This window comes from Streptacidiphilus sp. MAP12-20, from assembly GCF_041262525.1.
Classification (GTDB): domain Bacteria; phylum Actinomycetota; class Actinomycetes; order Streptomycetales; family Streptomycetaceae; genus Streptacidiphilus.
This window is the reverse complement of record NZ_JBGCCK010000023.1, coordinates 1-56,195: the sequence shown is the minus strand read 5'-3', so window position 1 is coordinate 56,195 and position 56,195 is coordinate 1. Positions and strand designations below refer to the sequence as shown.

Genomic DNA, 56,195 nt, shown 5'->3' with positions numbered 1-56,195 from the left:
AAAGGTGACGTACACGGGCCAGTCCGTTTCTCGAAGAGGGGCCGGATCGGGCCGGTCCTCAGTCTGCCGGGACAGTGCGGATTCAGTCTGCCCGGGCAGCACCGCAGCGGGCGACGGTGAGCAACTCCTCGGGGACATGATCGCTCATGCGGGCAGCCTAGTAGGGCAGTTGTCATCGCCTCACCGCGGGGATCCTGCGCGTGGGCCCGGCGCACCGGACGGCCGGCACACAGCCGTCGCGGCTGAGCCCGCACCGTTGCCAGCCAGCCCATGCCGAACACGTGTACAAGAATCAAAGTTCAACCTATCGAACCCCAGAGCGTCCGGGGGCCTCTTCGCGCGCGTGCGCCCTGCCGCTAGGGTACGTACCAAACGCTTGTTACGAGCCTCGCGTCCTCGTCCGTACCGGAGGCACCCCATGTACGTCGTACCACTGTCCACCGCTCCCGCCGCCGAGCTGCGGCCACTGGAGCCCTGGCACGCCGAGGAGTTCCTCGCCCACATCGACCGCGCCCGGCCGAACACCGACCCCTGGATCGCGTGGGCCTCCTACTCCACCGACCTGGAGTCGGCCCGCGCCACGCTCCAGTCCTACGCCGACAAGCAGGCGCAGGACACCGGCCGCATCTACGGCATCTGGCTGGACGGCACACTGGTCGGCGGCGTCATGTTCGTCCACTTCGACACCCGCCTCGGCAACTGCGAGATCGGGGTGTGGACGGAGAAGGCGGGCGAAGGCCACGGCCTGGTCACCGCGGCAGTCCGCCACCTGGCGGAGTACGCGCTCGTCGAACGCGGCATGCAGCGCGTGGAATGGTTGAACAGCGCGCAGAACACCCGCAGCCGCGCGGTCGCCGAGCGGCTGGGCATGCGCCTGGACGGAGTGCTGCGCTCCTACTACCCGCACAACGGGGTCCGCCACGACAAGGAGGTCTGGTCGCTCTTGGCCGACGAATGGCCGCCCTCCGCGCCGCGCCGCTGACGCTGCGGAACGGCCCACCGCCACCCGCCCGCCGCACCGTTATCGCTGCGTCACCCGTCCTGCAGCGCCACCTCGCAGGCCGGACAGCGGCGGCTGCGGTACTCCGGCGGGTACCAGGGCCCGCCGGGCCAAGCCGGCAGGTAGGCCTCCGGTTCGAGCGCGGTGATGTCGAGGCCGCACAGGGTGCGGGGCAACGGGTCGCCGGGTGCGTCCGGATCCGATCCGGCGGCGTGCACGTAACGCACACGCGCCCCGATGTCGACCTCGCCGGCATCGCCGACCGAGCCGCCCAGGACCTCGGTGGCGGGTTCCAGCTCCAACAGAACGATGATCGCGCCCACAGCATCGAGCGTGCGCCCCGATGCCCGCTCCCGCACCTCGGCGAGCCCTGCCCGACCGCGTTAGCGACCTCCCCGCTCCTCGGGCGGATCCGGCTCCGAGCCCGGTGCCACCTGCGCGGCCACGATCGTGGCCACCCACGCCGCACTCAGCCTGGTCCGGTGCACGGGCCGACCGCCGGCCGGGCGGGGGGCGCTTTTCGACATCGAACTCACCTCCGGTCCCCTGAGCCCATCGTCGTGCAGGGCGCGCCGGTAAGGGAACTCGGTCGGGTCCGCCTGCACCCGAGTGGGCGCGCCACGACCATCACCTGTCCGCCGATCCCGTCCCGCCCAGAAGTCCGTCCAGAGCCCGCCCGAACACCCAACGCCCTGCCGCCGCCACCAGGGGGTCGGCCGTCCGGGGCAGGTGAGCCACCCGCAGTTCCTCCCGCCACCCGACCTCTGCGCTCCCCACCGATCCGGACATGCTGACCGTCAGCTCCGCCCAGCCCCGCACCAGGGATCCGCGTTTGACGAGCCGGCAGCGACCTGGCCGGTCCGGTCCCGGCGGCTGGAACACCGTGACCTCCATCGTGTCGTCGAAGCCGACCCGGCCGAGCCTGGTCCGCGCGACGACCAGGTCGCCGACCGCGCGCCCCGAGCCGACCGCCACGAACACGCGCGTCAGCGGCACCCGCTCCCCGTGCCGCGGCCAGTCGGTCAGGCGCTGCCAACTCTCGGTCGCGGACAGGGGCACGGTGCGGGAGAGTCGGAACTGGGCCATGACCTCAGACTATGCGGGCACGCGGGGCGTATCGACCAGGCTCAGGTGACCGAAGGAGTGCCGGATCCGGCAGGCGCGGCAGGTTCGGTGCCCGGGTAGGGTCGACAGTCGGAGAATGGACTGCACTTCTCCGACGGGGGCCATCCGGAGGCCGCACAGTCCCACGGTCCCGCCGCGGTGCACGATGTGCCAGGGCTCGGACTGCGCCGCCGCCCCCGGAGGCCGGTAGTCGGCGCGGAGCTGGAGCGGGTGGCTCACCATGACCTCCCGGTGCCTTGAACGGACTTCGTCACGGAATACGCGAGCGCCATCGTTACATGCACATGTCATATCCGCCACGGAACTGGAACGGCGGAGTCACGCCAGGCGCCATTCCGCCACACCCACGCCCACCCCACACTCACACCAGCGTGCCGAGATGCGGGGAGCCGGTGTGCCCCGCAGGCTGAGTCCCAGGCGCCATCCGCTCCGGCCGCCCCAGACAGCACCGCAGACGGCAGCCCAACGCGGCGACCCAAGGAGGAGATGTGCCCGACGGTCGTCGCGCGCTCCCCGCCCGCCGCGCCCGCGTACCCCAGTCGGGTGACGCACGGGCAGCCCTCGGCCGGGTGGCCGGACGAACGTTCCTGTGGGCGTTCCTGGCATTGTTCGGTCTCGGCTGCGGCTGGGCCCTCGCCGTACCCTACGACGGCTTCCCCGACGAGGCCCGGCATGCGGTGCGTGCCTGGTCGGCCGCAGGGGGCGAGTGGGTCTTCCACGGCCCGGTCCTGGCGGACGGGACACCGCTGATCGCGGCCCCGCGCAGTCTCGCGCCGAACGCGCCCGCGAGCTCCGCCTGCTTCCATCAGCATCCCCAGCTCTCCGCCGCGTGCTCACCCCCGGCGGGACTGCGGTCCGACGCGCACCACACGGTCGCCATCGCTTCGGGCGCCGGACGGTACAACCCCCTCTACTACGTGATCGTCGGTCAGCCCCTGCGACTGTGGCCCACCCTCCGCGGCATCTACCTCGCCCGGATGCTGTCCAACGCGCTCGTCAGCGCCCTGTTCGCCACGTCCCTCGCCGTCGCCCGCACGGCGCGGACCGGCCGTCGGCTGCTGAGCGGCCTGCTGGTCGCGCTGACACCCGTCGCGCTGCACCTCTCCTCCGCCATCAACCCGGCCGGAGTCGAGATAGCCGCGGCGGTGATGCTCTGGTCCGGGCTCGTCCTCGTCGTGGACGGGAGGGCGACCTCCCCGACGCTGATCCGCGTCTGCGGGGTCGGCGCGGCCGTCGTCGCCACGGTCAGGGCCGGCGGCGTCGCTTGGCTGGCGCTGATCGGATGCGTGGCGGCCCTCGGCCTCAGCCGGCGTCACGCGCGTGTACTGGCCCACAGCCTGACGGTCCGCCGCTGGGCGGCCGTCGTGGCAGTAGCCCTCCTGGCGGGAGTCGGCTGGAGCGCCTGGCAGGACCCCACGGGCCAGGCCCTGTCGGTCCCGCCCGGGCAGTCCCGGTTCAGCGTGATCGCCAACACCCTCAACGTGGATGTCTGGGGGCGCGGCGAGTACCTGGTCAAGGGCATGGTCGGCCTGGTCGGCTTCGGCGACACCTCCCCACCCGGCATCGTCTTCCCGCTGTGGTTCTGCGCGTGCGGCGTCATCCTCTTCGGATCCGTCGCCCTGACAGGCTGGCGTGACCGCGCCCGGCTGCTGCTCCTGATCGGCGGGACGGCCGTGCTCACCCTCGCGGCCGACGCCGGGCCGATCAGCCAGGGCTGGTACCTGTCCCAGGGCCGCTATCTGCTGCCCGTACTGGCCGGGGTCCCGATCCTCGGCTCCTACCTCCTGGCGGAAAGAGGCATCCTCGACGACGCCCACATGGCCCGGCTCACCCGGTGCTACGTCGTGGTACTGCTCCCGTTCCAGCTGATCACGCTGTACGCGACGATGCTCCGGTACCAGCGGGGCTTCCCTTCGGGCGATCCGATCCCGCTCATGCCGGTCAACCCCTTCAAGGGCGACTGGCTGCCGCCACTGGGACCACAACTGCCCCTGGTCCTGGCAGCGGCAGGACTGGCCGGGCTCGGCGCGCTGATCTGGCGCACCGCCTCCCGAAGCGACACCCCACCCGCACCCGAAGCCGACGCCGTCCCTCCGACCCACAGACCAGCCCGCGCCCAGCGAACCTGACGTCAGCCGACCCCGCCGTCTCAGCCCCTCGGATCAGCCCCTCGGTTCAGGCCGGTCTTCCGCCGCTCTGCCAGCGATGGACTTCGATGTCGGCATACCGGGCCTGGTCAGCCAGGTCAGCCTGGTCCAGGACAGCGCGGGCCGTGTCGCGGTCCGCGGCCTGAACGAGCGCCGCCGTGCCCAACCAGACGCTGCCGTCGTCGGACAACAGCGGCCCGAACGCGATCAGCTGGTCCCGGTCGGGCGGCACGACGGGTCCGGCCGCGCCTTCCGGGCCGAGGCCCAGCACCAGGTACCGCCGGCCACCGCTCAGACCGCCGGGGAACTCCCACATGGTGCGCCCCAACATGTTGCGCCACCGGCGCAGCAGCACGTCCCGGTACACGCCGCCCTGGTACCCGGGCTCGTCGAAAGCGAACGCGCGAGCAGCGGCGGGATCTGGCAGATCGACGATGTGCACGCTGCCTGAGGCCACGTCACCTTCCCCGGTGAGCGTCGGGCCGCGGGCGATCATCTGTTTCGCGTACCGGTCCATGTAGGACCAGTGGTCTTCCCGCAGGTCCGCACGCAGCGCCGTGGACCCTGGCCGGTCTGCGACCACCACCGCATCACCGCCCCCCGTACAGACCCGGGCTCTGCACGCCTATCTGCGCTGGCGCAACGCCAACGCCCGCCACCGAGATGTCCTGGCGGCCGAACGGCGCGAACGTGCGCGTGTCCGGAGTGAGAAGGGCGTCCGTTGGGTCGGACGCCGCCTCGCGCAGGCGGCCCGAGCGGGACTTCAGGAGATCCTGGTCAGCCGGCGGGGACCATCTCGTGCAGGAAGGTGATCAGCAGGTCCGTCACAGCGGCAGGCCGCTCCAGACTGGGGAGATGGCCGGCCCAGGGCAGTTCGATGTGCCGGGTGTCGGCGAGCAGACTCGGCAGCTGGGCCGCGATCTGTCGAAAGTCCGCAAGGTCGTGGCCGCCCGAAAGAGCGAGGCAGGGTGCCTTGATCGCTGACAGGTCGATCTCCACCTCGTTCCGCCCGGCTCCCTCGGGGGCAGCCAGTTGCACCTCGAAGGCATGCCGTTGCATTCCGCGCACGTCCTCCCGGACCGCCTCGTCGGCTTCCGGCCCCAGCCAGGTGTCCACGTTCAGTTCCACGGCCCCCGCGAGATCACCGGCCGTGAGCAGCGCGTCCTCCCGCTCGCCGAACGCGCGCAGCTCCTCGGTGGGTTCGTGCCCAGGCAGCCCGGCACACAGCAGCGCCATGGCGGATACCCGGTCCGGACGGCGTGCGGCGATCTCCACGGCGACACTTCCGCCGTACGAAGAGGCGACCAGCGCCGCTTGCTCCACACCCAGGGCGTCCAGCAGGTCCAGCACATCCTCTGCGTCGTTGTGGCTCCGGTCCGGCAAAGGAGTCTGGCCGAAGCCACGGAAGTCGCAACGCACCACCCGGTATCCGGCATCGACCAGGGCCGTCCGCTGCCGATCCCACATCCTTCGATCGCATACCGCGGAGTGCAGCAGCATCAGCGTGGGACCGTCTCCGGTTGCATCGTAGGCGAGAGTCATGCCGCAGACCCTAGGGGCCAGCGATCGAAGCATCCATCATTTTCCCGCCGACCGCCTCTGTCACGGGGGGCCTCAACCCGGCGAACCAATACGGTCAGAGCCCTAGATGATCAATTCCAAGGGGTCGCTGTGTGGTCGTGGGCCGTTTCGCTCCGGCGGATCGGCCTGCGAGAGTGTGGCCATGAGTGACGTTGTTATCCGTCGGGCCGAGTTTGATGACGCGCCCGCGCTGGCAGCCATGCGCTGGCGGTTCAAGGTGGAGGACAACGGAGATGAAGTCCCGCGGGGCGAAGAGGAGTTCACCGCCGACTGCGAGCAGTGGCTACGTTCCCGGATGGCCGGGCCCTGGCGGGTCTGGGTCGCGGAAGTGGGTGGCCGTCCCTGTGGTCACGTGTTCGTGTGTCTCGTGGAGAAGGTCCCGAGTCCCTACCCGGGCTCCGACACCCTCGGCTACGTGACGAACTTCTACGTCGTCCCTGAACAGCGCAATCGCGGCCTGGGCAGGGCCCTGCTCGACAAGGTGACCAGCGATGCGCGCGCTCACGGCCTGGATACGTTGATCGTGTGGCCGTCCGAGCGCAGTGCGCCGCTGTACCGCCGCTGCGGATTCGACGGACCGGACGAACTCCTCGAACAGCCCGTCGCGCCAAGCTGAGCGAAGTCCTTGCAGTGACTGCGCGGACGATGCGAGGGCGCCCAAGGTCAGTCTGTGACGAACGACCTGGACACCCTCGCGACCGCACTCCTCCCCCTGCCGGAGGGTCCAGCGCAGGACCGCCGGTTGACTCTCCGGCGCGGGCAGGGCACACCGTTTGAGCAAGCACCGCACCAGTGCCGGGATCGGAAGGAGCTTTCCATGAACACCAACATCCAGGCCGCGGTTCTGCCCGACGTAGTCGCCGCCCACATCGAGGCGGTCAACGCCTTCGACGTGGACGCCGTCATGGCAACCTTCGCCGATGACGCCGTGGTCAACGACGTGCGCCGCGAGTTCGCCGACCCCACCTCGATCCGCGCCTGGGTGCGCCGCGAGATCGTCGGCGACAAGGTCACCATGGAGGTGGCCGAGGTCGTGAACCACCGCGCCCTGACGATCGTGCGGGTGCGCTACGACGGCGAGTACGACAAGACGAACCTGCCCGACGAGCTGGTGCTCACCAGCTATCTCACGGTCGCCGACGGCAAGATCACGTCCCTGATCATCGTCCACAACCAGCCCTCGCCCTACTGACCGCGAGCAACGCCGACCAGACCGCCCCGCCCCGCCGCGTCCGTCGCGGAGCCCGAAGACCACGGGCAGTTCGTCGCATCAGCGACCGGGTCGGTCGCGACCGGGGGCAGGTCGGGCTGACCGCTCACAGCCGGTCAGGCACGCAGCGCAGCATCTCGTCAGGTCTGTGGCGTGTCGGGGTCGGGACGGATCTACATTGGTCGCTGATCTCGGTCCGACGAGCTGATTTGGAGTTCGGTATGACGCATCCTGCCGCGCGTTCGCTGGAACAGCGCATCGCTGACACCCGCACCCGGTTCGGGCGGGACGAGGATGTCTGGGTCTCGACCGGTGGATCCAAGGGCCCCTACCTGGTCCCGCTGTCCTTCGACTGGGACGGCACCCACTTCGTGATCAGCACGCTTCTCGCCTCCACGACTGCTCGCCATCTCGTGGAGAACGGCATGGTCCGGCTCGCGTTCGGTCCTACCCGTGACGTCACGATGGTCGAGGGCACCGCCGTGGTGATCTTGGACGAGGAGCTTGACGCGGGCGTCGGTGAGTCCTACGCGCGGCGCAATGCCTGGGATCCGCGCAAGGAGCCGCAGCGGTACCAGTGGTTCCGGATCACGCCTGTGCGGATCCAGGCCTGGCGTGAGGCCAACGAGTTGGCCGGGCGTGACCTGATGAAGCAGAGCCAGTGGCTCGGCTGACCTGACCCGCCCACTGCCACCCGCGGCGGCGTCGCGGTCAGTGGGGGGCGGACGTCGGCTGATGGAACTCTCATGGACCCTGCGTGGCTCCTGGCGCTGGCGCAGCCGGCGTAGGCGCGCTCGACGAGCCAGCGGACCTTGCGCGAGTTCAGGGAAACTGAAGGTGCTTCAGGGCGAACCCGCGGGTTGACCGCTGTGATTCTCGGTGATCGACCCTCAGGTTGGTCAAGACGCGGGTCGCACGCGTTTCAAGCGAGGACGTGGTTCGGCATCCATGGGGTAACGGTAGGTGACTGGATTGGTCTCCATGCCTGATGGCCGCTTCGCGGTGGCGGGCGGCTGGTCAGGTCCAGTTCGGTTGCCAGGGGCCGCCGCGCATGGCGGCGAGGATGGCGGTGAAGGCGCCGACTCCGTTGCGGACGGCGGTGGCGGTGTAGGTGCGGATCGCGGCGAACTGTTCGGCGCCGGTCAGGGTCCGCAGGCTCCCGGATACCTTGATCCGTAGTTTTGGCATTCGGATCGTGCGTTCGGCGGGGTTGTTGTCGAAGGGAAGCCGCAGGTCGTGGACCCAGCGGGTGTAGTCGGTCAGGCGGTCGCGCAGCCGGGTGAACAGCGCGTGGTGCTTCTTCTGCAAGGCGCCGGTCCGGGTGGCGGTGGCCTGCACGCCGACGCGGGCTGCGGCAGCCAGGTAGCGCAGGGGCCGTTCGACCAGGCGCGGGTCGATCCGCTGCGCGCCGCGCTCGCGGGCCGCGTCGGCGTGTTTCTTCAGGTCCAGCAGCGCCTCGATGGCCTGGTTGGCCACCTTCTTCGTCCGCGCGGCGGTCCTCCCGGCCGCGGTCTCGGTCACCGCGATCAGCTCCCGCAGCACGTGCGCTGCGCACAGAGCGTGAACGGCCTGCCCGTAGGTGTCGTACGGGGCCCAGGCGTCGTGCATCGCCACCCCGGTGAACCGCGGCAGCACCCCGGCGGCGTCGGTGGCCGCCTTCCCGCGCCTGCGGTGCACGGTCAAGAACACGGCGTCAGAACACGAGGCCGAGTGCAGCCAGTGACACGCGCCGGCGGTCCGGAACCCGGTCTCGTCGAAGTGCCCGGCGCCCGCCGCCGCGACCCGGTCGCCGATCAGGGCCCCGACCGGGGCCACCATGGTCGCGCAGCGGCTGGAGAACCCGGTCACGGTCGAGGCCATCAGCCCCACCCCGAACAGATCGTCCATCGCCCCGGCGGTGCGCGAACCGGACAAGAACTGCTCCTGATGCAAGTACACACACGTCGCGGCGACCCGGGGCCCGTACTGCACCGGCGCGGTCACCCCGGCCGGGGCGGCAGCCCCGGTCACCGTCCCACACCGGCAGCGCCGGGCAACCAGACGGTGCTCGGTCACCTCCACGACCGGCTCGGGCAGGTCGAACACCTGCCGCTTCACCACCCCGGCCACGGGCGCCGCGGCCAGATCGGCCCCGCACCGCCGGCACGGACCCGGCTCGTGGACCACCGTGTGGTGCGGCTCCGCCACCTGCGACAACCACGTTCCCGGCTGACCGTCCGGCCGACCGGGACGCCGCCCCGACCTCCCGCGCAGCGACCTCGGCACCGGCTTGGCATACGGCGGATCACTGGACGGCGGCTTTGAGGAGTTCTCCGAGTTCTGCGCCAACCTCGCTTCCAGGTCGGCAACCTTCACCTCAAGCTCGGCGTTCCGCGCAACCAGCGACTCGACCAGCGCCTCAAACCGCGTCACCGTCGCACGAAGCTGCTCGTTCTCCGCGCGCAGCGCCACGTTCTCCGACACAAGCTCGTCATACGACGGCACCGGATCGGAGGACACGCCGACGGTCATCCAACGATCAGCCCACTGATTCAAGAGCGCGAAGCGCTCTTGTGACCACAAGTTTTAGTTGGCGGCTCGCCCGACGCGGTGCCCGCGCGCGTAGGGCACTTGCGTGATCGAGATCCCAGAACCATTCATACGAATCACGATCGATCGTGAGGGAGAGCAGGGCGCGCGCTGGTTGGCCAGGCTGCCGGAACCGGGCCTCTCGGAAACCCGGTGTGGATCATTCTTCGCGCTCGGCCAGGACCTGGAAGAAGCCACATCAAGCCGGGGAGGCTGGCTTGTCGGTGCTCGGACCTAATATGCGGAGCATGACACCTAATATGCGGAGCATGACGCGGTATGTCGACGAGGATCTGCACGGTGCGGAGTTCCGGGAGTGCGATCTGACCGGGGCACGCCTGATCGGCGTCGTCATGCAGGATGCCGTGATCGACGGGCTCATCACCAACCTCGTGGTGAACGGTGTCGAGGTCACCGAGTACGTCGAGGCAGAGCTCGACCGGCGTCATCCGGTGCGGGTGCTGATCCGCTCCGAGGACCCTGCCGACCTGCGCGAGGCATCGCGTCGGCTCCAGGCCGGCTGGGCCGCCACGATCGAGCGAATCCGGCGTACGCCCGGCATCGAGCGCCGCAGCGCGAACGACGAGTGGTCGGCGGTGCAGACGATGCGCCACCTGGTCTTCGTCCACGACTCGTGGTTCCGCCGCTGCTGCCTGGGCTCGACGGAGCTGTTCACGCCGATGGGCATCGGGACGACCGTGGAGCCCTACCGGGGAGCGCACGGGCTTGACCTCTCGCTCGATCCGGCCCTCGACGAGATCGTGAGCGTGCGTGACGCGCAGGCCGCCGAGCTCGAGGCCTGGCTCGACGAGGCCACCGCTGCGGCGCTCGCGGCGCGAGCGCCGGTGCCCGACGACGATGTCTGGCCGCCGTACGCCCGGGGTCGCTCGGTGCGGCAGTGCCTGGGCACGGTGCTCAACGAGACCTTCGAGCACCACCGCTTCTGCGTCCGCGACCTCGACCTGATCGAGGCACAGGACGCCGAGTAGGGCCGGCTATGGACTCAGCATCGTGCGAGTGTGGGCACCGCCACCCATCCACGACCTGCGCGAGATCTGGGTAGACGGCGGCTACCGACAACAGAACGTCGAACACGGCACAACCCTCGGCATCGACGCGGAGATCGTCCGACGCGACCCCACCACCCGAGGCTTCACCGTCCGGCCACGCCATCGGACTGTGGACCGCATCTTCGGCCGGCTCATGGACTTCCGACGACTCACCCCCGACTACGAGACCCTCCCATCCCGCTCCGCCGCCATGAACCACCTGGCCATGACCGATCTCCTCTGCCGCCGACTCACGCAGCAGCTTGGTGCAAGCGCCACCAGTGCCAACCATCGCGATCAGATGCCAACTATCGCGAAAAGTCGCACGCACGCGGACACCGCGTCGGGCGAGGCCGCCAACTAAAACTGGAACTCGCCAACTAAAACTGGGAGTCACAGCTCAGACCAATCCAGTCACAACGGTAGAGCTGAGCTGACGTGCCGTCAGCTACGGCATGTCCTCCAACACGCTCTGATCTTGCCTGCACCCGACGTCTCAGTAGTCCGAGGGCCATCGCCTGGAGGCTCGGCGGAACAAACACAGTTGCGACCAGAGATGCAGCTGGGAGATATTCTCGCGCATGGATCCGAACCCCGTGCAGCCCGCCCTCCGACCTGGCGATGTTCCCGAGCGGATCCCCGCCGACGATCTTGTGCTGCGTCGGTGGGGGCGCGGTGACCGCGAGGCGAGGCGTCAAGCGATCGTGGCCTCCTTCGATCACCTCCATCCATGGATGGCCTGGGCGGCCAAGCCGCCGACGGAGCAGGAGGACCTGGAGCGCTTCGAGCGCGCTCTGCGGTGGCCCAGCGATGGCAGCTACCAGTTCGGCATCTTCGATTCAGCAGAACGAGAGATTCTCGGCATGGCCGGGGTCGAGGACCAACTCGGGCCCGGCGTGGTCGAGATCGGCTACTGGTGCCATTCAGATCACGTCGGACGGGGCGTGATTACCAAGGCGGTCCAGGCGCTGACGCGAGAGCTCCTGGGTTTGCCGCATATCCATCGGATCGAGATCCACTGTGATGAGGCCAACGTGCGTAGCGCGGCCGTCGCTCGACGTCTCGACTACCGGCTCGAGCGCGTCGACGAGGACGGAGTCAACGCCCCAGCGGAGTCTGGACGAAGCATGGTCTGGGTGAAGGAGCGCGACAGCCGCGCCAGGCGGTGAACTCTGGGCTGCGCTGCCTCGCTCCCACCCACGCCAAGCCGGGTCCGTTACTGCCCCCAGGCAGCCGAGCCCCACACTCAGGCACGGTCACCCCGGGACCCACCATATAGGCAGGGCTTCATCACAAAACAGCCTCTGACGGACGCTCTGGCGAGCTGACACCCGTCATCCTGCCGCTCGGACCCCGACAGCGCCGGTGATGTCGACGACATCCCTGCGCGTATCGCATCCTCCGAAACCTCTGCCGGGAGGCTCCCGCCGCCACTTGGACATCTGACGGTTGGTCAGAAGTGGATCGTGCCCTACTGTTCCGACTGGCTCACGGAGCTGACGGGGCCAACGCAGAGGTAGAGATCGTCTGATGGCGCTCTTTGACTTTGGCTCTGACCGGAAGTCCGTGAGAGACCGGGTGAGCTCCCATGAACGCGTTGCTGGCAGCCCGAATCCGCAGGAGCGCGGCTCCTCTAGAACGCGACAGCCGACAGGTCAATGGCGACTTCGACGGCCTGATATCCGTAGGTGTCCGCCGCGTCGACGCGCAGCATGAGACAGAATCGATTGAGTGACTGGATCTCCTTGGAGAGGCGCTTGTAGTCGCGCTTGAGCAGGTGGACTGCCGCGCGGTTGGCGATCGCCGACTGCCCCATGATCATGAGGACCGGCTGTGCGGACTGGGGAGGGGTGAACTGCGCGACCAGGGCATGGTCCGTTCGTCCCTGCTTGTGGACGAAGCGCTGACCATTGACGGTGAAGTCACCACGTTGGTTGACCTTGATCCCGGGCAGGTGCCTCGCCAAGTACTCGACGTTGCGCTGGTTCGATCCAAGGCCACCGATACTGAGTTCGGTGCGATCTCCGTTCAGTTCAGGCGCTTCTGCGGCAACCAGGGAGAACGCGCACCCTGACTCCTCGGCGAGCATCGCAAGTTCGATGATCGCATAGACGTCGCCGTGCTCGGTGACGTTGGGCATCTGCCAGTGGCTGTTCAGGATGATGACGCACGGTGCACCGGGCCGTAGTCCCAGGAGCGCCTGCTTTTGATGCAGGATGCGAGCGGTGCTCACACGCTTCCAGGCCCAGACGGACCCGCCGCTGACGACGCTCGTGATCAACCCGATCACCACGTTCAGCACTGCATCCGACACGGAGCCCCTGCCCTCATTTTTGTGGTGACGCGATCTGACCAGACGGTGCGCCAGCCTACTGATCAACCACCCATGCTGCGTGGCGATTCGGTGGGTCTGAAGGATCACGGGTGGGTGAGGATTCGGATCCGGAGGAGCCGGAATGAAGCTCGGCCGAACATGGAGCGTTTGAGCATCTTGACCTTGTTGACGTGCCCTTCAGCCATCCCGGAACTCCATTCCAGGGTGAGGCCGGCGGTGACGGCGTCAAGGTCCTGGCGCAGGAAGCCGGCGAAGGACCGGATCGGCGCCGGGGCCTCCTGTTCGGCCTGGATCCACTCCGGCAGGAGATGGCCGCGACGGTTGCTCAGCAGGTCGTGGAAGGATCTGGCCAGGTCGGCGCGGATTGGTTCGATGGTCCCTTCGCGCAGGCGTGCGCAGGACCTGGATGCTGCCGGTGTAGCCGCGTTCGTGGATCTCGTCGAACAGCTGTCGGCCGCTGGTGATCCCGGCGGCGTAGCGGATGTGCAGGTAGGGCATGAACGGCTGGAGTTGGTGGCGGCGGTGGGCGCCGAAGTCCTTTGCGCTGGCGAGGAGTTCGTCCAGTGGCGTGTTGCCATAGCGGCGGACGGTCTTGCGGTCGAGCTGTAGATGGCGGGCGACTACGCTGATCGTCCAGCCGCGGTCTAGCAGCCGGTGGACGTCCTCGTGACGCTCGCGGGCGCGGTCGACGATTGGCGTCTTCGGCAGCACGGTCATAGGCAGCACGACGGCCGGCGCTTCAGCTGGCTCGTGTTGTTCGGCCTGTTTGCGCAGGCAGGCGCGGTGCTGCTGGCAGGTCTTCTCGACTGCCGCACCGTGGTTCTGCAGCAGGTGCCAGCGATCAGCGACCTCGATCGCGTCCGGTGCGGCCTCCTTGACGGCCTTCGTGTAGGCCGTGGCGCGGTCGCGGCACACGATCTCGACGCCGAGGTGCTCGCGCAGCCACGCGGCGAAAGTCTCCGAGGTGCGGTCCGGCAGCACGTCCACCACGGTCCTGGCCTCGATGTCGACCAGCACGGTTCCGTAGGTGCGACCTTTTCGGAACGCGAACTTCGCCGAGCACCCGTGGCGCGCGGGCCGGTACCTCCGGCGCTTCCAGGAGTTCCAGCAGGCGGGTGCGGCCGACGCGGACGCTGATTGCCCGGCACAGCCGCTCGCCGGCCCGACCGCGACGGCCCGCAGCCACTGCTTGAGCCCGAGGCTGGAGCGTCGGTAACGCTCGCTGAGGCCCTCGACCTGCTCGACGAAGGTTAGACGTCCGCAGGGCTTGCGGTCACAGAAGTAGCGGCGGACCCGCAGGCGTATCGTGAGCTTGCGGCCGATCGCGGGCCGCTCGCCCAGGATCCGCCAGTAGGAAGAGTGGATACTCTCTTCCCGAGCGTCGCGTAGTCCGGGCACCTCGGCGGCTTCCCGCCTTGCCGCCTCGATCACCAGCAGTTCTGGGCTGATGATCAGCCGCTCCAACTCAACATCGACGCCGGGAAACAGCACATCCTCGATCGTGCGCAGGCCATACCGAGGGGATCCCGCGAGGAAACGATTCGTCATGCCGACCGCTGACCTGGTCTTTCATGGACTTCCGGTCAGAGCCAAATTCAAGGATCGTCATCAGCTTGGGACCCGCCCTGGGCGCCCGCCTGCGGTTTCCACCGCGGCACTCGCGCGGCGCTGACTCCCGGACCGCATGCCACCTGGGGGCGAGTTCTTCGAGCAACTCGCCGAAGCGTGCACGGGAGACCCCGGACAGGGCAGGATGGGAACAGGCCGTACGGGCCCAGGCAAGACTCACAACTCACCTAACCCGTGCGGCCCTTGCCGCGTCACGGCCGGGTCATTCGGACTCCGCCGCGAACGACAGTGCCGCCTCACATGGGCTCGACCAGACCGGCCAGCCACGCTCAGCCTACGTCCTCACCAGCATCGCGGCCCCGCCCACCTCCGATTCGACGCGACCGGGGTGCGGGAGTGTGGCATGCCGGCGGGCAGCCTGCCAGGTGCGCTGCTGGTCCTTCGGCATCTCGCCAGCTCGGCGTGGCATGCTGGCAGGCATGTGCTTCCCTGGCAGGTCGGCGTGTTGAGACTCGGGATGCACGTTCTCTCGCAGCGGGCAGCCCGCACCCGCTGGCGGCGGCTGGGACCCGGCTGCAGAGCGCTGACTGACGCGGGCTGAGGCCGAGCTCCGCCTCAGTGCGGTGCGGGCCGGCCAGCTCTGCGGGGGTGCGGTGCCGTCTCGCACTGCGGCGCTCGGCCCGTCGGCCCTGACCCGGGGTCCGCCGGGGTTCTCGGCAATCGGACGGGGGTCCAGCACCAGCATGTCGAACGTGTCCATTGTGCTCGCTTCCCGGTCGCCTTCCAGGTGGGCGGCCCCGATGCTCCATTTCGCAGCCGATCAGCGGATCGGCTGCAATTCACCATGTCCGAAAAGCCCGACCAGCCGCGGCTCCAGGAAGGTGTCGACTGCGGCGATGCGGCCCTCCCGGACGGTGAGCAGTTGGACGGCGAAGGGCCGCCAGGCCAGCCCTCGGTCGTCACTGTGGAGGATCGCGAGGGCGGGCGCGCCGTTGGCCTGGATCGGGAGTGCCCGGGCGTCGCGGCAGGGGTTGGGCTCGCGCCGGAACCAGCGCTCGATCTGGTCGCGCCCGGCCAACCAGAGTGCGTACGGCGGCATGGCGAGGGTCGCGTCGTCGTGGAGTAGCGCGAGGAGCGCGGGGATGTCATGGCGCTCGAAGGCTGCCACGTACCGGCCGAGCAGCGCACGCTGGTGTTCCGTCAGCTTGTCCGCGCGGGGGTTCTCGTCGGTCCGGCCGTCGGCCAGGCGGGAGCGGGCGCGGCGCAGCAGCCCGTTGGCCGCGGGGACGGTTACGTCGAGGAGCGTGGCGGTCTCCTCGGCGGGCAGCTGGAGGATGTCGCGGGCCAGAAGCGCGGCGCGCTGCGTCGGTGGGAGCCGGTGCAGCGCGGCGACGAAGGCGAGGCGGACGGAGTCGCGCAGGACGGCGGTCCGGGCGGGGTCCTGGTCTGGCGGCAGCAGCCAGTGGTCGGGCGCGGGCAGGAGCCACCGGTCCTCGTCGCGCGGGCCGAGCGGCGAGGCCGCGTCCCCGGCGCCGGTGACGTCGACGGGTCGCTCGCGTCGGGGACGCTGCCGCAGCAGATCCAGGCAGACGTTGGTAGCGATCCGGAAGAGCCACACCCTCAGCGAGGCGCGCCCGGCGAAGCCCGCACGGCCGCGCCAGGCGCGCAGCCACGTCTCCTGTACGGCCTCCTCGGCATCGAAGGGCGAGCCGAGCATGCGGTAGCAGTAGCCGAGCAGCTCGCGGTGGTGGCGGGCGTGGATCGCGTCCCAGTCCTCGACGGCTACCGGGACGCTGGCGGTGGACGTCACCTGAGGGACAACAGCCTGTCGTCGCCCGGCATTTCCGCCCGCCGCGGTCAGTTCCGCTCCCCTGCTTCGTCTGTACCTGGCACAGGGCCGCGCCGGGCGGCCCGGCACCACGACGAAGGAGTGAGCGATGATACTGATCACGGGAGCGACCGGACTGACCGGCTCGGCGCTGGTCCGCGAGTTCGGCCGCCAGGGACGGACCGCCCGGGCGCTGGTCCGCGACCCGGCCAAGGGGCGGGCGGAGCGCGACGCGGCCGGCCTCACCACCGTCCGGGCGGACCTGCTGGTGCCCGACACTCTCGCCCCCGCGCTGGACGGCGTCGAGACGGTCGTGCTGATCTCCAGCGCGGACGACCGGATGGTCGAGGCCCAGGGCAACCTGATCGACGCGGCCGTCGGCGCGGGCGTGCGGCACATCGTCAAGGTGTCCGGCCTCGGTGCCGACCCGGACTCCCCATTCCGGTTCGGGCGTTACCACGCGCAGGTCGAACAGCATCTGCGTGCGGCCCGCGTCTCTGCCACGGTGCTTCGACCGAGCCAATTCATGCAGGTCTACTACCGCGAGGTGCCAACAATGCTGGCCGACGGCACGTTTGCTCAGCCGCTCGGCGACACCCGCCTGGCGCCGGTCGACGTCGAGGACGTGGCGAGGATCGCCTTCGCCGCCGCCACCGGGCCCGCGCCGGAAGGCGGCGAGACTGCCGTCCACCCGCTGACCGGGCCCGAAGCGCTGGCAATGACCGAGGTCTGCGCAATCCTGACCGAGATCGTCGGTCGGCCGATCCGCTACGTCGACCTCGCCCCCGAGGAGAAGTACCGCCGGCTCGTCGCCTCCGGGATCCCGCCTCGCTTCGCGGACGACCTCGACGACCTGTTCCGGTTGCGGCGCGAAGGCGGACCCGAGACCCGCGTCGACACCGCGGCGTTCAAGCGGTTCGGCCTCCGGCCCACCGCCTTCGCGCAGTTCGCGCACCGCTCGGCGGCGGTCTTCCGCGGGGAAACCACGCCGGACCTGCTGTGGGCCTCAGGCTGGCTGGAGCCAGGGGCGCACTCGCACAGCGGCGGCTGAGCGCCCCCGTGCGCTCGGCTGCTGGGAGGACGCCGCGTCACCCGGACGGGATCCGCCTCGTTGTTGAAGGCGTGACCACTGGGAGCGGGACCCCCGTGCTTTCACAGGCCGTGCGGTCGAGCGAGACGCCGCTGTATACGGTGGCGCACTGGGACTCGCTTGGCCGCACGGTACCGGGGCGCGCGGATCCTGAGTGGGATCGCCTTATCGGCGCGGGTGGGGGGTGCCGACGCCGAACGGTTCTGATCCCGTGCCGGCGGGCAGCCTAGAAGGTGGCGCTCGGCCGATTGCCGACAGGGGCTGGTTCGTGACATCCCGGCGCGCGGAGTCCCTCGGGCTGTCGGGTCGGCGTGTGACGCAGCGTCAGTCCGCAGCTGGCGCCGCGGGCTTGTGGGCAGGGGGGCCGCCTCTGTGGGAGGCAGCCCCCGTCCCAACCTGGCGAAGACCTACCTGGAGATGAGGGGGATTCCGCCCATACTTGACGCCCTCTCAGTTTGTACTCGACCGGCAGCTGAGCACCCAGGCCCGGGACCGCTGGCCGCAGCTGTCACAGCTACGGATCCGCTACCGGGGAGCCTTCGCCTACCTCGACGGCGTCCTGTCCGACGGCGACGTCCAGCCGCTGATGCGACTGCGATATTCGGAACATCCCTGGCCTGGGGATTCGCCCTGCACCTGGCCAGCACCGGCCTATACGAGGACACCATCCTGCCGACCCGAAGCTCCACCGGCACCGCCGAGGAGACACTCGACTGCGCCTGCGAGCTCTACCTCATGGCGCCCGACTTCTGAGCCACACCAACCACTCCCGGCTCAACCCCCGAAGGACTTACGGGCGCGACCACTTAGTCGAGGCAGAACTCGTTGCCCTCGACGTCCTGCATCACGAGGCAGGACTCGTTCTCCTCATCGGCGGGCAGCAGATGCAGCCGCCGAGCGCCCAGCGCTTCCAGCCGGGTCGCCTCGGCCTCGAGCGCGGCGACGCGCTCGTCGCCGACCATCCCCACCCCGGTGCGCACGTCGATGTGGAGCCGGTTCTTCACCGTCTTGGCCTCGGGCACGCGCTGGAAGAAGAACCGCGGGCCGACCCCGTTCGGATCCTTACAGGCGGCCCAGTGGTCCTCATCCGACTCGTCGTACCCGGGAGGATCGACGTACCCGAGCGCACCCTTCCAGAACTCCGCGACCGCCCGAGGATTCGCGCAGTCGAAGGTCACTTGCACTTGCTTCACGTCCGCCATCAGCCCAGACTAGCGGCCGCGACCGGGCCCTACTCGGCCGAGTACTGGTCGTGCCGGGCGAGCATCTCCGCCCGCTCCTCCGGCGTCAGCGACTGCGATACTTCGGAATACCCCTGGCCTGGGGATTCGCCCTGCACCTGGCCAGCACCGGCCTATACGAGGACACCATCCTGCCGACCGGAAGCTCCACCGGCACCTCCGAGGAGACACTCGACTGCGCCTGCGAGCTCTACCTTCGAACACAGACACGTCGGCTCGAAGGGATGAGGATAGATCGCCGAAAAGTGAGCAGCGGCCAGAAGGCGCTGGTGGTCACGGTGGTGATCGGAACCGTCATCATCGCCCTGATCGGCTTCGGCTGGTTCTCCTGCCTCCTGCCGATCGGCATCGACGTCGGCATCACCGTCCTTCTCGCCCCCGACCTGCTGCTCACCTGGATGCGCATCCCGCTGCCCATCCTGCGCAAGCTGGCCTTCCCATCCCTCGAACAGGCCTGACGGCAGAGACCGTGGAGAGCTCGTTGCCTTGAGAGGCGCACGGCGGGTTCGGCGAGAGGTCCGGGGAAACGGGCCGGGAGCAATCCCGGAACCGCGCCCGGGCCAACTCAGCATCAATCGGGTTCAGCGTCGCTCTGTGGGCGGTCCGTAAGCGGCCGCTCGGCCGAGCTCGCCCAACCCGTTGGCAAGGACCTCGACGAGTGTCCGGGCGTAGCGCCTGTCGGGGTCAAGGTCGGGGTCGAACACGGCGACCTGGGCCCCGGAGGCGCGTGGAGCGAGTTCGGTGAGCAGGTCGACAAGCTGGGCGGCCTCGATTCCGCCTTGATCTGGGCTGTCGACCGCCGGCATTACGGACGGATCAAGGACGTCCACGTCCACGTGCAGCCAGTAGCCATCGAGCTCGGTTCGATCGAGGTGCTGGCGGATGCGCTTCCCCGCATGGATTGCGCCGTCACGAAGGATCTCGGAGGCGCGGATCGTCAAGCCCACCGATTGGGTCACCTCGGCCAGTTCCTCGTCCTCGTCGCGGCATCCGGCGTGCGTCACATCTGCAGCGCGGAAGTACGGACCGAGGCCGTCGATGTCGGCAATCGCGGGCCAGTGCCGGCCGATGGCTGCGGCAAGGTCCTCGCCGGCCAGGGAGGAGCACGCGGGGGAGTTGCCGGGGTGGCGGAAGTCGGTGTGCCCATCGAGGTGCACCAAGCCGAACCGGCCGGCCGCCCGAAGCGCCAGGCCGGCTCCGATCAGCAAGCTGCAATCTCCGCCAATGACCAGTGGAACGTCGCCGACCGTCCGAATCTCCGTGATACGCCCGGCCAACCGCCGTGCGTGCTCGACGATCAGGTCTTGATTGCGAAGTCGGCCGGGTGAGGCGTCATCGCTGTAACGGCCTGGCAGTACCACGCCCGCGTCGCGTGCGCCGAGCTCGGCGAAGCGTGTGAAGAGTCCGGCGTCGCGCAGCGCCTCCGGCGCCTTGGCGCAGCCGGGTACCGCTGTCGGCCGAGGCGGGCGCAGGCCGAGATTGCTGGGAGCGGACAGCAATGCGATCACTGGCCAACTGTCGCACATCGACGGTTGGTCAGAGTACTGATCGTGCTCGTGATGTCGGCCTTTCCGGACCGAGCGGGATTGCTCAGCACTGGTGAGTCGACTGTCTGCCGTGGGTCGGGTTCCCTCAGTCCGGTTGGCCGTGGGAGCCCGCCGCCAGGGTCTCGCGGAGGGTGGCCAGGGCTGCGGCGATGCGAACCAGACCTTCAGGGGGAACCGCCCAGGCGAGGGAGAGGAGTTCGCCTTCGACAGTGGGGCGCCCGCGTGGACCACGACGCTCACGCCGACCGCCTCGCAGCTGCCCGGCGTCACCGGCGCGGGCACGATCGACGGGGCGACACTCCAAGTCTCCTACGACGACGGCTCGCGCTGGATCCCGGTGGCGCTGAAGCGGCAGTACGCGGGCGGCAAGAGCGGCTCCGGCGGCAGCAAGGCCGGTGACAGCTGGACGGTGCAGATCAGCGCACCGCGCTGGGCCCATTACGTCTCTCTCTGCGCGCCACCTCCTGGGACGACGCGCACAACGCCGTGCCGCAGACGGTTCTGCGGGCCTTCGGAGTAAACCCTTAGGCAGGAGCGGTCAGGCGGGGACGGCCGGGGGTGTCGAAGAAGCCCTCGGGAGGGGAAGGCCGCCCCCCGGGTGAGTGGACCGCCCAGGCTGCCCGCAACTTCCCCATGGACATCTACGCAGGCCCGGCGACCTGACGGAGGCGCTGGGTGCTCACGGTGGAGGAAGACTTAGCCGAGGAAGGCGGCGGTCATGCGGTCGCGTTCCGGTCGGTCGCGGGTTCCGAGGTGTGGCCTTCGTGGAGTTCGAACCAGATGCATTTCCCGTCGCCTCGCGGCAGGACGCCCCACCGGTCGGCGAGCATGTCGATCAGGATCAGACCGCGCCCGGAGGAGGCCATCTCACCGGGCGAGCGTCGGTGCGGCAGCTCGTCGCTGCGGTCGGCTACTTCGACTCTCAGCCGGCGCTGGGGAGGGGATCCCCAGAGTTCGACCAGGAGGGCGGCGTCCAGGTCGGTGTGGACCAGGACGTTGGCGAGCAGCTCGGAGACCAGGAGCAGGCCGGCGTCGACCTGTTCGGGCTGGGTCCAGTCGTGGAGAACGCCGCGCAGTTCCTGGCGGGCTGCTGCGATCCGTTCGGGCTGGTCCTGGCCGATGGTCAGGACGATCCGCCGCTCAGGGCCGTCGGGCGTGTGGCCAGGGGCGCCGGGCTGGGCGTCGCGGCGCAGCAGGAGCAGGGCGATGTCGTCCTCGCGTCGGTCGGCGAGGTGGCCTGGCGTCTGGTGGGACGCGGGTCCGTGGACCGCGTCGATCAGGGCGTCGGCCATGCCTTCGAGATCGTCGGCGGGTGCGGGTGACATGGCGTCGCGGACGCGCAGCCATCCGGTGTACCAGTCGTGGCCGCCGGTCTCGACCAGGCCGTCGGTGCAGAGCATGAGGATCTCGTCGGGTTGCAGTTGCATCCGGGTGACGGGGTAGTCCTCGCCTTCGGGCATCAGGCCCAGAGGCAGGCCGCCGTCGACGTGGCGCAGCAGGCAGGTGCCGTCGGGCATGCGGATGACGGGGTGCGGGTGGCCGGCGCGAGCGATGTCGAGGGTGCCTGCCTCCGGGTCGGCCTCGATGTAGATGCAGGTGGCGAAGCGGTCCTCGTCCAGTCCGGCGAGGAAGTGCGAGGCGCGTGCCAGTACGGCGTCGGGGTGATGGCCCTCAGCGGCGTAGGCGTGGACGGCGGTTCGCAGCTGGGCCATCAGGCTGGCGGCGTGGACGTCGTGGCCCTGGACGTCGCCGATGACGATGCCGAGGCGTCCGGTGGGGAGTGGGATGACGTCGTACCAGTCGCCGCCGACCTGGAGTCCGCCGCCGGTGGGGACGTAGCGGGTGGCGACGCTGAGGCCTGACACGGGGGCACCCGTGTTGCGGATGCTGCGGGCCAGGCCGCGGGAGAGCGCGCGTTCGGACTCGTTGGTGTGGGCTCGTTCCAGGGCCTGGGTGAGCATGCGGGCCACGGTGCCCAGGGCGGCGCGTTCGTCGGAGGTGAACGTGACCGGGTCGCTGAACGCGGCCAGCCACGCACCGGTGGTGCGTCCGGCACTGGTGAGCGGCAGAACGGCCCAGGACTGGCGTCCGTAGTCGGCAACCAGCGGCCACGCGGCGGGGAAGCGCTTGCGGTACTCCTCGGGTGAGGAGAGGTAGACCGGTCGGCCGGTGCGGGCCACGTCGGCGGCGGGGTGGTCGGTATCCAGCGGCATCTGGAACGGCTCCTGCGCGCCGGCCGGCTGTCCGTGGTGGCCCACGACGGTGAGGTGGTCTCCCACGATGCTGAAGACGGCCAGTTCGTCGGGGCTGAATCCCGGCATGGACAGGGACGCGGCGACTCGCAGGACGTCGCTGGTCGTGGTGGCCTCGGCCAGGGCGCGGCCGGCGTCGAGGAGGAACACTTCACGTGAGCGCCGCAAACCGGCTTGCGATGGTGCTGCCCGGGAAGCCGGTTTCGGGGGCGTGGGCGCGCGGTTCAGCGCCTGAATCTGGAGGCGCTCGGCGACGACCTCGGATTCCTCGATCAGGGTGCCCTGGAGGGTTCCGGCACTGGTGGCGGGTCCGGGGGCGAGTCGCGCCCACAGTGGGTGGGGCGGCTGGCCGGCGTGAGTCACGACCTGAATGCGCACGTCAATCGGTCGGCGTTCGCTGAGGACGAGGTTCGCACTGGAGCGCAACAGGACCATGTCCTCGGGGTGGACGCGTGCGCGGATATCTGACTCGGTCAGCCGGACGGGTTCGCCTGGGATGCCCAAGAGCTGGGCGCTGAGCGCGTCGAGGCTCGCGCGGCGTGTGTTCCGGTCCCATCGCCACGTGCCGATCCGCGCCGCCCGAAGCACCTCCGCCGGAGGCAGCGGCGAGCTTCCATTGGGGTGCTCGATTCCCATGCGGTGGACCTTTGCGGTCAGCGGCGGCTCCGCGACGCCTGTGGATCAAGGCTACGACGCGTCCGATCATCCTGCCTGGCCGTAAGAGTCGCGACCCCCCATACGTGACCCTGGGCGGTGCGAGGACAAGCATGAAGGAACCCACTGTCGTCGATAGGTCGTGTCTGCGGCGGGTGCCAGCGACGTCCCGCAGACGGCCCGGGATTCGTTGGTCGGGACGACGTGCCAGGCGAGGAGCGCCTGGAACTCGTACGCGGCCTTCAGCTCGATGGCCATGATGATCACCTGCCTTCCGGGACGGCGCCATACGAGGGATCGATCGGGCGGACTGCGCCCGCGGGCCCGGCTACTCGCGAAGCACCGGTCGCGAACCGGCAGGAGCCGACCCGAGGCCCCCACACCGGTCCAGCGCAGGACCGCGAGCTCTACCTGCCCAAGTCCTGGATCGAGGACCGCGAGCGGTGTCGCGCCGCCCGGATCCCCGAGGGCAAGGTCTTCGCCACCAAGCCGGAGCTGGCACGCGTCATGGTCCGGCGGGCGCTGGACTCCGCCCTGCCGATTGCCTGGGTGACCGCGGACGCGGCCTACGGGCAGGAGTGGCACTTCCGGCGGATGCTGGAGGAGGCCGGCGTGGGCTACGTCCTGGCGGTGCCCAAGTCACAGCAGGTCAAGTCCCCTGCGGGGAGCTGGCGTATCGATCATGTCCTGACCGGTGCCCCCGCCGAGGCGTGGGAGCGGATCCCCTGCGGGGACGGTGCGAAGGGGCCGCGAGTCTACGACTGAGCAGCGTGCATCGTGAATTGGCAGGTCACGGGCCTGGTGTGATTCCGTGCCCCGATGCTCGTGCAGGTGGGGCGCGGCAGTCTGTCATGTAGATCGTCGGGCAGGGGGTCTTCGTGGGTTCCGGCCCGTTCCGGCCCGCGATGCTCCTACGCTCCCGGGCATGATGGACCCCCAGGTGCTGGCACGGATCGCCGCGCGCCGCGCGGAACTGGACGGGCTGGAAGAATACCCCCAGGCGCCACCCTGGACCGCGCCGGGCGCCGCTGACCCGATGACGCCCTGACCTGCGCTCCCGCTGTTCGCGCGACGAAGACTTTGGTCCTTAGCGCGGACCCCCGAGTGGCAGTAGGCTCGATGGCGCGAAGGGAGATCACCGCCCAGGTGGCGGCAGATCCCGGCGTACGCCCCCGTTTGTGGGGCGGCAAGAGAAAGTAGGACCAGCGTCGGTGGCCCGCCCAGGCCGCCAGTCAGACGCGTGGGCGAACCCATCCCGTTCATGGGTTCCCGGCCGCTTTTTCTTGCACGAGTGTCACCCGGGAGCCCGACCCCCGAGAGGTGAACTCATGTCCGCCATCGAGCGCAACAAGCAGATCGTCGTCGACTACTACCAGACGGCCTTCGCAGGCGACCCGGAGAAGGCGATCTCCGACCACTTCGGCCCGGTCTACATCCAGCACAACCCCGACGCCCAGGACGGCCCCGAGGCATTCATCGGCTTCGTGCGCTGGCTGCGCGGCGAGTACCCGAACGTGAAGCTGCACATCAAGCGCGTCATCGCCGAGGGCGACCTGGTCGCCACCCACGCCCACCTGGACCTGGAGCCCGGCAACCCGGACAACCCCGGCCGCGCCCTGGCGGACTTCTTCCGCCTGGAGAACGGCAAGGTCGTCGAGCACTGGGACGTCATCCAGGACGTCCCGGCCAAGTCCGCGAACGACAACGGCATGTTCTGATGACCGCCGCGGACCCCGGCCGCACCCCCGCGCAGACGGTGCGGCTTCAGTACCTGGCCTCGGCCACCGGGGACATGGACCTGTGGCGTTCGGTGGTGGCCGAAGACGTGGAGTGGACCGAGTCCGCGGGCTTCCCGCTGGCCGGCACCTACCGCACCCCCGACGGCACCGTCGACGGCGTCTTCACCAAGCTCGCCCAGGAGTGGGACGACTGGACCACCCACGACGACACCTACGTCGCCGACGGCGAGCGCGTCGTGGTCCTGGCCCGCTACAGCGCCCGCAACAAGGACACCGGCAAGACGATGCAGGCCCGCGTCGCGCACTCCTTCATCGTCCGTGGCGGGCAGATCGTCCGGATGGAGCAGATCGTCGACTCCGCCACCGTCCGCGCCGCGATGCCCTGACCGAGAAGGCCAGGATCACGGTCCCGCGGCCCGCAGGGAGGGCAGCTGTCCTTTCTGCGGGCCGCCATCCCGGACGGTCAGCCGGCCGCCGACTCGGAGTCCTCGGCCGACGCTTCCGTGTACGCGGTGACCCAGTCCACCAGCGGGAGCAGCAGCTCGACCAGCTCGTGCCCGCTCGGTGAGGCTGTAGTCCACCCGAGGTGGGACCACTGGGTGGACCTCCCGCAGAACCAGGCCGTCCGCCTCAAGCGTGCGCAGGGTGCAGCGCGCGCACGCCACCGAGGCGGCCGTGCGGCGAGGAACCCGGACACTGGGGCGCGCCACCCACGATGCGGCAGCCAGGGGATGCGCCGGCCCGATCACTCCCACGAGCGCATGAAGCACCGAGACGCCGCCATGTGCAGGGGAGAGATGACGCCCTGCCAGCGCCGTTGCCACACAGGCGAGAAGCAGCCCAGAGCCTGCCAAGGCAGAGGCTGCCCGGGATCGCGAAGAAGATCGTCGGCCGGAAGCGGGGCATCCTCACGGACACAATCGGACTCCTCCTCGCCGTGGCCGTCACCGCCGCGAGCCTGTCGGAGAACGCCCTGGGAATACGGCTCCTCAATCAGGCCAAGAAGACCTACCCAAGCGTCTCGAAGAGCTGGGTCGACACCGGCTTCAAGAACGCCTTCGTCGAGCACGGCGCCAGCCTCGGCATCGACGTCGAAGTGGTCAAGAGGAAGTCCGACGTCCGCGGCTTTCACGTCGTGAAAAGGCGGTGGGTAGTCGAACGAAGTCTCGGATGGATCATGCTGCGTCGGCGTCTCGCCCGTGACTACGAGACCCTCCCGGCCAGCTCTGAAGCCATGATCCACATCGCCTCGATCGACAACCTCGCCAAGCACATAACGGACGAAACCGCACCAGCCTGGCGAGGAGCCTACCAGGATATAAAGGGCAATCCACTCACCTCAAATGCCCTCTAATGTCGTGCCAGCCAGGTCGCGATCTCGTCGATCACGGTCGGGGCGACATGTCCCGGTCGGGCGTAGTCGGCTGGGGTGGGATCGCCGCTGCCGGAGAAGAAGAAGTGGTTGGCGTCCGGGTGGATCCGGATCGCCACCTTGGGCCGATGTGCCAGGGCGCGTTGCCAGAGTGCCAGATCGTCGGCGAGGGTCACCTGGTAGTCGCGCCCGCCCTGCAGGAGCAGCATCGGGCAGGCCAGTGCGGCCGCCGTGGTCACCGGGTCGTAGGCACGCAGGTCGAGCCAGTAGGCGGCGGAGAATCCCAGGGGCAGGAGTTCCGGCGGTGTGTCGGGCGTGAGGCGGGGGCCTGCCACCAACTCGGCCTGCCGGGTAAGCGCGGCCACTGCCTGGTCAGCGTTGGGGCCAGGGGTAAGGGTCGCGAGATAGCGACCCGTCCGGACGGCTGCCTGGTGCATCGGCTGCGCGTCCGCGGCGAGCAGCACCAGGCCCGCGATCTTCGGTGTAGCGGCGGCAATCCGAGGCGCCGCCTTGCCGCCCATGCTGTGGCCGAGCAGATGGATCCGGTCCGGAGCCACCTCGGGTTGCTGTAGGAGCAGTTGGACGGCGGCGAGTGCGGGCGTCACGTACTCGCCGGCCATCGTGAAGTCGCAGGGCACGCGGTCGGGGTGTGCAAAGGTGGGCTTGTCGAAGCGCAGCACGGCCACCCCGCGGGAGGCGAGCCCCCAGGCCAGGTCCTTCAAGGGCTTGTTCGGGCCGCTGGTTTCGTCCCGGTCGAACGGCCCGCCGCCTGCGAGCAGGACCGCGGCCGGCCACGGTCCGCCGCCGTCGGGCAGGCTGAGCGTGCCGCTCACGGCGAGGGGACCCGTCCCGAGCGAGACTTGCCGCTCGGTGAACCGGTCCTGCTGCGCGTAGTGCGGCGGCTGCCACATGGCGCCACCGTGCGGATCGAGTCGCAGTCCGTGCAGCAGACCGTCGCCACCGACCGACGTGACCACGGTGAAGCTTCCGTTGTCGCAGGTGATGGCGATGCGCACGCGGATCGGATCGGCTTCGCCCGCCACGATCTCCGGCTCCTGGACCGCCTGGATCCCGCCGTGGCCAGCGGCCTCGGCCACCCAGGCCAATCGCAGCGCCTCGGGGGAGACTGCCGCCCGCAACGGGGGCGCGAAGAGCTCCGCGGTCCGGTCGAAACGCTCTGCCCGCAGCAGTGCGGCGAAGCGGCGTGCCACCTCCAGGGCATCAACCTCATCTATTCTCATAGTTGCGAACGGTAGCAGTTATGAGAAGGTTCGGATATGGACTCCCTGAAACTGCTCGCCCACCCCATCCGGCTGCGGATAGTGCACGCGATGGGTGGTGGAAGGCTGCTGACCACCGCTCAGCTGTGTGCGCGCATCCCGGAAGCCTCCCAGGCCACCGTCTACCGCCACATTGACCTGCTGGTGAGCGGCGGGATCCTGGAGGTGGCCGAGGAACACAAAGTGCGTGGGGCGGTGGAGCGGCACTACAGGCTGCGCCAGGACCGGGCCGTCATCGGGGCCGAGACGGTTCGCACCCTCACCCCCGAGGACCATCGGCAGGCATTCGCCACAGCGATGACCGCCTTGCTGGCCGAGTTCAATGCCTATCTCGACCGTGAGGGGGCGAACCCTGTGGCCGACCAGGTGGGCTACCGGCAGCATGCGCTCTGGCTCAGCCCGACAGAGCTGGCGGAGCTGATCAGCGGGCTACGCGCGGCGATCGTGCCAAGGCTGGCCAACTCGCCCAGCCCCGAACGGGCGCAGTACCTGCTCAGTCCGATCCACTTCCCGGTGGAAGCGCCGCAGCGGGAAGCCGAGCGGCCGACGACCTGAGCCGGGCAGCCACCTCGTTGACGACTACGCGCTGTGACATCCGCGGCCAGACAGCTCCCCATCGACTGGCCGTGAGAAGGGAATCTGAACGGCTCTGATCCACTTCTTGGAGGGGGCGGTGACTGGCTGTCACAAAGCCCTGGACAGAATGGGGTTCCGCGTGACTGCAGCGTTTTGATGACGACCTTCTCCCACCTAGCGTCCGTCGTGATCGAGGAGGTCACGGTGAGCGGTGGGGCCGTGGAGCTCGTGGCCCGCACGACGACGCGGGAGGCGGCCTGCCCCGGGTGCGGCACGGTGTCCGGTCGGGTTCATGGCGGCTACCGACGTCGGCTCGCCGATCTGGCGGTGGCCGGCCGCCAGGTCGTGATCTATCTGGCTGTGCAGCGGTTCGTCTGCCCGGAGCCGGAGTGCGGTCGCCGTACCTTCGTCGAGCAGGTTGACGGGCTCACGGAGCCTTTCGCGCGCCGGACCTCCTCGCTGCGGTGCGCACTGGAGAAGATCGCCCTTGCCCTGGCCGGGCGCCCTGCCGCCCGGCTCGCCGCGCACTTGTCTGTCCCAGCGAGCCCAAATTCCCTGCTCAGGCTGGTCCGTAGGCTCCCGGACAAGCAGGCCACGGCTGCGCCGCGAGTGCTGGGCGTGGACGACTTCGCATTCAAGAAGGGCCACGTCTACGGAACGATCCTCTTGGACACGGAGACCGGTGAACGCGTCGACGTCCTCCGGGACCGGACCGCCGGCACGCTCAGCACCTGGTTGCGCGAGCACCCGGGGGCGGAGATCCTGTGCCGCGACCGGGCCAACGCCTAGAGCGAGGCCGTCGGGACCGCCTGCCCGGACGCTGTGCAGGTCGCTGATCGGTTTCATTTGTGGAAGAACCTGTGCGAGACCGTCGAGAAGTGCGTCGCCGCCCACCGAAAGTGCCTGGCCACCCCCATCGATGACGCGTCCGCCGAGCCCACGGTAGGCGAGGCCGTCCCGGTGGCAGAGCGTCCCCAGGAGGCGGCAGACGGGCTCCGGGCGATCCAGCGCCGCGAACGCCACGCCGCCGTGCACGCCCTCTACGACAAGGCCGTGTCCATCCAGGTGATCGCCGAGACCCTCGGGCGGGACCGCAAGACCGTGCGCCGCTACGCCCACGCGACCACCCCGGAGGCCGCCCGCCTGGGGACCGGCGTGCGCCGCTACGGCCAGATCCACGCCTACACGCCCTACCTGCACCGACGTTGGAACGAGGGCTGCACTGACGCCGCCCGGCTCCACGCCGAGATCACCGAACGCGGCTTCCGTGGAAGCACGCGGACCGTCCGCCGCCACTTGCAGGAGATCCGGGTCAGCGGCAAGCCCGCACCCGACAGGCCGAAGGACCTGACGGTCCGCAAGGCCTCCTGGCTGATCACCGCTCACCCCCACCGTCTGGAGGAGAGCGGCGCGCTCAAAGTCAAGAAGCTGCTGGCCCGCTGCCCCGAGCTTGACGCCCTCGCCGACTGCGTCCGCTCCTTTGCCGCGATGATGAACGAACGCCGCGGCAGCGACCTCGCCGGCTGGATCGCCGGCGCCGAGGGCACCGCGCTCAAGCCACTGCACAGCCTGGCCCGCGGCCTGCGCGAGGACTTCGACGCCGTCACCGCCGGACCCACCCTGGACTGGAGCTCCGGCAGGGTCGAGGGCAACGTCAATCGTGTGAAGCGAATCAAGAGAGACGGATACGGCCGCGCCGGCTTCGACCTCCTCCGCCTCCAGATACTCCTCGCCGACTGACTGACGTCACGCTCCGCGACCAGCCCAGAAGAAGTGGATCAGAACCGTTCAGATTCCCCGCTGGCGGCCACCACGGGGAGATATCTGGCCGCGCCCGCATCACTGTCCGTGACTACCACGACCGAGACCATGCCGACGACCCGTGCTGACGAGGCGGGAGGGTCGCTTGTCACCGAAGTTGGTTGAATGCCTGATCGGCGTCGGCCAGGGCTTCGGGGTGGACGTCGCGGGCGGTTCGACCGTCGGCGATCTTCTGCCAGTTGGCCCGGGCGAGCACCCGCTGGATCGCGAGTACCTGGGCGGCTCGCAGGCGTGCCTGGATGCCTTCGCCGAGGGCGTCCGCCAGTGCCTCTTCATCTTCAAGTTGGTAGCGCGTGAGCCGTCCCGCCAGGCTCGGTGTGGTGAACACCAGCCGGTGGAACGCCACCACCTGCGGGTGGTCGTTGAGGCCGGTGACTGGGTCGTATCGATCGAGGCCGGCCCGGAAGTGCCGGTGCAGCGCCGTCACCGGCGTGGTGGCGGAACTGCGGTCACGTACGACGCGTGCCGCCTCGCCCTGGTGGTCCGCGAACCGGTGCAGTACCAGGTCTTCCTTGGTGGGGAAGTACCGGAAGAGGGTCGGTTTGGAGATCTCGGCGGCGGCGGCGATGTCGTTGACCGAGACGCGGTCGAAGCCGCGTTCCAGGAACAGCGAGACGGCCGTGTCGGCGATGGCGTCGCGCGTCCGCGCCTTCTTGCGGGCCCGCAGTCCCGTGGGCTCGTTCATCTGACCACCGTAACATTCATAACCGAGTTGCTTTTTTAACCGAGTAACGTTTTTATGGGCGGCATGAATCAGACAGACATTCCCCCTGTGCTTGTGACAGGAGCGACGGGCCGGATCGGCCGCCTCGTCATCGACGAGCTCCTCGGCGCGGGCGTCCCAGTCCGGGCCCTGATCCATCGCTCCGAGGCGGCGGCGACGCTGCCGGCGGAGGTCGAGGTCTTCACTGGCGACCTGACGATGCCCGAGTCGCTCGACCCGGCACTGAACGGCGCCGGGGCGGTCTTCCTCGTCTGGACCGCGCCGCCTGACACTGCCGTGGCAGTTGTCGAGCGGTTGGCGGCCCACGTGCGGCGGATCGTCTTCCTCTCCTCCCCGCACCAGACACCGCACCCCTTCTTCCAGCAGCCCAATCCCATGGCGGCGCTGCACGCCGGCATCGAGCGGCTCATCGCCGCCACCGGACTCGAGTCGACGATCATCCGGCCGGGGATGCTCTCCTCGAACTCACTGGCCTGGTGGGCGCCCGCGATCCGGGCGGGCCAGGTCGTCCATTGGCCCTACGGCGCCGCCGAGACGGCACCGGTGGACGACCGCGACGTCGCAGCCGTCGCGGCGCGGACGCTCTATCAGAACGGACATGTCGCAGGCGACTACGTCCTGACGGGCCCCGAATCGCTGACCCAGGCCGCGCAGGTGGGCGTCATCGGTGATGTCCTGGGGCGACAGATCACATTCAAGGAGATGACGCCGGACGAGTTCCGAAGCCTGTCGGAGAGTACGGCGCCCAGCTCGGTCGTCGAGATGCTGCTCGCCGCGTGGAGCGCGGCGGTCGGACAGCCCGCGTACATCACCACCGCGGTGGCCGACATCCTCGGGACGGCGCCGCGAACGTTCCGCCAGTGGGCCGCCGACCACGCGGCCGCATTCGCGGAGGATTCGAAACCGCGTCGGCCATGACCTGCCTCCCGGCCGCGACCCTCACCCCGCAGCTGCCAGCTACGCATCCGCGCCCCTGGCGGTGGCATCACGCACTGTTACAGAGCTTCCCGTGTGCCACCCGAACTGGGCGTCGGCGGGGACCGATAACCTGTACCCGGGGAAAAGATCTTGGCCGCTGACAATGGTCGAACGCTGTGGTCTGACGGGCTTTCCACGGCAGCTTGCGCGTAGTGCATCGCTGCGGTCTCGCTGATCCCGAAGACGGTGGCGAGCTGGTGCTCTTTTGAAGAGCCCGCAGAGGGGTGGGCCGCGCTGTGCGAGTGCTGAGACGGTTATCTGGTGCTATCTGGCCATGAGTGCAGGTCAGTCACTTGATCACCGTTAAGGCACCTTAGGCACGCAGTTGAGATGCCGTTACGGTCGTAACGCCTACAGGACTCCAGTGCGAAGAAGTGGGGGTCTCGGGGCGGTGGTCGGACGGGCATCCTCCCGACCGCCCTTGGTAGCGGCAGGTGACACGGTTGTTAACGGGCATCCGGGTGGTGTGAGCCAGCGGGTGGCACGGGTGGCGGGGTCCCGTTCCCTGCTGCCGGTCGTTCGGGTTCACCGGTATCCCCTCGATTCGCTCAGTACAGCGCCCAGAACGCGGCGGTGACGATCGGCAGGTACAGCACCGATCCAAGCGGCAGCGCGGGCCAGGTGCCGCGTCCGCGTGCCCAGCGCCGGTGACCGACGGCGATCCCGACCACGACCGCGAGCGCCAGCCCGACCCAGGGCCCGTAGAGCCACACCCAGAGGTAGCGGCAGCCCAAGCTGCCGTCATTCGGGCGGCACCAGCCGCCCAGGCTGAAGGCCAGTCCCCCGCTCATCGTCAGGAACAGGTTCGCCGCCGCACCTAGCAGCGCCAGCAGCACGCCCACGACCAGCACGGTCACGCCCCCCGGTCCCAGGCGCCCCGAGGCCACGGGCGCCATCTGCGCCGGCACGGGCCAAATCTCACCTCCGAGCGCCGGGCCCGGTCTGTCCTCGCCCACTGGCCTCCCCCATCGTCACGACTCGCCCCAGGGGCCAGTGTCCCCTGCCGCCGGAGGCCGGATACAGACTCCGGCGTCACGATTCGGCAGCGCGGGCTGGGGACCGCGCCGGGCGGCCCACTGCCGGAACTGTGGACAACGAAAACCGGCTCACCCGCGCGGAGGTGACTCACCCGCGCTCGGCACGCTCTGCTTGGCCAACTGCCGGAATAGGGCGAGGTGGCGGGCGGGGCCCGCGGCGGCCGGACAGCGCGGGCAGGGTGCCGAACCGGACAGGCCCGTCGGCGCGAAGTTGCTCGCCGCAGCCCTCCCGGTCGGCCTGGTCGTGCCTGAGGTACCGAACGTGCCAGAACAGCCCGCCGACATCTCGTGAGGCTCGTCCGTCAGCGGCCACGTGACTCACGTGCCTCACGCCTCCCGGCAACCCCGTATCACGCGGCCCATTGGCACGGCCGTGTCCCAGGCGGGTGCGTCGGTCCCGGCCGGAGCCGCACCGGCCGTTGCCGGGGCGAGTGCGGACCCGCAGGGCAAAGACGCGGTCGGGCGGCTGATCGGTATCTTCGAGGAGGTCCTGCGGCTGCAGGACGTGGGTCCCGACGCGGACTACTTCGACCTCGGCGGTAACTCGATCCTGGCGATCTCGCTGCTGGAACGGATCCGTGGCGCGTTCGGGGTGCGGATCGCGCTCCCGCTTCTGTACGAGCACAGCACGGTCGCGCAGTTGGCTCAGCTGGTGGCGGTGGAGGGTGCGGGTGTCTCCGCGCCTGGCGAGTTGATCCCCCGGCTGGGCAGCGGGGGGCCGTTCCTGCCCAGCCACGGGCAGGAGGCGATCTGGTTCCTGGAGCGGCTCAAGCCGGACCTGCCGACGTACACGGTGCCGCACGACATGCACCTGCGCGGGCCGATCGACGTGGAGGCGCTGCGCTGGGCGCTGGCACGGCTGGAGGAGCGGCACCCGGTGCTGCGCTCGAAGTTCGTGGAGCTGGCGGGCGAGCCGCGGGTGATGCTGCGTCCGGTCGACGAGCAGGGGATGGAGTTCGTGGATCTGAGTGCCGTCGCGGACACGCCCCAGGCGCGGCTGGAACACGTCAGGGAGTTGATCCGGCGGCAGGCGCAGCGGCCGATGGACATGGCTCTCGACTGCCTGTACCGCAAGGTGCTGTACCGGCTGGCCGAGGACGACCACGTTCTGCTGCTGGCGGCGCATCACTCGGTCGTGGACGGGCACGCGCCCGCGCTGGTCGACCGCGACCTGTGGGAGTTCTACAACGCCGCGCGGGAGCGGCGGGCCCCCGAGCTGCCCGAGCTGGCAGTGGACTACCTGGACTTCGCCGCCTGGCAGCGCGAGCGGCTCTCGGGCGAGCGGCTGCGGGAGCTTCTGGCGTTCTGGCGGGGCCGGGTGCAGGGGGTGCGGCCGTCCGCGCTGCCCACGCCGTTGCCGCGTCCGGCGGTCGCCTCCGGCCGTGGTGACGTGCACCGGTTCACTGTGCCGGCGCCGCTGGTAGGCCGGTTGCGGGGGTTCGCCAGGGATCAGCGTGGCACTTTGTTCATGACGATCCTGACCGCGTTGAAGACGCTGATGCTGCGTTACGGCGGGGAGAGCGACATCACGGTCGGCACGACGACTGTGGGGCGGCCGCACCCGGATCTGCAGGAGATCCTGGGCTATTTCAACAACGCGGTGCCGCTGCGTACGGACCTGGGCGGTGACCCGAGTTTCCGGCAGGCATTCGAGCGGGTCCGGCGGACGGTGATCGACGGCCTGGCGCACGACGAACTGCCGTTCGCGATGCTGGTGGCGGATCTGCAGCTGGCGCGTGACCCGTCCCGGCACCCGGTCTTCCAGGTCGGCTACAGCCACCAGACGATCGGTGAGCTGCAGGCGGAGCTGTCACCGGGCGTGTCCTACCGCACCGATCGGGAGCAGACGTTCGGCGGGATGCCGCCGGGTACCGCGAAGTGGGACCTGACCCTGACGATGGTGGAGACCGCTGACCAGGACCATCTGGAGGGCGCGTTCGAGTACAGCACCGATCTGTTCGATGAGGCGACGGTGGCGGCCATGGCCGAGGCCTTCGTCACGCTGCTCGAGTCGGTCGCCGCTGATGCGGGGCTGCCGCTGTCGCGGCAGCGGCTGGTGGGTTCGGCCGGGCTGGCACGGCTTCGGGCCGGGGCGGGGGCGGTGCCGGTCGTGTACGGCCGGCCGGCCGCGTTTGCCCGGTGGTTCCAGGACGCTGAGGTGGCGCGGGCCGCGGCCGGGGTCGCTGGGGCGCTTCGGGAACACGGGGTGCGGCCCGGAGAGGTCGTCGGCGTGCACGTCGCGGACGCGGACTGCCCGGCGGTGCTGCTGGGTGTCCTGGGCGTCGGCGCGGTGTGCCTGCCGGTGGATGTGTCGTGTGGCTTCGCGGCCCGGGCGGCGTTGTTGGAAAGCGCCTCGCCTGTCGTTGTGGTCGCCGATACGGGTGTGGCGGTGCCGTGGCCGGGGGTGGTCGTGGATTTGGCCCGGGTGCGGGACGCGGCCCCGGCCCCGGTGGAGGGCTGGCCGGCCGGGGCCCGGGTCGCGCTGCCCCAGGCCGACGGGCGGATCGTGCTCTTCGACGGGGACCAGGCCGCGGCGTTGGCGGGTGACGGGGAACCTCGGGCGGCGCTGGCGGCTTGGCGGGCCGCGGCCGCGGCGGACGTTTCGGCCGTCGGGCTTGTGTCGGGTGCCGGGCTGCGGGTGCTGGATGCGGGCGGCCAGCTCGCGCCGGTGGGCGTGCCGGGCCGGCTGTGTCTGGCGGGGCCGGCCGCCGGCGTGGGTTTCCTGTGCGGCGCGGAGGGGTTGTTGCCCGATCCGGCTGTGCCGGGTGCGGTCCTGCGGCCGACCGGGCTGCGTGCCCGGGTCACGGCGGCGGGTTTGGTCGAGGTCGAGTGCCCGGTCACCGATGTTGTGCCGGAGCCGTCCGCGGTGGCCGGTCCCGCCGGCCCGGGCGTGGAGGCGGGTCTGTTCCCGCCGGCCGTGTCGGCGGTGGAGGAGACGCTGCTGGGGTTGTGGGCGGAGTTGTTGGGCGTGGAGGACGTGGCCCGTGACGATGACTTCTTCAGGCTCGGCGGCCACTCGCTGATGTCGATGCGGCTGCTTGGCCGGGTCAACCGTGAACTTGGCGTGCGGCTGCCGGCGGCGGCGTTGTTCGAGAACCCCACGGTGGCGCGCCTGGCGGGGGCTGTCGTGGCGGCCGGTGTGCCCGTGCGGCCCGTGGCGGCCGTGGCCGTCCCGGCGCCGGCCCCGATCGCGGCTGGGGCCCCGGCTGGCCTGGGGTGGCCGGCTGCCCGTGTACCGGGTGATGTGTTGCCCGGTGAGACGGTGCCGGGTGCGGGGGTGACGGTTCGTCCGTTCCGGCTGTCCGAGGATGTGTCACGGGCCCTGGGATGGCGCCCGGGGGACCGTGTTCCCTCGGCGGGTGCGGTACTGGCGGCGGTGGGAGTGATGATGGCGCAGCTGACGGGCGAGCGGGAGCTGGCCGTTGGCTTGCTGCGTGGGGAAGGCGCGGTGAGCCTGCCGGTCCGCGTCGATCTGAGCGACGTGGCGGACTGGGACATGCTGGTGGCGCGGACGCAGCTGGCCGTGGAGGGGGCTGCTCCGAATCTGGGCGTGATGGTGTCTGTCGCCGTGGAGCTGGGTGAGGGTCCGAGTCGGGGTCTGGATCTGGAGGCGGGGCGTCTGGACTTGCTGTGGCGGGTGCGGTGTACGGACGAGGGCCTGGCGGGGACCTTGTTGAGCGATCCGGCGCGGTTCCGGCCCCGCACGGCGAAGCAGCTCGTGGAACGGTGGCGTCAGCTGCTGCAGGACCTGTCGGTGCCGGGTGTCCGCGTGGACACCTTGCTGACCCCCTCTCCGCTGACCCCCTCTCCGCTGACCCCCTCTCCGCTGACCCCCTCTCCGCTGACCCCCTCTCCGCTGACCCCCTCTCCGCTGACCCCCTCTCCGCTGACCGGCTCTTCACCGGCCGCCTCGGCCGCCTCTTCACCGGCTGCTTCTTCGGTGGCTGGCTCGGCTGGCCCGTCGGTGACCGCTTCTTCACCGACCGCCTCGGCCGGCTCTTCACCGGCCGGCTCTTCGCCGGCCGCCTCGGCCGGCTCTTCACTGGCTGCTTCTTCGGTGGCTGCCTCGGCTGGGTGTTCGTGGGCTGACTCGCCTGGTGGTCGGGTGTATGGGTCTGAGGGGGACACGGAGACGCTTTCGGGGTTGTTGCGGCAGACCGCGGCGCGGTATCCCGACCGTACGGCCGTGGTTTTCGGTGACCGTAGCTTGACGTACCGGGAGTTGGACCAGATGGCGTCCGCGCTCGCCGGGCAGTTGCACCAGCGTGGTGTGGGACGCGGGAGCGTCGTGGCGGTGTCTATGGAGCGCTGTCTGGAGCTTCCGGTCGCGCTGGTCGGGGTTCTGTACTGCGGTGCCGCCTATCTGCCGCTGGATCCGGGGTACCCGGCTGATCGGCTGGAGTTCATGCTCGCCGACACGAAGGCGGCGTTGCTGCTCGCGGGTGAGGGGGAGCCGGCGGCGTGGGCGGCGGCGGTGGACCGGTTGCCGGTGGACCTGGAGTGCCTGACCGGGTGCGGGGCCGGTCCGGGTGCGCCGGCGGGTCCGCATCCGCAGGACCTGGCCTACGTGATCTACACCTCGGGGTCGACCGGCCGTCCGAAGGGTGTTGGCGTGCCGCACCGCGGGATCGTCAACAGCCTGCGGTGGCTGCAGCGGACCAGCCCGCTGACCGGCACGGACCGGGTGATGCAGAAGATCCCGACGAGTTTCGACTTCTCGGTCTGGGAGCTGTTCTGGCCGTTGACGGCGGGGGCGGTCCTGGTCGTTGCGGCGCCGGGCGCGCAGTTGGACGTGTTCGCGATGGCTGATCTGGTCCAGGAGCAGCGGATCACGACGGCGATGTTTGTGCCGTCGGTGTTGCGGGTGCTGCTGGCGGCGTGCGGGCCCCAGGTTGTCGCGGGGCTGCGGCGGGTTCTGCTGGGCGGTGAGGAGCTCGACGAGGCCCTGCGTCTCGAACTGCGCGGGGCGTGCCCGGAGATGGAGGTTCTCAACCTGTACGGGCCTACTGAGGCGTCGGTGGGGGTCAGTGCCTGGGACTGTCGGGGCGACTGGCCCGGTGGCCGGGTGCCGATCGGCGCCGCGATCGACGGGCTGGAGCTGCTGGTCCTGGACGAGCGGCTGCGGCCCTGCCCGCCGGGGACCGCGGGTGAGTTGTATGTGGGCGGCGCCGGGCTGGCGCGCGGTTATGTGGGGCGTGCGGGATTGACCGCGGAGCGGTTCGTGGCCTGGCCGGGTGGGCCGGCGGGCGGGCGTCTGTACCGGACCGGTGATCTGTGCCGCTCCGGCGCGCAGGGCGTGCTGGAGTATTTGGGGCGGGCTGATGAGCAGGTCAAGGTGCGGGGGCTGCGGATCGAGCTGGGTGAGGTCGAGGCGGTGTTGCGGGAGCACCCGGTGGTCGCCGCGGCGGCCGTGGTGGTGCGTGCGTCTGCGGGCGGTGACCGTTTTCTGGAGGCGCATCTGGTGCCGGGCACTGGCGCGGGCGGCGCGGCCGCGGGCGGGGGGGTTGAGGAGGACGTACGGCGGTACCTGACCGGGCGGCTGCCCGCCCACATGGTGCCGGCCTCGTTCGTGTGGCGGGCCGGGTTGCCGCTCGCGCCGAGCGGCAAGCTGGCGCGGAGTCAGCTGTGAGGGGCTCAGTCGTGGCCCGGCGCGGGGAGCGGGCCGTCGGCGCGCAGCAGCATGCTGCTCCAGGCGGCGACGGGGGAGCTGTTCATCACGAGGATGAGGTCGCCGGTGCGGAATTCGCCGCTGTCCAGGCCCTCACGGAGGTTCAGGCCGATGTCGGTGGCGCCGACGTGGCCCAGGGCGCGGAGGTTGCTGCGGCAGGCCTGGGCGACGGAGATTTCGAAGGCCTGTTCGTAGAAGTTGAACGCGCCGTCGGAGAGGTTCTGGGTGACGACGTGGTCGACGTCTTCGATGCCGAGGCCGGTGCGTGTGAGGAGGAGCCGGTTGAGCCGGTCCAGCCGTTTGCGGGTTTCGACGGCGAGGGTGAACGCGTAGCGCTTGGGGCTGGCGCAGACCTCCCGCCAGTCCTGGACGGGGCGGCCGAGGTAGTCGACATGAAACAGGTCCCAGAATTCGCCGTTGGTCTCGAGGTTGACGTCCAGGATCTGCAGCGGGCCGTCGGCGGCCACGTGTACGGCCATGGCCCCGTCGCCGTTGAGGGTGACCGGGGCGCGGTAGCGGCGCGGCCCGGGGGGGCGGCTGCCGTGGGCGAGGAGCACTCCGGTCAGGGCGGGGTCGGCGGCCAGCAGGCCGCGGGCCTGGAGCAGGCCGGCGGAGATGGACGCGCAGCCCAGGTCGGCCACGCCGATGGCGTAGCCGCCGCGCAGGCCGGCGGCCGACTGCGCGCGGGTGGCCTCGGACGCCATCAGCAGGTCCGGGTGGCGGCCGCCGAGCAGCAGCAGAGCGCCGGGCTCGGGTTCTGGGCCGCGGCCTTGGAGCAGCGTGCGTGCCGCGGTGGCGGCCAGCTCCGTGGCGTTCAGGCCGTCGGCGTCGCGGACGGTCTCGATGCCGAGGCGGGATATCAGTTCCCGGTCCGCTTCGGGGAGTTGCTCACGTTCGGCGAGTTCGGCCCAGCCCAGCTGCTTCGGTGGCAGCACCGTGACGATGTTCGTGATCGCAACCAACACAGGCCTCCCCTGGCCGCACGAACCGCCTCCGGGCGGCGCGGCGGACTGCGGGGCGGGGCCGTCGCCGAGGAGGTCGGGCGGAAGTGAGCACCCTACCGCGCCCTGAGCAGGTACGGGCGGAACGCTGGATCGTGGGCCCCACCCGGTCGCGGACTCTGGAGCCGTGTGTGCGGCTGGTGTCGTTCCCCAACGCCGGTGGCACAGCCGGCGCCTACGCCGCCTGGCGTCCTCACCTGCCGTCCGGCGTGCTGCTGTGTCCGGTGGAGCTACCCGGGCACGGCGTGCGCGGAGCCGAGGAACCGGCCACCGACCTGGGGGCGCTGGCACAGTCGGTACTCGCGGCGCTGGCGCGGGAGTTCGCGACGGGGGAGCCCTACGCGCTGTTCGGGCACAGCTTCGGGGGCCTGCTGGCCTTCGAGGTCGCGCGAAGGATCGAGCGTGAAGGTCTGCCGCTGCCGCGGGCGGTGGTGGTCTCGGCGGTGCGGGCGCCGCACGAGGAGCGCGCCCGGATCGTCGGCCTGGCGGAAGACGAGTTGCTGGAATGGCTGCTTGCCTCGGGCGGACTGCCGCAGGAGCTGCTGCGCCACACCGGCTACGTCCGGGGGCTGCTGCGCTGCCTGCGCGCCGACCTGCTGATGGCCGATGCCTACCGGGTGCCGGGGCCGGTGCCGCTCCAGGCGCCGCTGCATGTGGTCGGTGCGCTGGCGGACCCGGTGTCGCCGCTGGACGACCTGGCCGGCTGGGAGGAGTGGGAAGGCGACGCGCCGTTCACCACCACGTTCTTCCCAGGCGGCCACGGCTACCTGTTCGAGGACCCGCGGCCGCTGGTTGCCCACCTCGCGGCACTGCTGCTGTCCGACACGTCGGGGCCCGCGCTCGCGGGCCCGCACACCACTGACCCCGCGGCTGACCGCGCGGCTGACCGCGCGGCTGACCTGTTTCCCTGTGACCGGAGGACTCTGTGATGGCAACGTTGACCACCCGGGCCGAAGGCGGTGCGGCGCCCTGCGCCGAGCCCGTCGGCGCCCCGTCTTCGCCGCCTCCCTTCCCCGGGCCGGTGGCGGTCGTGGGTGCGGGCACGATCGGTCGGTCGGTGGCGCACGCCCTGGCCGCGGCCGGGCAGCAGGTGCTGCTGGTGGACGTCTCCACCGGGGTGCTGGACGCGTCGATGGCGCGGCTGCGCCAGGACCTGCGTTTCGAGCGGCTGCTGGGAGGCGGCGCCGGCCGTGGCCGGGTGGACGCGACGGTCCTGGCCCGGATCGAGCCGACGACACGTGACGAGCGCCTGGCCGAGGCGGGGTTCGTGATCGAGAACACCACCGAGGACTGGGACGTCAAGCGTGGCGTGTACCGGCGCCTGGACCAGGTCTGCCGGCCGCAGGCGGTGTTCGCGGCGAACACCTCGTGCGTGCCGATCACCCGGATCGCGGCGCAGACCGGCCGTCCCGAGCAGGTCCTGGGGATGCACTTCATGAACCCGGTACCGGTCAAACCGGTGGTGGAGATGGTCCGCGGCTTCCACACCTCACCCGGCACGATCGACGTCGCACGCAGACTGCTGGCCGGGATGGGCAAGGAGGGAATCCTGGTCGAGGACTCACCCGGGTTCGTGGCGAATCGCGTGATGATGCTGGCGGTGAACGAGGCCGCGTACCTGGTCCACGAGCGAGTCGCCGAACCGGCGGACGTGGACCGGATCTTCACCTCCTGCTTCGGGCATCCGATGGGAATGCTGGCGACCGCGGACCTGATCGGCCTGGACACGATCCTCTACAGCATCGAGCAGCTGCACGACCGGTTCGCGGACAGCAAGTACCGGCCCTGCCCGCTGCTGAGGCAGCTGGTCGACGCCGGCCATCTGGGACGCAAGTCCGGCCGCGGCTTCTTCCGCTACGCCTGACCCGCTCTGCCTGACCCGCTCTGCCTGACCCGCTCTGCTTCTTCCGCTCGGCCTGACCCTCTCTGCCTGACCCGCTCCACTTGAGCCTCTTCGCTTGAGCCTCTGCGCCGCACCACCCAACGTCCACCCGTCCTGCCGTTCCCCCAACAAATTTGAAGGGCCTTCGATCATGTCTGTTGCAGTTGTCGCCTCAATCGAGGACATCCGCGAGCAAGCCCGCGCCTATCTGGCCTCGAGCCTGGGCCAGCCGGTCTCGGACCATCTGGACGTGTTCGCCGCCGGGCTGGCGAACTCGCTGTTCGCCGCACAGCTGGTGCTGTTCGTCGAGGACCGGTTCGCCGTCACCGTCGAGGACGACGAACTCGAGATCGCCTCATTCGCGTCCGTGGATGCCGTGACCGCTTTCGTCGCCGGGAAGACCGGCGTCGGCGGCGGGCACTGACCGGGGCAGGTTCCCGATGACGCAGTTCTCCCTGACCGAAGACCAACTGGCCCGGCAGGGCTCCTTCCGCGGCTTCGTGGACCGGGAGGTGGCGCCGCTGGCTGACCGTCACGACCGTGAGCAGCGGGTGGACCGCGAGCTGGTGGATCTCCTGGCGAAGGAGGGAATGCTGGCCTCGCAGATCCCCGCCGAGCTCGGCGGACGCGGCCTGGACGCGGTCTCCTACGCGCTGCTGCACGAGGAGATGGGCCGAGGCTGCTCCTCGGTGCGCAGCCTGCTCACCGTCCACGACATGGTCACCGAGACCGTCCGGCGGTTCGGCGGCCCGCAGCTGCGGCAGCGTTGGCTGCCCCAGCTCCTGTCGGGGCAGGCGCTGGGCTCGTTCGCGCTGACCGAACCCGACACCGGCAGCGACGCGGCCGCCCTGACCACCCGCGCCGAACCCGCCCCGGACGGGGACGGCTTCCACCTCACCGGCGTCAAGCGGTGGATCACCTTCGGGCAGCTCGCGGACGTGTTCCTGGTCTTCGCCCGAACCCCCCGGGGCGTGTCGGCGTTCCTGGTGGAACGCGACCGCCCGGGAATCGTGGTGCGACCCGTCCCGGACATGCTGGGCACCCGCGGATCGATGCTCGCCGAGGTGGAACTGGACGGCTGCCGTATCCCGCGGGCCAACCTGGTCGGCGGTCAGGGCCGGGCGCACCCCTTCGTGGTGACACACGCCCTCACCCTGGGCCGGCTCAGCGTGGCCTGCGGCAGCGTCGGCATCGTGCGGGCCGCCCTGGACGAGGCGACCAGCTACGCGACAGCGCGGGGCACGCTGCGGCACCAGCTCGTGCAGCGGATGATCGCCGACATGGTCGTGGCCGGGAGGGCCGGCCGGATGCTCGCGCTGCGTGCGGGGGAGTCGATCTGGGCACGCAGCCCCGGCGCGCCCATGGCGGCGACGGAGGCCAAGTACTTCTGCTCCCGCGCAGCGGCCGATGCGGCCCGGGACGCGGTCCAGGTCATGGGGGCAGCCGGCTGCGCACCGGGCGCGCCCACCGCACGCCTGTACCGCGACGCGAAGGTCATGGAAATCATCGAGGGCAGTCACGAGATCAGCCAGTCGATGATCGGAATGTTCAGGCACAGAGACGGGAGCTTGGCACATGGCTGACACCATCACGGCGACAGCGGCCCCGCACGGGCCCGTCGCGGTCGCGGACACCGGCGCGGCGGTGAAGGCCGTCGTCTGGGACCTCGACAACACCCTGTGGGACGGCGTGCTCCTCGAGGGCGGCGGCCGCCGGCTGCGCCCGGGCGTCGAGCGAACCGTACGCGCCCTCGACGCCCGCGGCGTGCTGCAGTCGGTGGCCAGCCGCAACGACCCCGAGGCGGCCCTGGCCCAGCTGACCCACTTCCGGCTGGCCGACTACTTCCTGGTGCCGCAGATCGGCTGGGGCGCCAAATCCGCCTCGGTCAACGCGATCGCGCAGCGCCTGAACCTGCACCCCGAGTCGTTCCTCTTCATCGACGACGACCCCTTCGAACGCGCCGAAGTCTCCCAGGCGTGCCCGCAGGTCAGGATCTGGGACCCGGCCGACGACGTGACCGAACTGCTGGGCCTGCCGCAGTTCGACGGCGAGGTGACCGCGGACGCGGCGGTGCGCCGCCTGATGTACAAGGCGGCGCTGGACCGCGACACGGCCGAGCGTGACTTCGCCGGCACCGCCCCGCAGTTCCTGGCCTCCCTCGGACTGCGCCTGACCGTCCGCCGCGCGGGACCGGACGACCTGGCCCGGGCCGAGGAGCTGACGGTACGCACCCACCAGCTGAACGCGACCGGCTACACCTACTCGGCCGCCGAACTCGACGCCCTGCGCGGCTCGGGCACGCACGCCATCCTGGTCGCCGAGCTGTCGGACCGTTTCGGCGACTACGGCACCGTCGCCGTGGTCATGGTCGAGCAGGTGGGGCGGCGCTGGACCCTGAAGCTGCTGCTGGCCTCGTGCCGGGTGATGTCGCGAGGGGTGGGCGGGATGCTGCTCGCGCACGTCGTGGAGCGTGCCCGCGCCGCCGGTGCGTGCCTGTACGGGGAGTTCGTCCCCACGGACCGCAACCGCCAGATGCTGGTGGCGTACCGCTTCGCGGGGTTCCGCCGCACCCCTGCGGCAGGTGATCGCGGTGTGCTGCTGCTGGAGCATGACGGGGCCACAGTTCCCGCCGTGCCGGGCTACGTCCGGTTGCACAGTGATTTCTGAACCCGCCGCCGCCACGGGGTTCCCGAACCCCGCGACAGGCGCAGGCGCAATGAGCCGGGCAGCGGTCGTCCGGGCCTGGTGGCTGTGCCGGCACCAGGTCTGGCCGGGCAGCTCGGCGCTGTCCGCGGACGAGCGGGCCCGCGCGGACGCGATGCTCCGCGCCCGCGACCGTGCGGCCTACCGCCGCTGCCGGGGCGCGCTGCGCGGCATCCTCGCGTCGTGGACCGGCGCCGAGGCCGCGGCGCTGCGATTCGACTACACGGCGACGGGCCGCCCCGTCCTGCCGGCCTGGCCGAGCCTGGACTTCTCCGTCAGCCACACCGCCGACTGGGCCGTCATCGTCGTCGGCACCGCCGGGCCGCTCGGCGTCGACGTGGAGCAGATCAACCAGCACGGGACGGACATCGGGGCGCTGGCCCGCCGCTTCCTGGCACCCACGGGAGAGCCCCCGCCCCGGTCGGACGCCGACTTCGCCCGCGCCTGGACCCGCTACGAAGCACGCGTGAAAGCGGCAGGCGGCTCGCTGGGCCGGCCGTTGCCCGTGGAGGCGGCCACCTGGCCGACGATCGCGCTGGACGCGCCCACCGGCCATGCGGCGACCTTGGTGTGCGCGGGGCCCGCCCTGCCCGAAGTCCGTGTCCGACTCCCCTGGCACACGTGCCGCTCACCGGTCAGATCCGCAGGAGACCCGCGATGAACGAGCTCGCCTACATCGACGTGAAGGCGGCAGGCGACCAGATAGCCAGCCAGGTCCCACCGGTCGTCCTCACGGCCCTGGACCCCGGAGCGGTACGCACCGCCCCCGTGGACCCGCTGGACGACCGTGAACCCCGGGACTGCCAGGTCTGGCTCGCCCTGGAGCATGGACACACCGGTTCCCTCACGGCCCGCGGCGCGATGAACTTCCTCGCCACCCACCACAGGCTCGGCACACTGCCGGCCGCCGGCATCGCCATCGCCTCGGACGACAACGCCGCGCTCGCCTGCGCCTGGGCCGCGGAGCAGCACGACGTTCCCGCGACGATCTTCCTGCCCGGGAGCACCCCGCCGGCGCACGCCGCCAGGCTCCGCGCCCACGGCGCGGACGTCCGCACCGTGGGCGCCGGGTACGGTGACGCGCTGACGGCCTGCAGGCAGTTCACCACGGCGACCGGCGCCCTCACCTACGACACCGACGACGACCCCCTCCTCGCCGCAGGCGCCGGGACGGTACTGGACGAGATCCGCGCGCAGATCCCCGACCTGGACACCGTCGTCCTCGCAGCGGACAGCGGACTCCTCACAGGCGTGGCAGCGGCGGCCCGTCACCACGGCATCCGCGCCGTCGCCGTCGAACCGCTCAACTCCCGCCGCTCCCCGCAGACGCCCCCCGCTTCCCTCACCTCGGTGCTGGTATCCGACCAGGAGCTGGCCATCGCCCACACGACGCTGCAGGACCGCTGCGGCATCACGGTCGGGCACGGCTGCGGCGCACCACTGGCCGCGCTCCTGAACCTCGAGCCGCCGACCAGGCCCGAGCCTGCCGCCGCCGGCCGAAACCGGTCAACCGCCGCCCGCAGCTATCGGCCCGCAGCGGGCGAGAAGGTCGCCGTGATCCTGTGCTGCTCGGCCCGCGACGCCCACGGCAGCGCCTGAGATCCGGCAGCGGACGAGGAAGCCGAACTCTCTTGGCAGCGCGGAAGAGCGAGCGCCCCATCGGCGACGGGCCCGAACACGCCCGGGTCGTCCACCGGCACGGCCGTACGGCGCGCACCCTTGGTGTGTGCCGACGTCACCCTGGGCTCCGGCCTGGGCCCTGAGCTATTCCCCTCGCATGCCGACGAGGTCGCCGTCCGGGATGTCGATGGCGTTCTCGCGGCCAGGGGCCGGGCCTCATCCCGTATGCGATATGCGCGATACGTGTCGCGTATGCGAAAAGCGCATAGAGCTTCTAGGGTGTGCGCTATGAGCATGAGTACGGAGGAGACGCTGCGCCTGACCATCGCGGCGCTCCTGCACACGCACGGCCACACACAGGCCGAGCTGGCTGCCGCGATCGGATCCACGCAGGCGCAGGTCTCCCGCCGCCAGGCCGGCCGCACCGCCTGGACCCTGGCCGATTGTGACCGCCTCGCCGCCCACTACCGCATCCCCGTACCGATCCTGCTCTCCGGCCCCACCGCCGCCTGCCAGGCCCTCCCCACCCCCCTCCCCACCCCCCTCCCCACCCCCCACCCCGACCCCGAAGCGACCACCCCGGAACCCGCCACACCCACTCTCGTGCCGCCGGCGGCCACTCCCGCCGGACCGCAGCCCGCGCCGAACCCCCCAAGCAATCCCCCCACCCCCGGCCAGCCCTCACCCCCCGCCGCGCCCCTCCTGCCCTGCACCCGCTGCGGCCGACCCACCTCCCACCGCGCCGAGGGCCGCCCGCAGCACCTCGGCGCGTTCTGCACCCCCCCCACAGCCCCGCATACGGCCACGCCCACCACGCCTGAGTCCGATCCTGGCCCCCCCGCGCCCGTCCCCGCGCCCGTCCCCGCACCCGCCACCACGTCTGCCACCACGTCTGCCGCACCCTCTGTTGTGCCTGCCGCCGCGGCTGGACAGCCAGGCGCCCGCCACATGCCCGCTGACCGTCCGGACGTCACCGACCCCACCCCTGACCCTGAGCCCGGCCACGGACCTGAGCCGGAGTCGGAGTCGCAGGCGGCCCGCAGGCCCTACCAGGAACCCTCCGACATGCCGGACCTCATCGGCCGGGCCGTCGCGGAAGAGACCCGCAAACACCCCGACGACCCCGAAGCCACGCTCGCGGCCCTGGTACGCCGCGCCATCCCGGACGCGATGACGCTCCTGGACGTCTGCCGCCTGGGCGGCCGCTACGACTTCACCGCCTACCCACCCGCACCCGACATCCTGAAGAAGACCACCCGCCAAGGCGCCGACGACATCTGGGAAGCACGCCCCAAATGGCGCCTGGCCACCCTCCCAGCAGGCCGCCACCAGGTCACCGCCCTCGACATGAACGGCGCCTACCTGTCAGCCCTCAAAACCCATCTCCCGATCGGAGCGCTCCAGCACCACACCGGACCAGAACACGACCGCCGCCGCGCCGGCGTCCACCTGATCACCCCCGGGGCCTGGCACCACGACGACCTCCCCAACCCCCTGGGCAACCGCGCGGAACCCGGCCCCCTGTGGGTAGCAGAACCCACCCTCCGGCTGCTCCTGCGACTGTCCGGCCCGCGGGAGGCCGCGTGCGAGGCACCGATGATTCACGAATCATGGACCTCGGGCAGCAGCGAGAATCTCCTCGAGAAATTCCGGTGCGTTCTGCGCGACGCCCGCGAAAATGCAATCGACCACGGCGATGAAATCACGCTGGAATACGTCAAGACCATGTATTCTAAGTTCGTGTCAACGATGGGGGAGAGCAACGCGAACCACGCGATCCGCCGCAGCGACTGGATGCATATCGTGCGCGCCCAGGCATTCGCGAATCTCTGGCTGAAGGCCTACAAAGCCCGCCTGGCAGGCCTGACGGTGGTACAAGTCATGGGAACGGACGAACTCCACGTCATCGGCGACTGGCGCGGCCTGTTCAACGAGGGCCGCGGAGCACAGCAGGTGAAAGTCAAGGACGTGTACGAGGTCGGAGCAGCATAAATGGCAGACAGAACCCACGACTTCGGCCTCTACGGCGCCGACGGAGAACCCGGCAGCCTGGCCGCCGCCAAGGTCCTGGACGCCCTGGCCGGCTTCTTCGCCTCACCAGTCACCAGCAAACGCGGACTCACCGCCCGACTGCGGTATCTGACGACCTCCCCGTCAGGCCCCAAAGCCATACAGGACGCAGGGATCACCGTCCGCCCGCGCACCCTGAAAGCATGGCTGACAGGTCGACAGAACCCCAACAAGAAGAACCTCGGACTGATTGACGAGGCATACAAAGCACTGCGGCGCAGGAACGTCGCCCGGTACCTGCTCGGACGCCTGAACGCGCGCGGCGGGACGCGAGTCGAACTGCATCCCCTGGACCAGAGCGCCGTCGAAGTCCCACGTCAGCGGACACTCGGGTTCCGGACCATCAAAATCCGGCGCTGGGACGAGATCGTGGCCTCCTGGGCGGAAGGAGACCTCACAGCTCTCGACGACGCATGGGTGGACCAGATCACCGACCTCGGATCCGACTGGGGCAAATACGAGTACGTCACCTCGATCGGCTTCTCCGCCTAGTGCTGTGACCGCTATGGTTCGCCGGGATGCCCTCCATCGCCGACCGAGTGGCAGCCGTGGAACCGCACCCCGTGGGTGCGGTGGTAGGTCGCGGGATGCTGCCCGGGCCCCGAGCGCCTCGCGAAGAAGGTCCCGGCGCTGCGGCGCATGACGTCTGCGCTCATGTGTCGTGGCCCTACCACTCGTCCCGCCAGGTCCGAGCCGACGATCTTGGTGGACATTCTCTATCGTGCTGCGGTGAACAAATCGTTGTGGATCGAGCAGGACGACCGTTGGATCCTGAACCTTCAGGGTCTGACAGTGACCGAGATCGGTGTCAGCTACCGGTTGTCGCTGCGGATCGACGCGGACATCAGTGTTTCCCTGGGAAGCCCGTGCATGCTCTCCGACGATGTCGGCGCCTCCCGCCAGGAGACGCGCCTTGACCCGGAATGGCAGGACGTGGTGCCGGCGCTGGCTCTGTTCAACGACGAGGTGCTCTCGGCCGTGGCCCTCAAGACCGGCGCGCTCCAGTTGGTGTTCGGCAGCGGCACGCAGCTCACATGTGACCCCATCCCGTCGTACGAGGCATGGCAGGTGAGCGGCCCGGGCGGTCACCTGATGGTCTGCCTGCCGAGCGGGGGCCTCGCGGTGTGGCCCGCCGACAGCTAGTGCTGTGACCTCTACGCTTCGCTGGGTTGAGAGGGAGGACCGGGGTGTTCGTCGAGATCGTGTTCGTGGGACTTCCGATCGATCGTGACGAGGTCGGGGAGGCTCTGGAGGCGGCGTTCGAGCTCGACGGCGAGGTCACCGGCGGGGGCAGCGGCATGGGTCGCTGCCATCTCGACCTCGAAATCGCAGAGGACTCGGACCCTGCCGCGGCCCTGGATCGGCTTCGGTCGGTGCTGTCCGAGCTGAGGGTCTCGGAGTGCGCGACCTTGAACGTCAGCGAGTAATCAGGCCGCCATTCGCGCTTGTCCGCCCCAGCGGAGGCCCTTTTCGCTGCGGACCCGGGCGCGTTCACGCCGCTCTGCCGCCAGGACGTCACGGTGGCGGGCGTTGGCGTTGCGCCAGCGCAGGTAGGCGTGCAGGGCCCGGGTCTGGACAGTGTGGTTGCGGTGGTTCGAGTTCGCGATCGTGAACTGCCGCAGCGGCCCGAAGTGGGCCTCGATCGGATTCGCCCAGGACGCGTAGGTCGGGGTGAAGCACAGCTCGACCCGGTTCTTTTTCGCCCAGCGGCGGATGGTGTCGCCTTTGTGGGCGGACAGGTTGTCGGGGATGACGTAGATCGGGGCGCCGTCCGGGCGCGCCGCGCGGATCGACCGGAGAGCGGCCAGCGTGTTCGCAGCGCCCTTCCTGCGGCGGTTGACGCCCCACAGGGTGTCGTCGCCGACCGAGTAGCAGCCGTGGAAGTACCGCACCCCGTGGGTGCGGTGGTAGGTCGCCGGGTGCCGCTCGGGATGGCTGGCGGGAGCCCAACCGGTTCCGGCGGTGGGGCGGATGCCGAGCGGGCCGAACTCGTCGAATGCGAACACGCGGTCCGGGAAGCGATCCAGGACGTGCTCGATCCGGTCGAGCTTGGCGTCACGCTCGGGGTCGGGCGACTCCTTCCAAGTCTTGGTGCGCTGGAAGGTGACGCCGCGGCGGGCGAGGAGGCAACGTAATGCCTCGCGGCCGATCCGGATCACACGACCGTGGACTCGGTGCAGGTAGATCACGAGCTTACGCAGGGACCAGCGGGTGAAGGGCTGGCCGAGCTTGGTCGGGCGGGTAGTGGCCGTCTGGACGACGAATTCCTCGTCGTCAGGACTGAGAAGGCGGGGACGGCCTCCCGCCCACCGAGGGTCCAGAGCGGCCAGGCCGATCTCGTTGAACCGGTGGATCACGTCGCGGACGGTGTCCTCGTCCGCCTGGACCAGCTGCGCGATCACCGGGACCCGGTTCCCGCCGGCCGAGGCCAGCAGCATCATCGCCCGCCGGAACCGCACCGAACTGGTGCTGCCCCGGCGCACGATCTGCTGCAGCCTCTGCCCCTCCTGGTCGGTCAGTCTGCGCACCCGCACAGGATCGGCCACCACACCCCCAACGGTCGGACCTACGGACGTCACCGCACATCCAACCGCCACGAACACCAACCCGGCGAACCAGTGCGGTCAGAGCACTAGCAAGCGGCGCCGCAGGCGACGCGAACCGAAGGCCCCGCCGCAACGGGCTTCTGTTCAGCGACACGGGCCCCACCAGCCACGGACGACAGCTCCCCGCCACAGTGCCCACCAGCCGGGAGCCAACACACACCCAAGCCAAGGCGCAGCCCAACCGACCCCCAGGCCCGCAGGCGACGACGACGCCACCCGCGGGCCCTCGCCCGGCTATGCAGCCGCCGATGTCGAGCTCGCGACGGGCCGTCATAACAGCACTGAGCCGGCTCATCCGCAGCCGACGCGACCTCTCATGCGCCTGCCATCTGGGCGACCATCGCCAACAAGCGCAACAACCATGCCAATACCGGACCCGGGGTATCGCGCTACGCACCCACCTCGCTGGCCGCCTCCCCCCGGCCAGCCGATCGAGCAGGGAACGCGCCGGGGGGCAGACAGTGCAGCATCCGGACCTTCCTCCAGTTGTCCGCCCAGTGCTGGGCCACGCTGGCCGGAGCACCACAAGCCCGGACGATGGCAACGACGCGCTCCAGCGGCGGAAGACGATTGTGGCGAGGGTCCAAGGTCTCGGCCAAGGTGCTGCGCGGGAGACCGGTTCGCCGTTCGAGCTGGCGCAAGGAAGGCTCTCCGGACCACGCCTTCAGCAGGCGCAACTGCGTGACGAACTCAGCCGGCGTAGTGGCCGCCGCCGGGTCCGGGATACCCGGGTGAACCGGCTGCGGCACGTGACGCAGGGCGAGCGTGGACGCTCCCGCCGTGCTGCGGCCGACGCGGATTCCTCGGCCTGGTGCGAGCGCCTCCGGTTGCCCGTCGCCCGGGATACGGCCCAGGTGCGCGGACGGTACAGGCGGGGCAGGGGCCGCCCCCGCAGCCCTGGGGAGATCGGCGGGCGAATGCGGTCGCAGGGCGACAGCGAGCAGCGCGAGTTGAGTGCGGTTCGCCGAGCCGGTCTTAGCACGGATGCGGCGCAGGTAAGTGTCCACCGTGTGCGGGCTGAGCTGGAGGCGACGGGCGATCGTGCCATAAGTGACGCCCTTGAGGAGGTGCTCGAGCACCTCGATTTCGCGCGGGGAGAAGGAAGGGGTCGGCGCCGGTGCGCTCATCGCGCTCTCCTGTCGGTAGCGGTCAACAGTGCACTCACTCGGTCAGCCCTTGCACAGCGGGCCGCAGCCACCGCCCCACGCCGTGTCGGCAACCACGACAGTGCGCGGGTGCGACGGAGACGACCCAAGAGAGCCAACTGCGGTGACACCCGTGCCGAACAGCGCCGCGAGCAGAGTGGCGGCGATGCAGATGCGCTTCATTAAGTCCTCCTGGACCAGAGCAGAGCATGGGATGAACTGATCACTTGCCGCCGGTTTCGGCCTACGCTCAGCATTCGGGTCACAGGGGCCGAAGAACCAGGAGCCCGCCACCTCACCAAGCTGCGTGGCATCAAGGGGAGCAGGGGACGAATGTGGATATTGCCGGGGAAGAACACATTGCGATGGATCCGCTCGATACCCAGATCTACAAGTGGGTTCTCGAACACCGCCGGATGGATCCCGCAGCCATAGCCGCCGCCCTGGACATACCTCCCCAAAGCGCGACGGAGTGCCTGACGCGGCTCCGCGCCCTGCACCTGGTAGTTCCCCTGCCCTCCGAGGACGGAGCCGGCTACGCGGTCGCCCCCGAGATCGCGATGACCCAGCTAGCCGCCCCCGGCGAGGCCAGAATCCGCCTCGAGCAGGAGCAGCTGGCCCGCGGCCGCGCCGTGCTGACGCAATACCTGCCGCACTACCACGACCGCCGATACCCGCGCGGCGCCGACATCGAAGTCATCCCCAGCATGGAAGAAGTCAGAACCGCCCTCACCCAGGCCGCCGACCAGTGCCACACCGAAGTCCTGGCCAGCCAGCCCGGCGGCAGCCGCCTCCCCGAAGCTCTACAGGAGGCACTGACCCGCGACCAGGCCCTGCTCACCCGCGGAGTCTCGATGCGCACGCTCTACCACCACACAGCCCGCTTCAACGGCCCCAGCCAGGCCTACGTCGAAGCCGCCTCAGGCCTGGGAGCCCAGTACCGCACCTGCCATGAACTGTTCGGCCGGATCATCGTCTTCGACCGCGAACTGGCCTTCATCCCCGCCAGCAACAACTCCTGGGGCGCAGTGGCAATCCGACAGGAATGGCTCGTCGCCTACCTATGCGAGATCTTCGAGCAGACATGGACCCGCGCCCGCCCATTCGCAGCCGCCGCCACCGAAGGCCTCGAACACGTCGCCCAGGACATCGACCACACCATCATCGAACTCCTCGCCGCCGGCCTCAAGGACGAGACCATCGCCCGCCGCCTGGGCATGTCCCTGCGCACCGCACGCCGCCATATCGCCGACATCATGCAACAACTCGACGCCGAGAGCCGGTTCCAAGCCGGCGTCGCCGCAACAAAGGCCGGCCTCCTGCCCGACTGACACAGCGTCCCGACCCACAAACCCCTCCGGAGGATCACCCCCAACCCGCGCCACCGGTCCGGCCCGGGACCGAAATCACCTGACTGTCCCGGCCCCCGGGACCACGCCCACCATGGAGGCCGGGGAAACCACCCCCCGGCCGGAAGGGGCGAACCATGCACTGGGGACCAGCAAACCCACACGACAGCACCTACCCGAGAGAGCTCGCAACCTTCATCGCGGTCAACACCGGCAACGGACCCGCAGTGCTATGGCCAGAACACGAACCACCAGGCAACGACACCGACGAACGCCACGAACCGCGCCTCGCGGACGAGATATCAGCCCTTCTGGGACGACAGGTGATTTCGATCCCCTCCGCGCATCTCACCCAGATCATCGCCCACCTGCGAGCGGACCAAGCTGATCTCCTGCTGCTCCAGGCCTTAGGCGCCAGCAACGTCGAAGTGACGGACCCCGGCGAACCAAGCGAGGAGACCGCACCCGCCCGCAAGCCCTTCACCGTCCGTCTCCTCCAAGGAGAAGCCCTCTACCTCCCCCACCGATCCGCCGCCGTCCTGCGCCACGAACCCGGTACCCGCCACATCCTGCTGCAGATCGCCGCCCAGCCGACCGCCGCCGACACGCCCTGAGGTAGCGCTCAATCGCCTCCGGCTGCGCATTCGAACAGACCAGCCGCGCCACCAGGGCCGCCCGAGAGTCCAGAAGTCAACGGGCGATCAGGACCGTGTCCCGTCCGGACCCGTCCAGGCCCGTCCCGATTCCTAGCCCGCGCCCCGGCTGCCCCGCCACTCTCATCGATGTCGGCACCGAACCCTCGATTCGAGGGGATCCACAACCGGCACCATCCTCCCCATCACCGCAGCCAGGAGCACACGTTGAGGACCTTGCGCACCATATCAGCCACCGCCGCAGCAGCTGCCGCCATCACCGGTCTGGCCGCCCTCACCCCGGCGCAGGCCGCCCCCTTGCACTCCCAGCACTTCAACATCACCGGCCTCAGCGGCGCCACGTTCCAAGCGGAACACCAGCTCCCCGGCGGCTACTGGACCGCCCAGTGGAAGGTCCAGGGCCACACCGTCAAGGTCGCCGCCCTCCCAGGCTCCACCGTCGTCCTCAAGCAGACCCACGGCAAGGTCTCCGCCCAGGTCAACACCCCGAACCTGAAGACGACGTTCCACGGCGACGGCCGCGCCGCCGCATTCGGCTACATGGCGTCCGGCGCATCGGTCATCGCGAACGCCGAAGCCGTCGGCTTCACCCCCGCCCAGGCCGCCAAGATCGCCGCCTCCGCCGCCCCCAAGGGCCGCATCATGCCGCTCGACACCAGCGTCGGCGGCATCATCCAGTCCCCCTGCGCCTCCGTTTCCGGCGACGCCGGAAACGCCTGGGGCCAGACCTGCGACATCCAGAAGATGCTGGAGAACGACGGCGGCGGGAACTGGTACGTCGGCGACCAGGTCACCGGCTCCGGAAACGACCCCGACTGGTACGCCTCACTGTCCGGCCTCGCCGCAGACATCAACTACGGCGGCGGCAACAGCATGAAGCAGTGGGACCCGAGCGGGTACCGCGACGCCGGACAGTGCGGCACCCTCTCCACGAGCGCGTCGTGGAACGGCATCGGCGTCAGCGCCTCCTCGCCGCTGTGCCCCGACCACATCGACATCGACGGCCGCGCCACCGCCCAGAACTACGGAAGCCACTGGTCCGGCCACGACACCGGCAACCGTACCGAGGGTGTCGCCTCCTCCGACGTCGTCTACAGCCCCGGCAACGCCTCCAGCAACCCCGGCCTGACCGTCTCCATCTGGTGGTACTGAGCCACCACCCGCACCAGACACCGACCCGAGGCCCCGCCACACCCCAGAGGCGGGGCCTCACCCCATCCCCGAAAGGACCCCGCGATGAAACGCCTCGCCCCCACGGCCGCCGCCGGCCTCCTGCTCCTGCTGACCGGCTGCGGCGGCACCGCCACCAGCGACAGCCCGACCCAGCCCAAGGCCGCCATCATGGTCACCATCACTCTCAAGACCACCGCCAAGCCGGACAAGGGCCCACTGGTCGCGAACGCCGCGATCCAGCGCCCCGGCATCGTCTGGTCGAACTTCCTGCCCCCGCACACGATCGTGGCCGGAGCCGCCACCAAGGCCGACGCGGACACCCTCCTCGACCTCTTCGGCCACTGGTCCGAAGTCGCCTCCGCCACTGAAGGCCCCGCACCGTCCGTGCTGCCGACGGCGGGCAAATGAAGTGATGGCCTGCGTGTGATTGTCAGTTACTGATCATCTGGCCTGCGCCGCTCCGCCCGAGCGTCTGACGCCAGCAAACGGAGTCAAATCTCACTTACACAACGGCGGGGAAACCCGGTACGACGCACGCGCACCCTACGCTTTCGGCGACAGAATCCCACCCGGCAACTAGGAGCTCGACACCAGCACGCTCACCCGCTACAACCCCGACGAGACGCCGTGACCCTCGCCCAACTACGACCCACCCTCGGCCTCCGCCAGATCGACGTTGCCAGGCGCTCAGGCGGGGTCCAGTCCCGCATTCCCACCATTGAACGGACCCTCCCCGGGCAAACTGGAATGGGGAACCGTCTGCTCGTATCTGGAAGCACTCGGCATCAGCGCGCAAATCACCGTTGAGATCAACGACGGAGATCCCGTACGACTGCACTGACAGCCACACCGCAGGAATCTCTGCGCAGTGAGACGGCGTCAGCTGACGAACAACCCGATCACTACCCGCGCCCTCTTGCATCGGGCAGGAATTCATGCCATTCGAAGGGCAGACGAAGCCGCGCAATACAGTCTCGCCTGGCGCCCATACACTCCGCTTGCCTCTAAAATGCGGAAAACGCATACGGCTGGTCATCTACGGTGTGCACGTTGCAGGGGAGCGCAGAGAGGACGCCCTACTTGGCCGCGTCTCGTCTGCGCTCCTACAGGCATGGAGCGGGACGCAGGTCGGTTCTACTGCGGTGATCGCCTCGCCTCCCTGCGCCGGTCCCGTTCTCCTGACCCTGGATCAAGATCATGGGACTTGCCCCGGGGTGGGGGAGTAGGTCACCTCGTGGGTTCTCGGTCTGAGCGGCGCCGGAGGCGACGCGGGGGAGGGGGAGAGTGAAAGGCTTATGGTATAGACCAATTTTGGATCAAGGAGAGATAGGGAGAGGCGCCGGCCGAAGGTCGGACGGGAGGAGGCGGGAAGTGAACGGATGGGAGGCAGGCCCTGATGGGCAGTCAGGTTATTTGTAGATCAACATTACTAAGTGTCAGATCTCTTGGCTGGACGGCAACTTGACACGTCCTAGGTGCTTCCATCCCGCGGAGCGGGATGGCTGGAGCCGCGAAGCGGCTCCGAGGTGTGGGGAGCGGCGGAGCCGCTCCCCACACCCTGCCGCCGCGTAGCGGCGGCGCGTCGCGGCTGCGGAGCAGACC

At 69.9% G+C, this 56,195-nt stretch carries 54 protein-coding genes and 3 pseudogenes (1 of these 57 running past the window's edge); 37 read left to right on the top strand and 20 right to left on the bottom strand.

Annotated features, from left to right (window positions below):
* Positions 1-15 carry the beginning of a DUF1905 domain-containing protein gene (locus ABIA32_RS26745; protein ID WP_370100567.1) on the bottom strand. It extends 273 nt beyond the left edge of the window, so the window shows 15 of its 288 coding nt (coding positions 1-15); it begins with the start codon at positions 13-15; its stop codon lies beyond the left edge, outside the window.
* A 403-nt stretch (positions 16-418) separates the two neighbouring features.
* Between ABIA32_RS26745 and ABIA32_RS26740 the strand changes: the two genes are divergently transcribed.
* Entirely contained in the window at positions 419-982 is a 564-nt protein-coding gene (locus ABIA32_RS26740; RefSeq protein ID WP_370100564.1) for a GNAT family N-acetyltransferase, read from the top strand.
* A gap of 50 nt (positions 983-1,032) precedes the next feature.
* On the opposite strand, the gene ABIA32_RS26735 is transcribed toward ABIA32_RS26740, so the two are convergent.
* Complete coding sequence (locus ABIA32_RS26735; RefSeq protein WP_370100562.1) at positions 1,033-1,323, bottom strand: hypothetical protein; 291 nt, start codon at positions 1,321-1,323, stop codon at positions 1,033-1,035.
* Between the two features lie 304 nt (positions 1,324-1,627).
* Entirely contained in the window at positions 1,628-2,086 is a 459-nt protein-coding gene (locus ABIA32_RS26730; protein ID WP_370100559.1) for an SRPBCC family protein, read from the bottom strand.
* Between the two features lie 527 nt (positions 2,087-2,613).
* Between ABIA32_RS26730 and ABIA32_RS26725 the strand changes: the two genes are divergently transcribed.
* Positions 2,614-4,254, top strand: a complete 1,641-nt coding sequence (locus tag ABIA32_RS26725) for a DUF2142 domain-containing protein (RefSeq protein WP_370100557.1) — start codon at positions 2,614-2,616, stop codon at positions 4,252-4,254.
* A 46-nt stretch (positions 4,255-4,300) separates the two neighbouring features.
* On the opposite strand, the gene ABIA32_RS26720 is transcribed toward ABIA32_RS26725, so the two are convergent.
* Positions 4,301-4,858 (bottom strand): YciI family protein, encoded by a 558-nt coding sequence (locus tag ABIA32_RS26720; protein ID WP_370100554.1) that lies wholly within the window; start codon positions 4,856-4,858, stop codon positions 4,301-4,303.
* 16 nt (positions 4,859-4,874) lie between these two features.
* Here ABIA32_RS26720 and ABIA32_RS26715 point away from each other — a divergent pair.
* Positions 4,875-5,024: pseudogene (locus ABIA32_RS26715) on the top strand (IS630 family transposase); the annotation flags it as partial.
* 25 nt (positions 5,025-5,049) lie between these two features.
* On the opposite strand, the gene ABIA32_RS26710 reads toward ABIA32_RS26715, so the two are convergent.
* Positions 5,050-5,814 carry an alpha/beta fold hydrolase gene (locus ABIA32_RS26710; RefSeq protein WP_370100551.1) on the bottom strand — a complete coding sequence of 255 codons (765 nt, stop codon included), beginning with the start codon at positions 5,812-5,814 and terminating at the stop codon, positions 5,050-5,052.
* 106 nt (positions 5,815-5,920) lie between these two features.
* Here ABIA32_RS26710 and ABIA32_RS26705 point away from each other — a divergent pair, with 106 nt between their 5' ends.
* The 3 genes from ABIA32_RS26705 to ABIA32_RS26695 all read left to right on the top strand — a co-directional run bounded on the left by ABIA32_RS26705 (position 5,921) and on the right by ABIA32_RS26695 (position 7,737).
* On the top strand, positions 5,921-6,469 hold the full coding sequence (locus tag ABIA32_RS26705) for an N-acetyltransferase family protein (protein WP_370100548.1): 549 nt from the start codon (positions 5,921-5,923) through the stop codon (positions 6,467-6,469).
* A 201-nt stretch (positions 6,470-6,670) separates the two neighbouring features.
* Positions 6,671-7,045, top strand: a complete 375-nt coding sequence (locus ABIA32_RS26700; protein ID WP_370100546.1) for a nuclear transport factor 2 family protein — start codon at positions 6,671-6,673, stop codon at positions 7,043-7,045.
* 239 nt (positions 7,046-7,284) lie between these two features.
* The gene (locus tag ABIA32_RS26695) at positions 7,285-7,737 is read left to right on the top strand and encodes a pyridoxamine 5'-phosphate oxidase family protein (protein ID WP_370100543.1); all 453 of its coding nucleotides are present in this window, start codon (positions 7,285-7,287) and stop codon (positions 7,735-7,737) included.
* A gap of 343 nt (positions 7,738-8,080) precedes the next feature.
* Here the strand turns inward: ABIA32_RS26695 and ABIA32_RS26690 are convergent, their stop codons facing one another.
* Complete coding sequence (locus ABIA32_RS26690) at positions 8,081-9,574, bottom strand: IS66 family transposase (protein WP_370100540.1); 1,494 nt, start codon at positions 9,572-9,574, stop codon at positions 8,081-8,083.
* A gap of 326 nt (positions 9,575-9,900) precedes the next feature.
* On the opposite strand from ABIA32_RS26690, the gene ABIA32_RS26685 reads away from it, so the two are divergent.
* The 3 genes from ABIA32_RS26685 to ABIA32_RS26675 all read left to right on the top strand — a co-directional run bounded on the left by ABIA32_RS26685 (position 9,901) and on the right by ABIA32_RS26675 (position 11,849).
* Complete coding sequence (locus ABIA32_RS26685; protein WP_370100537.1) at positions 9,901-10,620, top strand: DinB family protein; 720 nt, start codon at positions 9,901-9,903, stop codon at positions 10,618-10,620.
* A 28-nt stretch (positions 10,621-10,648) separates the two neighbouring features.
* Positions 10,649-11,044: a hypothetical protein gene (locus ABIA32_RS26680; protein WP_370100535.1), complete on the top strand. Its 396-nt coding sequence runs from the start codon at positions 10,649-10,651 to the stop codon at positions 11,042-11,044.
* A gap of 217 nt (positions 11,045-11,261) precedes the next feature.
* Positions 11,262-11,849, top strand: a complete 588-nt coding sequence (locus ABIA32_RS26675) for a GNAT family N-acetyltransferase (RefSeq protein WP_370100532.1) — start codon at positions 11,262-11,264, stop codon at positions 11,847-11,849.
* Positions 11,850-12,313: 464 nt separating this feature from the next.
* Here the strand turns inward: ABIA32_RS26675 and ABIA32_RS26670 are convergent, their stop codons facing one another.
* From ABIA32_RS26670 to ABIA32_RS26655, 4 genes are all read right to left on the bottom strand, one after another.
* Positions 12,314-12,994 (bottom strand): hypothetical protein, encoded by a 681-nt coding sequence (locus tag ABIA32_RS26670; RefSeq protein WP_370100529.1) that lies wholly within the window; start codon positions 12,992-12,994, stop codon positions 12,314-12,316.
* Positions 12,995-13,098: 104 nt separating this feature from the next.
* Complete coding sequence (locus ABIA32_RS26665) at positions 13,099-13,278, bottom strand: hypothetical protein (protein ID WP_370100732.1); 180 nt, start codon at positions 13,276-13,278, stop codon at positions 13,099-13,101.
* Positions 13,241-14,563: a transposase gene (locus ABIA32_RS26660; protein WP_370100526.1), complete on the bottom strand. Its 1,323-nt coding sequence runs from the start codon at positions 14,561-14,563 to the stop codon at positions 13,241-13,243. The genes ABIA32_RS26665 and ABIA32_RS26660 overlap by 38 nt, the downstream gene beginning before the upstream one ends.
* A gap of 841 nt (positions 14,564-15,404) precedes the next feature.
* Positions 15,405-16,394: an RNA polymerase subunit sigma-70 gene (locus tag ABIA32_RS26655; protein WP_370100523.1), complete on the bottom strand. Its 990-nt coding sequence runs from the start codon at positions 16,392-16,394 to the stop codon at positions 15,405-15,407.
* A gap of 127 nt (positions 16,395-16,521) precedes the next feature.
* Between ABIA32_RS26655 and ABIA32_RS26650 the strand changes: the two genes are divergently transcribed.
* A complete protein-coding gene (locus ABIA32_RS26650) occupies positions 16,522-17,463 on the top strand; it encodes an SDR family oxidoreductase (RefSeq protein WP_370100520.1) in 942 nt (313 codons plus the stop codon).
* A gap of 845 nt (positions 17,464-18,308) precedes the next feature.
* Here ABIA32_RS26650 and ABIA32_RS26645 read toward each other — a convergent pair.
* A complete protein-coding gene (locus tag ABIA32_RS26645) occupies positions 18,309-18,704 on the bottom strand; it encodes a VOC family protein (RefSeq protein ID WP_370100517.1) in 396 nt (131 codons plus the stop codon).
* A 284-nt stretch (positions 18,705-18,988) separates the two neighbouring features.
* On the opposite strand from ABIA32_RS26645, the gene ABIA32_RS26640 reads away from it, so the two are divergent.
* Positions 18,989-19,201: a hypothetical protein gene (locus ABIA32_RS26640; RefSeq protein ID WP_370100515.1), complete on the top strand. Its 213-nt coding sequence runs from the start codon at positions 18,989-18,991 to the stop codon at positions 19,199-19,201.
* Between the two features lie 123 nt (positions 19,202-19,324).
* Here ABIA32_RS26640 and ABIA32_RS26635 read toward each other — a convergent pair whose 3' ends face one another.
* A complete protein-coding gene (locus tag ABIA32_RS26635) occupies positions 19,325-20,251 on the bottom strand; it encodes an arginase family protein (protein WP_370100512.1) in 927 nt (308 codons plus the stop codon).
* Positions 20,252-20,390: 139 nt separating this feature from the next.
* Here ABIA32_RS26635 and ABIA32_RS26630 point away from each other — a divergent pair, with 139 nt between their 5' ends.
* Positions 20,391-20,810 carry a hypothetical protein gene (locus tag ABIA32_RS26630; RefSeq protein WP_370100509.1) on the top strand — a complete coding sequence of 140 codons (420 nt, stop codon included), beginning with the start codon at positions 20,391-20,393 and terminating at the stop codon, positions 20,808-20,810.
* 196 nt (positions 20,811-21,006) lie between these two features.
* Here the strand turns inward: ABIA32_RS26630 and ABIA32_RS26625 are convergent, their stop codons facing one another.
* Positions 21,007-23,178 (bottom strand): SpoIIE family protein phosphatase, encoded by a 2,172-nt coding sequence (locus tag ABIA32_RS26625; RefSeq protein WP_370100506.1) that lies wholly within the window; start codon positions 23,176-23,178, stop codon positions 21,007-21,009.
* Positions 23,179-23,400: 222 nt separating this feature from the next.
* On the opposite strand from ABIA32_RS26625, the gene ABIA32_RS26620 reads away from it, so the two are divergent.
* The 4 genes from ABIA32_RS26620 (at position 23,401) to ABIA32_RS26605 (ending at position 25,321) form a co-directional block, all read left to right on the top strand.
* A complete protein-coding gene (locus ABIA32_RS26620) occupies positions 23,401-23,961 on the top strand; it encodes a transposase (RefSeq protein WP_370100504.1) in 561 nt (186 codons plus the stop codon).
* A gap of 160 nt (positions 23,962-24,121) precedes the next feature.
* Positions 24,122-24,244 (top strand): hypothetical protein, encoded by a 123-nt coding sequence (locus tag ABIA32_RS26615; RefSeq protein WP_370100502.1) that lies wholly within the window; start codon positions 24,122-24,124, stop codon positions 24,242-24,244.
* Positions 24,245-24,524: 280 nt separating this feature from the next.
* Positions 24,525-24,914: an ester cyclase gene (locus ABIA32_RS26610; RefSeq protein WP_370100500.1), complete on the top strand. Its 390-nt coding sequence runs from the start codon at positions 24,525-24,527 to the stop codon at positions 24,912-24,914.
* Complete coding sequence (locus ABIA32_RS26605) at positions 24,914-25,321, top strand: nuclear transport factor 2 family protein (RefSeq protein ID WP_370100497.1); 408 nt, start codon at positions 24,914-24,916, stop codon at positions 25,319-25,321. The genes ABIA32_RS26610 and ABIA32_RS26605 overlap by 1 nt, the downstream gene beginning before the upstream one ends.
* Before the next feature lie 15 nt (positions 25,322-25,336).
* Here ABIA32_RS26605 and ABIA32_RS26600 read toward each other — a convergent pair.
* A pseudogene (locus tag ABIA32_RS26600) lies at positions 25,337-25,579 on the bottom strand (winged helix-turn-helix transcriptional regulator); the annotation flags it as partial.
* 230 nt (positions 25,580-25,809) lie between these two features.
* On the opposite strand from ABIA32_RS26600, the pseudogene ABIA32_RS26595 reads away from it, so the two are divergent.
* Positions 25,810-26,289 (top strand): annotated as a pseudogene (locus tag ABIA32_RS26595) (transposase); the annotation flags it as partial.
* Here ABIA32_RS26595 and ABIA32_RS26590 read toward each other — a convergent pair.
* Positions 26,286-27,548, bottom strand: a complete 1,263-nt coding sequence (locus ABIA32_RS26590) for an alpha/beta hydrolase family protein (protein ID WP_370100494.1) — start codon at positions 27,546-27,548, stop codon at positions 26,286-26,288. The pseudogene ABIA32_RS26595 and the gene ABIA32_RS26590 overlap by 4 nt on opposite strands.
* Positions 27,549-27,584: 36 nt before the next feature.
* Between ABIA32_RS26590 and ABIA32_RS26585 the strand changes: the two genes are divergently transcribed.
* The 3 genes from ABIA32_RS26585 to ABIA32_RS26575 all read left to right on the top strand — a co-directional run bounded on the left by ABIA32_RS26585 (position 27,585) and on the right by ABIA32_RS26575 (position 29,903).
* Entirely contained in the window at positions 27,585-28,142 is a 558-nt protein-coding gene (locus ABIA32_RS26585; protein ID WP_370100491.1) for a helix-turn-helix domain-containing protein, read from the top strand.
* Between the two features lie 177 nt (positions 28,143-28,319).
* Positions 28,320-28,952, top strand: coding sequence for an ISL3 family transposase (locus tag ABIA32_RS26580; protein WP_370100489.1), 633 nt, complete (start codon positions 28,320-28,322; stop codon positions 28,950-28,952).
* 171 nt (positions 28,953-29,123) lie between these two features.
* Positions 29,124-29,903 (top strand): transposase, encoded by a 780-nt coding sequence (locus ABIA32_RS26575; protein ID WP_370100486.1) that lies wholly within the window; start codon positions 29,124-29,126, stop codon positions 29,901-29,903.
* 169 nt (positions 29,904-30,072) lie between these two features.
* On the opposite strand, the gene ABIA32_RS26570 is transcribed toward ABIA32_RS26575, so the two are convergent.
* The gene (locus tag ABIA32_RS26570) at positions 30,073-30,669 is read right to left on the bottom strand and encodes a TetR/AcrR family transcriptional regulator (RefSeq protein WP_370100483.1); all 597 of its coding nucleotides are present in this window, start codon (positions 30,667-30,669) and stop codon (positions 30,073-30,075) included.
* 87 nt (positions 30,670-30,756) lie between these two features.
* Here ABIA32_RS26570 and ABIA32_RS26565 point away from each other — a divergent pair, with 87 nt between their 5' ends.
* Positions 30,757-31,626, top strand: coding sequence for an NAD(P)H-binding protein (locus tag ABIA32_RS26565; protein ID WP_370100481.1), 870 nt, complete (start codon positions 30,757-30,759; stop codon positions 31,624-31,626).
* A 608-nt stretch (positions 31,627-32,234) separates the two neighbouring features.
* Here the strand turns inward: ABIA32_RS26565 and ABIA32_RS26560 are convergent.
* The gene (locus ABIA32_RS26560; RefSeq protein ID WP_370100478.1) at positions 32,235-32,594 is read right to left on the bottom strand and encodes a hypothetical protein; all 360 of its coding nucleotides are present in this window, start codon (positions 32,592-32,594) and stop codon (positions 32,235-32,237) included.
* Positions 32,595-33,096: 502 nt separating this feature from the next.
* Between ABIA32_RS26560 and ABIA32_RS26555 the strand changes: the two genes are divergently transcribed.
* Positions 33,097-38,352: an amino acid adenylation domain-containing protein gene (locus tag ABIA32_RS26555; RefSeq protein ID WP_370100476.1), complete on the top strand. Its 5,256-nt coding sequence runs from the start codon at positions 33,097-33,099 to the stop codon at positions 38,350-38,352.
* A 5-nt stretch (positions 38,353-38,357) separates the two neighbouring features.
* On the opposite strand, the gene ABIA32_RS26550 is transcribed toward ABIA32_RS26555, so the two are convergent.
* On the bottom strand, positions 38,358-39,353 hold the full coding sequence (locus ABIA32_RS26550) for a 3-oxoacyl-[acyl-carrier-protein] synthase III C-terminal domain-containing protein (protein WP_370100473.1): 996 nt from the start codon (positions 39,351-39,353) through the stop codon (positions 38,358-38,360).
* Between the two features lie 86 nt (positions 39,354-39,439).
* Between ABIA32_RS26550 and ABIA32_RS26545 the strand changes: the two genes are divergently transcribed.
* The 11 genes from ABIA32_RS26545 to ABIA32_RS26495 all read left to right on the top strand — a co-directional run bounded on the left by ABIA32_RS26545 (position 39,440) and on the right by ABIA32_RS26495 (position 49,094).
* Positions 39,440-40,321 carry a thioesterase II family protein gene (locus ABIA32_RS26545; RefSeq protein WP_370100471.1) on the top strand — a complete coding sequence of 294 codons (882 nt, stop codon included), beginning with the start codon at positions 39,440-39,442 and terminating at the stop codon, positions 40,319-40,321.
* The gene (locus ABIA32_RS26540) at positions 40,321-41,256 is read left to right on the top strand and encodes a 3-hydroxyacyl-CoA dehydrogenase family protein (RefSeq protein WP_370100468.1); all 936 of its coding nucleotides are present in this window, start codon (positions 40,321-40,323) and stop codon (positions 41,254-41,256) included. Before ABIA32_RS26545 ends, ABIA32_RS26540 begins: the two co-directional genes overlap by 1 nt.
* A 169-nt stretch (positions 41,257-41,425) precedes the next feature.
* A complete protein-coding gene (locus ABIA32_RS26535) occupies positions 41,426-41,698 on the top strand; it encodes an acyl carrier protein (RefSeq protein ID WP_370100465.1) in 273 nt (90 codons plus the stop codon).
* A 16-nt stretch (positions 41,699-41,714) separates the two neighbouring features.
* Complete coding sequence (locus ABIA32_RS26530) at positions 41,715-42,857, top strand: acyl-CoA dehydrogenase family protein (RefSeq protein ID WP_370100462.1); 1,143 nt, start codon at positions 41,715-41,717, stop codon at positions 42,855-42,857.
* Positions 42,850-43,941: an HAD-IIIC family phosphatase gene (locus ABIA32_RS26525; RefSeq protein WP_370100460.1), complete on the top strand. Its 1,092-nt coding sequence runs from the start codon at positions 42,850-42,852 to the stop codon at positions 43,939-43,941. The genes ABIA32_RS26530 and ABIA32_RS26525 overlap by 8 nt, the downstream gene beginning before the upstream one ends.
* Before the next feature lie 49 nt (positions 43,942-43,990).
* Positions 43,991-44,638 carry a 4'-phosphopantetheinyl transferase superfamily protein gene (locus ABIA32_RS26520; RefSeq protein ID WP_370100457.1) on the top strand — a complete coding sequence of 216 codons (648 nt, stop codon included), beginning with the start codon at positions 43,991-43,993 and terminating at the stop codon, positions 44,636-44,638.
* Complete coding sequence (locus ABIA32_RS26515; RefSeq protein ID WP_370100454.1) at positions 44,635-45,576, top strand: pyridoxal-phosphate dependent enzyme; 942 nt, start codon at positions 44,635-44,637, stop codon at positions 45,574-45,576. The genes ABIA32_RS26520 and ABIA32_RS26515 overlap by 4 nt, the downstream gene beginning before the upstream one ends.
* 624 nt (positions 45,577-46,200) lie before the next feature.
* On the top strand, positions 46,201-47,589 hold the full coding sequence (locus ABIA32_RS26510) for a transcriptional regulator (RefSeq protein WP_370100729.1): 1,389 nt from the start codon (positions 46,201-46,203) through the stop codon (positions 47,587-47,589).
* Positions 47,590-48,159 carry a transcriptional regulator gene (locus ABIA32_RS26505; RefSeq protein WP_370100452.1) on the top strand — a complete coding sequence of 190 codons (570 nt, stop codon included), beginning with the start codon at positions 47,590-47,592 and terminating at the stop codon, positions 48,157-48,159.
* 213 nt (positions 48,160-48,372) lie between these two features.
* A complete protein-coding gene (locus ABIA32_RS26500) occupies positions 48,373-48,810 on the top strand; it encodes a DUF6188 family protein (RefSeq protein ID WP_370100727.1) in 438 nt (145 codons plus the stop codon).
* Between the two features lie 44 nt (positions 48,811-48,854).
* Positions 48,855-49,094, top strand: coding sequence for a hypothetical protein (locus ABIA32_RS26495; RefSeq protein ID WP_370100449.1), 240 nt, complete (start codon positions 48,855-48,857; stop codon positions 49,092-49,094).
* On the opposite strand, the gene ABIA32_RS26490 is transcribed toward ABIA32_RS26495, so the two are convergent.
* Together ABIA32_RS26490 and ABIA32_RS26485 are read right to left on the bottom strand one after the other, a co-directional pair.
* A complete protein-coding gene (locus tag ABIA32_RS26490) occupies positions 49,095-50,213 on the bottom strand; it encodes an IS630 family transposase (protein WP_370100724.1) in 1,119 nt (372 codons plus the stop codon).
* A gap of 449 nt (positions 50,214-50,662) precedes the next feature.
* Positions 50,663-51,400: a response regulator transcription factor gene (locus ABIA32_RS26485; RefSeq protein ID WP_370100446.1), complete on the bottom strand. Its 738-nt coding sequence runs from the start codon at positions 51,398-51,400 to the stop codon at positions 50,663-50,665.
* Between the two features lie 353 nt (positions 51,401-51,753).
* Between ABIA32_RS26485 and ABIA32_RS26480 the strand changes: the two genes are divergently transcribed.
* From ABIA32_RS26480 to ABIA32_RS26465, 4 genes are all read left to right on the top strand, one after another.
* On the top strand, positions 51,754-52,749 hold the full coding sequence (locus ABIA32_RS26480; RefSeq protein WP_370100443.1) for a LuxR C-terminal-related transcriptional regulator: 996 nt from the start codon (positions 51,754-51,756) through the stop codon (positions 52,747-52,749).
* A 341-nt stretch (positions 52,750-53,090) separates the two neighbouring features.
* Positions 53,091-53,381: a hypothetical protein gene (locus ABIA32_RS26475; protein WP_370100440.1), complete on the top strand. Its 291-nt coding sequence runs from the start codon at positions 53,091-53,093 to the stop codon at positions 53,379-53,381.
* A gap of 255 nt (positions 53,382-53,636) precedes the next feature.
* Positions 53,637-54,572 (top strand): hypothetical protein, encoded by a 936-nt coding sequence (locus ABIA32_RS26470; RefSeq protein ID WP_370100437.1) that lies wholly within the window; start codon positions 53,637-53,639, stop codon positions 54,570-54,572.
* 84 nt (positions 54,573-54,656) lie between these two features.
* On the top strand, positions 54,657-55,001 hold the full coding sequence (locus ABIA32_RS26465) for a hypothetical protein (RefSeq protein WP_370100434.1): 345 nt from the start codon (positions 54,657-54,659) through the stop codon (positions 54,999-55,001).
* Positions 55,002-56,195: the final 1,194 nt, after the last annotated feature.

Bases quoted from the DNA above. Each gene is read 5' to 3' on its own strand.
- ABIA32_RS26740 (WP_370100564.1), top strand. From the start codon at position 419: ATGTACGTCGTACCACTGTCCACCGCTCCCGCCGCCGAGCTGCGGCCA.
- ABIA32_RS26730 (WP_370100559.1), bottom strand. From the start codon at position 2,086: ATGGCCCAGTTCCGACTCTCCCGCACCGTGCCCCTGTCCGCGACCGAG.
- ABIA32_RS26710 (WP_370100551.1), bottom strand. From the start codon at position 5,814: ATGACTCTCGCCTACGATGCAACCGGAGACGGTCCCACGCTGATGCTG.
- ABIA32_RS26705 (WP_370100548.1), top strand. From the start codon at position 5,921: ATGATCAATTCCAAGGGGTCGCTGTGTGGTCGTGGGCCGTTTCGCTCC.
- ABIA32_RS26700 (WP_370100546.1), top strand. From the start codon at position 6,671: ATGAACACCAACATCCAGGCCGCGGTTCTGCCCGACGTAGTCGCCGCC.
- ABIA32_RS26695 (WP_370100543.1), top strand. From the start codon at position 7,285: ATGACGCATCCTGCCGCGCGTTCGCTGGAACAGCGCATCGCTGACACC.
- ABIA32_RS26690 (WP_370100540.1), bottom strand. From the start codon at position 9,574: ATGACCGTCGGCGTGTCCTCCGATCCGGTGCCGTCGTATGACGAGCTT.
- ABIA32_RS26685 (WP_370100537.1), top strand. From the start codon at position 9,901: ATGACGCGGTATGTCGACGAGGATCTGCACGGTGCGGAGTTCCGGGAG.
- ABIA32_RS26675 (WP_370100532.1), top strand. From the start codon at position 11,262: ATGGATCCGAACCCCGTGCAGCCCGCCCTCCGACCTGGCGATGTTCCC.
- ABIA32_RS26660 (WP_370100526.1), bottom strand. From the start codon at position 14,563: ATGACGAATCGTTTCCTCGCGGGATCCCCTCGGTATGGCCTGCGCACG.
- ABIA32_RS26650 (WP_370100520.1), top strand. From the start codon at position 16,522: ATGATACTGATCACGGGAGCGACCGGACTGACCGGCTCGGCGCTGGTC.
- ABIA32_RS26645 (WP_370100517.1), bottom strand. From the start codon at position 18,704: ATGGCGGACGTGAAGCAAGTGCAAGTGACCTTCGACTGCGCGAATCCT.
- ABIA32_RS26625 (WP_370100506.1), bottom strand. From the start codon at position 23,178: ATGGGAATCGAGCACCCCAATGGAAGCTCGCCGCTGCCTCCGGCGGAG.
- ABIA32_RS26615 (WP_370100502.1), top strand. From the start codon at position 24,122: ATGATGGACCCCCAGGTGCTGGCACGGATCGCCGCGCGCCGCGCGGAA.
- ABIA32_RS26610 (WP_370100500.1), top strand. From the start codon at position 24,525: ATGTCCGCCATCGAGCGCAACAAGCAGATCGTCGTCGACTACTACCAG.
- ABIA32_RS26605 (WP_370100497.1), top strand. From the start codon at position 24,914: ATGACCGCCGCGGACCCCGGCCGCACCCCCGCGCAGACGGTGCGGCTT.
- ABIA32_RS26590 (WP_370100494.1), bottom strand. From the start codon at position 27,548: ATGAGAATAGATGAGGTTGATGCCCTGGAGGTGGCACGCCGCTTCGCC.
- ABIA32_RS26585 (WP_370100491.1), top strand. From the start codon at position 27,585: ATGGACTCCCTGAAACTGCTCGCCCACCCCATCCGGCTGCGGATAGTG.
- ABIA32_RS26580 (WP_370100489.1), top strand. From the start codon at position 28,320: ATGACGACCTTCTCCCACCTAGCGTCCGTCGTGATCGAGGAGGTCACG.
- ABIA32_RS26570 (WP_370100483.1), bottom strand. From the start codon at position 30,669: ATGAACGAGCCCACGGGACTGCGGGCCCGCAAGAAGGCGCGGACGCGC.
- ABIA32_RS26540 (WP_370100468.1), top strand. From the start codon at position 40,321: ATGGCAACGTTGACCACCCGGGCCGAAGGCGGTGCGGCGCCCTGCGCC.
- ABIA32_RS26535 (WP_370100465.1), top strand. From the start codon at position 41,426: ATGTCTGTTGCAGTTGTCGCCTCAATCGAGGACATCCGCGAGCAAGCC.
- ABIA32_RS26530 (WP_370100462.1), top strand. From the start codon at position 41,715: ATGACGCAGTTCTCCCTGACCGAAGACCAACTGGCCCGGCAGGGCTCC.
- ABIA32_RS26525 (WP_370100460.1), top strand. From the start codon at position 42,850: ATGGCTGACACCATCACGGCGACAGCGGCCCCGCACGGGCCCGTCGCG.
- ABIA32_RS26520 (WP_370100457.1), top strand. From the start codon at position 43,991: ATGAGCCGGGCAGCGGTCGTCCGGGCCTGGTGGCTGTGCCGGCACCAG.
- ABIA32_RS26515 (WP_370100454.1), top strand. From the start codon at position 44,635: ATGAACGAGCTCGCCTACATCGACGTGAAGGCGGCAGGCGACCAGATA.
- ABIA32_RS26505 (WP_370100452.1), top strand. From the start codon at position 47,590: ATGGCAGACAGAACCCACGACTTCGGCCTCTACGGCGCCGACGGAGAA.
- ABIA32_RS26485 (WP_370100446.1), bottom strand. From the start codon at position 51,400: ATGAGCGCACCGGCGCCGACCCCTTCCTTCTCCCCGCGCGAAATCGAG.
- ABIA32_RS26465 (WP_370100434.1), top strand. From the start codon at position 54,657: ATGAAACGCCTCGCCCCCACGGCCGCCGCCGGCCTCCTGCTCCTGCTG.